Annotated in this window: 40 protein-coding genes, 1 tRNA gene and 1 riboswitch (2 of these 42 only partly in view); of the genes, 20 read left to right on the top strand and 21 right to left on the bottom strand. The window is 38.0% G+C overall.

Features of this window, described 5'->3' with window-relative positions:
• The 6 genes from H7U17_RS09825 to H7U17_RS09800 all read right to left on the bottom strand — a co-directional run.
• Positions 1-639 carry the 5' portion of a SusC/RagA family TonB-linked outer membrane protein gene (locus tag H7U17_RS09825; RefSeq protein ID WP_230981347.1) on the bottom strand. The gene continues 2,613 nt to the left of window position 1, outside the view, so the window shows 639 of its 3,252 coding nt (coding positions 1-639); its start codon is at positions 637-639; its stop codon lies off the left edge, out of view.
• 911 nt (positions 640-1,550) lie between these two features.
• Positions 1,551-2,717 carry a mannonate dehydratase gene (gene uxuA, locus H7U17_RS09820; RefSeq protein WP_186756527.1) on the bottom strand — a complete coding sequence of 389 codons (1,167 nt, stop codon included), beginning with the start codon at positions 2,715-2,717 and terminating at the stop codon, positions 1,551-1,553.
• Between the two features lie 667 nt (positions 2,718-3,384).
• Positions 3,385-3,648: a helix-turn-helix domain-containing protein gene (locus H7U17_RS09815; protein WP_186756526.1), complete on the bottom strand. Its 264-nt coding sequence runs from the start codon at positions 3,646-3,648 to the stop codon at positions 3,385-3,387.
• Positions 3,649-3,758: 110 nt separating this feature from the next.
• A complete protein-coding gene (locus tag H7U17_RS09810) occupies positions 3,759-4,991 on the bottom strand; it encodes a site-specific integrase (protein WP_186756525.1) in 1,233 nt (410 codons plus the stop codon).
• 280 nt (positions 4,992-5,271) lie between these two features.
• Positions 5,272-5,345, bottom strand: a tRNA-Pro gene (locus tag H7U17_RS09805).
• Positions 5,346-5,585: 240 nt separating this feature from the next.
• The gene (locus tag H7U17_RS09800; RefSeq protein ID WP_186756524.1) at positions 5,586-6,542 is read right to left on the bottom strand and encodes an aldo/keto reductase; all 957 of its coding nucleotides are present in this window, start codon (positions 6,540-6,542) and stop codon (positions 5,586-5,588) included.
• A 288-nt stretch (positions 6,543-6,830) separates the two neighbouring features.
• Positions 6,831-7,026, top strand: a riboswitch (cobalamin riboswitch).
• Between the two features lie 196 nt (positions 7,027-7,222).
• Between H7U17_RS09800 and metE the strand changes: the two genes are divergently transcribed.
• The 3 genes from metE to H7U17_RS09785 all read left to right on the top strand — a co-directional run bounded on the left by metE (position 7,223) and on the right by H7U17_RS09785 (position 10,578).
• On the top strand, positions 7,223-9,574 hold the full coding sequence (gene metE, locus H7U17_RS09795; protein WP_186756523.1) for a 5-methyltetrahydropteroyltriglutamate--homocysteine S-methyltransferase: 2,352 nt from the start codon (positions 7,223-7,225) through the stop codon (positions 9,572-9,574).
• A 120-nt stretch (positions 9,575-9,694) separates the two neighbouring features.
• Positions 9,695-10,186, top strand: a complete 492-nt coding sequence (locus tag H7U17_RS09790; RefSeq protein WP_186756522.1) for a PAS domain-containing protein — start codon at positions 9,695-9,697, stop codon at positions 10,184-10,186.
• Complete coding sequence (locus H7U17_RS09785) at positions 10,183-10,578, top strand: acyl-CoA thioesterase (protein WP_186756521.1); 396 nt, start codon at positions 10,183-10,185, stop codon at positions 10,576-10,578. Before H7U17_RS09790 ends, H7U17_RS09785 begins: the two co-directional genes overlap by 4 nt.
• A 41-nt stretch (positions 10,579-10,619) precedes the next feature.
• Here H7U17_RS09785 and H7U17_RS09780 read toward each other — a convergent pair whose 3' ends face one another.
• On the bottom strand, positions 10,620-12,029 hold the full coding sequence (locus H7U17_RS09780) for an alkaline phosphatase PhoX (protein WP_222439172.1): 1,410 nt from the start codon (positions 12,027-12,029) through the stop codon (positions 10,620-10,622).
• A 543-nt stretch (positions 12,030-12,572) separates the two neighbouring features.
• On the opposite strand from H7U17_RS09780, the gene H7U17_RS09775 reads away from it, so the two are divergent.
• Positions 12,573-13,604, top strand: coding sequence for a patatin-like phospholipase family protein (locus H7U17_RS09775; RefSeq protein ID WP_186756520.1), 1,032 nt, complete (start codon positions 12,573-12,575; stop codon positions 13,602-13,604).
• Positions 13,605-13,702: 98 nt separating this feature from the next.
• Here the strand turns inward: H7U17_RS09775 and H7U17_RS09770 are convergent, their stop codons facing one another.
• Complete coding sequence (locus H7U17_RS09770) at positions 13,703-14,500, bottom strand: hypothetical protein (protein WP_186756519.1); 798 nt, start codon at positions 14,498-14,500, stop codon at positions 13,703-13,705.
• Between the two features lie 289 nt (positions 14,501-14,789).
• Positions 14,790-16,166, bottom strand: a complete 1,377-nt coding sequence (locus tag H7U17_RS09765) for an exonuclease domain-containing protein (protein ID WP_186756518.1) — start codon at positions 16,164-16,166, stop codon at positions 14,790-14,792.
• Positions 16,167-16,317: 151 nt separating this feature from the next.
• On the opposite strand from H7U17_RS09765, the gene H7U17_RS09760 reads away from it, so the two are divergent.
• Complete coding sequence (locus H7U17_RS09760; protein ID WP_186756517.1) at positions 16,318-16,872, top strand: DinB family protein; 555 nt, start codon at positions 16,318-16,320, stop codon at positions 16,870-16,872.
• 144 nt (positions 16,873-17,016) lie between these two features.
• Positions 17,017-17,994, top strand: coding sequence for a biotin synthase BioB (gene bioB, locus H7U17_RS09755; protein WP_186756516.1), 978 nt, complete (start codon positions 17,017-17,019; stop codon positions 17,992-17,994).
• A 35-nt stretch (positions 17,995-18,029) separates the two neighbouring features.
• Here bioB and H7U17_RS09750 read toward each other — a convergent pair whose 3' ends face one another.
• Together H7U17_RS09750 and H7U17_RS09745 are read right to left on the bottom strand one after the other, a co-directional pair.
• The gene (locus H7U17_RS09750) at positions 18,030-19,709 is read right to left on the bottom strand and encodes an AMP-binding protein (RefSeq protein WP_186756515.1); all 1,680 of its coding nucleotides are present in this window, start codon (positions 19,707-19,709) and stop codon (positions 18,030-18,032) included.
• A 130-nt stretch (positions 19,710-19,839) separates the two neighbouring features.
• Positions 19,840-20,997: an acyl-CoA dehydrogenase family protein gene (locus H7U17_RS09745; protein ID WP_186756514.1), complete on the bottom strand. Its 1,158-nt coding sequence runs from the start codon at positions 20,995-20,997 to the stop codon at positions 19,840-19,842.
• Positions 20,998-21,264: 267 nt separating this feature from the next.
• Here H7U17_RS09745 and H7U17_RS09740 point away from each other — a divergent pair, with 267 nt between their 5' ends.
• On the top strand, positions 21,265-22,473 hold the full coding sequence (locus H7U17_RS09740; protein ID WP_186756513.1) for a hypothetical protein: 1,209 nt from the start codon (positions 21,265-21,267) through the stop codon (positions 22,471-22,473).
• A gap of 82 nt (positions 22,474-22,555) precedes the next feature.
• On the opposite strand, the gene H7U17_RS09735 is transcribed toward H7U17_RS09740, so the two are convergent.
• Both H7U17_RS09735 and H7U17_RS09730 read right to left on the bottom strand, forming a co-directional pair.
• On the bottom strand, positions 22,556-23,071 hold the full coding sequence (locus H7U17_RS09735; protein WP_186756512.1) for an acyl-CoA thioesterase: 516 nt from the start codon (positions 23,069-23,071) through the stop codon (positions 22,556-22,558).
• Positions 23,072-23,094: 23 nt separating this feature from the next.
• Complete coding sequence (locus H7U17_RS09730; RefSeq protein WP_186756511.1) at positions 23,095-23,613, bottom strand: DinB family protein; 519 nt, start codon at positions 23,611-23,613, stop codon at positions 23,095-23,097.
• A 69-nt stretch (positions 23,614-23,682) separates the two neighbouring features.
• Between H7U17_RS09730 and H7U17_RS09725 the strand changes: the two genes are divergently transcribed.
• The 3 genes from H7U17_RS09725 to H7U17_RS09715 all read left to right on the top strand — a co-directional run bounded on the left by H7U17_RS09725 (position 23,683) and on the right by H7U17_RS09715 (position 31,055).
• Positions 23,683-25,029, top strand: coding sequence for a M20/M25/M40 family metallo-hydrolase (locus tag H7U17_RS09725; protein ID WP_186756510.1), 1,347 nt, complete (start codon positions 23,683-23,685; stop codon positions 25,027-25,029).
• 179 nt (positions 25,030-25,208) lie between these two features.
• Positions 25,209-27,236: a M3 family metallopeptidase gene (locus tag H7U17_RS09720; RefSeq protein WP_186756509.1), complete on the top strand. Its 2,028-nt coding sequence runs from the start codon at positions 25,209-25,211 to the stop codon at positions 27,234-27,236.
• Between the two features lie 1,092 nt (positions 27,237-28,328).
• Entirely contained in the window at positions 28,329-31,055 is a 2,727-nt protein-coding gene (locus tag H7U17_RS09715; protein WP_186756508.1) for a hypothetical protein, read from the top strand.
• A 213-nt stretch (positions 31,056-31,268) separates the two neighbouring features.
• Here H7U17_RS09715 and H7U17_RS09710 read toward each other — a convergent pair whose 3' ends face one another.
• Both H7U17_RS09710 and H7U17_RS09705 read right to left on the bottom strand, forming a co-directional pair.
• The gene (locus H7U17_RS09710) at positions 31,269-32,081 is read right to left on the bottom strand and encodes a DUF4249 domain-containing protein (protein ID WP_186756507.1); all 813 of its coding nucleotides are present in this window, start codon (positions 32,079-32,081) and stop codon (positions 31,269-31,271) included.
• 1 nt (position 32,082) lies between these two features.
• Complete coding sequence (locus tag H7U17_RS09705) at positions 32,083-34,458, bottom strand: TonB-dependent receptor (RefSeq protein ID WP_186756506.1); 2,376 nt, start codon at positions 34,456-34,458, stop codon at positions 32,083-32,085.
• Positions 34,459-35,202: 744 nt separating this feature from the next.
• Here H7U17_RS09705 and H7U17_RS09700 point away from each other — a divergent pair.
• The 6 genes from H7U17_RS09700 to H7U17_RS09675 all read left to right on the top strand — a co-directional run bounded on the left by H7U17_RS09700 (position 35,203) and on the right by H7U17_RS09675 (position 45,436).
• Entirely contained in the window at positions 35,203-35,799 is a 597-nt protein-coding gene (locus H7U17_RS09700) for an RNA polymerase sigma factor (RefSeq protein WP_186756505.1), read from the top strand.
• Positions 35,800-36,199: 400 nt separating this feature from the next.
• The gene (locus tag H7U17_RS09695; protein WP_186756504.1) at positions 36,200-37,291 is read left to right on the top strand and encodes a FecR family protein; all 1,092 of its coding nucleotides are present in this window, start codon (positions 36,200-36,202) and stop codon (positions 37,289-37,291) included.
• A 134-nt stretch (positions 37,292-37,425) separates the two neighbouring features.
• A complete protein-coding gene (locus H7U17_RS09690; protein WP_222439171.1) occupies positions 37,426-40,920 on the top strand; it encodes a SusC/RagA family TonB-linked outer membrane protein in 3,495 nt (1,164 codons plus the stop codon).
• Positions 40,921-40,940: 20 nt separating this feature from the next.
• A complete protein-coding gene (locus H7U17_RS09685) occupies positions 40,941-42,929 on the top strand; it encodes a RagB/SusD family nutrient uptake outer membrane protein (protein ID WP_186756503.1) in 1,989 nt (662 codons plus the stop codon).
• 18 nt (positions 42,930-42,947) lie between these two features.
• Positions 42,948-44,162: a DUF4959 domain-containing protein gene (locus H7U17_RS09680; RefSeq protein WP_186756502.1), complete on the top strand. Its 1,215-nt coding sequence runs from the start codon at positions 42,948-42,950 to the stop codon at positions 44,160-44,162.
• A gap of 59 nt (positions 44,163-44,221) precedes the next feature.
• Positions 44,222-45,436, top strand: coding sequence for a DUF4998 domain-containing protein (locus tag H7U17_RS09675; RefSeq protein WP_186756501.1), 1,215 nt, complete (start codon positions 44,222-44,224; stop codon positions 45,434-45,436).
• Between the two features lie 379 nt (positions 45,437-45,815).
• On the opposite strand, the gene H7U17_RS09670 is transcribed toward H7U17_RS09675, so the two are convergent.
• Positions 45,816-46,814 (bottom strand): cation diffusion facilitator family transporter, encoded by a 999-nt coding sequence (locus H7U17_RS09670; protein WP_186756500.1) that lies wholly within the window; start codon positions 46,812-46,814, stop codon positions 45,816-45,818.
• 34 nt (positions 46,815-46,848) lie between these two features.
• A complete protein-coding gene (arsC, locus tag H7U17_RS09665) occupies positions 46,849-47,202 on the bottom strand; it encodes an arsenate reductase (glutaredoxin) (RefSeq protein WP_186756499.1) in 354 nt (117 codons plus the stop codon).
• A 303-nt stretch (positions 47,203-47,505) separates the two neighbouring features.
• On the opposite strand from arsC, the gene H7U17_RS09660 reads away from it, so the two are divergent.
• Positions 47,506-48,453: a tetratricopeptide repeat protein gene (locus tag H7U17_RS09660; RefSeq protein ID WP_186756498.1), complete on the top strand. Its 948-nt coding sequence runs from the start codon at positions 47,506-47,508 to the stop codon at positions 48,451-48,453.
• Here H7U17_RS09660 and H7U17_RS09655 read toward each other — a convergent pair.
• From H7U17_RS09655 to H7U17_RS09640, 4 genes are all read right to left on the bottom strand, one after another.
• Positions 48,441-50,348: an ATP-binding protein gene (locus H7U17_RS09655; protein WP_186756497.1), complete on the bottom strand. Its 1,908-nt coding sequence runs from the start codon at positions 50,346-50,348 to the stop codon at positions 48,441-48,443. The two genes, H7U17_RS09660 and H7U17_RS09655, sit on opposite strands and share 13 nt — an antisense overlap.
• Positions 50,349-50,683: 335 nt before the next feature.
• The gene (locus H7U17_RS09650; protein ID WP_186756496.1) at positions 50,684-52,948 is read right to left on the bottom strand and encodes an aconitate hydratase; all 2,265 of its coding nucleotides are present in this window, start codon (positions 52,946-52,948) and stop codon (positions 50,684-50,686) included.
• A gap of 167 nt (positions 52,949-53,115) precedes the next feature.
• The gene (locus H7U17_RS09645) at positions 53,116-54,414 is read right to left on the bottom strand and encodes a TIGR00366 family protein (protein WP_230981344.1); all 1,299 of its coding nucleotides are present in this window, start codon (positions 54,412-54,414) and stop codon (positions 53,116-53,118) included.
• Positions 54,415-54,519: 105 nt separating this feature from the next.
• Complete coding sequence (locus H7U17_RS09640) at positions 54,520-55,533, bottom strand: acyl-CoA reductase (protein WP_186756494.1); 1,014 nt, start codon at positions 55,531-55,533, stop codon at positions 54,520-54,522.
• Between the two features lie 172 nt (positions 55,534-55,705).
• On the opposite strand from H7U17_RS09640, the gene H7U17_RS09635 reads away from it, so the two are divergent.
• The 3 genes from H7U17_RS09635 to H7U17_RS09625 form a co-directional block, all read left to right on the top strand.
• The gene (locus H7U17_RS09635; RefSeq protein WP_186756493.1) at positions 55,706-56,053 is read left to right on the top strand and encodes a 4Fe-4S binding protein; all 348 of its coding nucleotides are present in this window, start codon (positions 55,706-55,708) and stop codon (positions 56,051-56,053) included.
• A 196-nt stretch (positions 56,054-56,249) separates the two neighbouring features.
• The gene (locus H7U17_RS09630; RefSeq protein ID WP_186756492.1) at positions 56,250-56,588 is read left to right on the top strand and encodes a DUF3276 family protein; all 339 of its coding nucleotides are present in this window, start codon (positions 56,250-56,252) and stop codon (positions 56,586-56,588) included.
• Between the two features lie 128 nt (positions 56,589-56,716).
• Positions 56,717-57,671, top strand: the 5' portion of a protein-coding gene (locus tag H7U17_RS09625; protein WP_186756491.1) for an AI-2E family transporter. The gene runs 128 nt beyond the window's last position; the window shows 955 of its 1,083 coding nt (coding positions 1-955); its start codon is at positions 56,717-56,719; its stop codon lies off the right edge, out of view.

The following is a 57,671-nucleotide window of genomic DNA, read 5'->3' as shown; positions in this document are numbered from 1 at the left end:
TTCTTCCCCTGGTGTTCCCACACTTGATGTGGTGATCACGCCGGGCAGGTTTCCAGTAAGGGCCTGTCCCACATTGGAAACCCCACCGGTACGTTTGAGCACTTCTCCATCGGTCTGGGTAACTGCTCCTACGATGGTTTCCTTTTTCTGTTCGGCATAGCCCACAACCACTACTTCATCCAATGATTGAAGATCCTCTTCTAATACAATATCAATGATCGATTGAGAACCTACCTGTACTTTTTGTTCCTTAAAGCCAACAAAGCTAAAAACCAAGGTTTCACCTTCATTTGCTTGAATAGTATATTCCCCGTCAATATTCGTGACAGTGCCTTTTGTAGTACTTTCTATTCTTACAGTTACTCCTGGAATAGGGAGACCTTCTCCATCTACTACTTTTCCTTTAATTTCAATTACCTCAGTAATTATTGCTTCACCTCTATCTGACTTTAGCGGATGCTTAGGTTCATTGTTATTTGCATCCTTCAAATGAGGTCCTATTTCATTTCCAATAATATTGGAATGGGCCTTTCCCTTTGGGCCTATGGCCAGTATTGCTATAAATAGCAACTTCAATAAGAAGGAGCCCCCCACATATTTGGAAAACTTTTCAGTTTGCCTGGGTATTTCTTTTTCCATATTGTTTCAAGGTTTTGTATAAATCAAAATTGAAAATTGCCTTCTTCTAAACTTTTTGAATTTTTAGACATCAGGGCTTAAATCAGGTCATTCTACCTATTTTAACTGCTGTTTTGGATATGCTTTTTCATGGATAATTGAAATTTTGGGTTTGTTATTTAGATGAAATTTTATTTGTATCCTTTGAACTATTAAATCTCTACACCTTTTCAAAATTCCGTGTGTTTACAACACTTATAAATTTTTAAACTAAAATGTCCTTCTCATTTTTACTCCCACACCTAAAGGAAAATTGATTTAAGGAGTGAAACTGTTTAGTGAGAGAAGAAATTTTTGAAATATTAAGTAGAGGGAAATCTAGCCAGCTATATTCTAGCTAAAATAATGTTGAGAATTGCCTATACCGATAAACATCGATTTGACAAAAGGTGATTCACCCTTAACCATGAGGAGGTTCAAAGTAGATTGAAAAACCTTTTCAAAAAAGGGCCACAATGATGCTTTTCCTTTTAATAAAGGGCTTGTTCGGAAAAATTCTGTTATGATGTACTTCATTCTGGGTTTATTTATGGTTCAACCATTTGACAAATCAACATTGAAACCATAAATATTGAGGCATACTAGAAAAACGTACCCATTATTACTCCTACAATCGCAATAATGAATATTCTATACAATAACCAATATGGCTATTATGACTCAAAAAAGTTTAGGAAAATAGGGTTATACTTAACAGTATATAATGTAATGCTCTTACTTGAATACAGATATATGTTATCTTTTATATAGTTGTAACTTCAAGTATTCGTAAATATTTCTATTTTTTCTCAAACGACCAAACATTTGAATAGGTAATTATAATATTTCAACCATTTAACATACAAAATGGTAGGTAATATAGGATATAGAAATCAGGTTTTTCCATAGATGATGCCCAATTCCAGCCCCCTAAGTTCTGCTAGACCTTTTAATCTACCAATAGCAGAATACCCAGGATTAGTTTCCTTGGTCAAATCATCCAACATTTGGTATCCATGGTCAGGCCTGAAAGGAATAGCATTGCTCCTATTTTGATTCATGTCCACCAAAATCCCCATCAATTCAGCCATATTCACATCACCATTGAGGTGTTCTGACTCATAGAAATTTCCCATTAGATCTTTACTCACATTCCTTAAATGAACAAAATTGACCCTTTCCTTCACTGCAAGAAGAATTTCTGCCAGGTTATTATGACTGCCCGCACCCAATGATCCAGTACAGAAACAAATACCATTGAAAGGTTTATCCACCGCCTGTAGTATATATAACAAATCTTCTTTAGACCTAGCTATCCTCGGCAAACCTAAAATATCAAAAGGTGGATCATCTGGATGAATGGTTAGATTGATGTTCTCTTCCTCGCAAATAGATGCGATACTACTAAGAAAATAAGACAGGTTATCCCTTAAACCATCCCTACCCAATTCCTTGTAAATATCTATGCTTGACCTAAGATCACTTAAGCTCACTCCCTTCTCCGTAGGCACGCCCATCAAAATAATTTCCGTTAACTTGTCCACTTTCTTTGCCGACATGCTCTTGTACCGTTTATCGACTTTTTCCCAAATGTTCATTGGATAATCATTTTGGGCTTCGTTTCGTTGGAGCACGTATTTATCAAAAACTGCCAAATTCACCCAGTCAAAATATAGGGATCTAGCCCCTGAATCCAGCTTCATGTCCAACTGTGTCCTTGTCCAATCCAATACAGGCATGAAATTATAACAAATAGTGTTTAATCCACATGAAGCTAGATTTTTTAGACTTTTCCTATATTTTTCCAAATAGCTGTCACACATATTTGACCTAGTTTTAATGGCTTCATGTACGGGTAAGCTTTCCACTACATTCCATTCCAATCCAGCATTTTCTATCATTTCTTTTCTTTCTAGAATAGCTTGCTTGGTCCAAACTTCACCGTGAGGGATTTGATGAAGCGCTGAAACCACCCCAGTAGCTCCTGCCTGTTTTATATCATTTAAACTCACAGGATCATTTGGCCCGTACCAGCGCCAACTTTGCACTAATTTTTTCATTGAATTTATAGGTTTATAAGTTAGAAAATATATTGCCTGCATTATATCCTAATTACAGGATGCAGGTAGTTTTTAATTTTTGTTGACTTTTAAAGCACTGTACTTTCATGATAGATCATTTTATAAAATGACTTTTACCATTGGCTTTTAAAATTCACAAAAAATAAATCTTATATGAAAGTATACCTTTACTTTTTCTTCCATCTTATAGATTAAAAACTCATCCTAATGGCATGAAAATCTTTCATACAAGGATAATAATCCAATAAACAGATTAAAATTTTATATTATAAACCTATAGGGTCATACTTCCATAAACAGTCCTTTGGTTATCATTGACTTCTTAGCACGAAGTTTCATTGATATATCGAAAAAATTCGATAGATCTCCTTAAGAGATATCATTCAGGTTAAATGCTGTATAAAACTAATCCCGTGAATCTATCAATTTACTAAATTCATTGAAGTTTCTATTTTTCACACTTATCCTCAAAAGTCAAAACAGGGCAAACCCAGTATTATTTCAACTCCCAGATCAATCCCATTTTCACTTCTAAATCCTCCGCAAACCGGTTCGAAATAAGTACCGAGTGGTCAACAACTCGGTACATAAAAATCACAGAAGTACTACTGCTTCAATACTAGAACAAAAAAATCAAAAGATGCTATTATTTCCCACTTTCCATCAATCTCCTCACATCCTCAAAGTCATAAAACATCAAGCCTCCAACTTTAGTAAATGGTAATGTTCCATTAATCCTTAGATTCTGTAAAGTACCGGGCGAGATTCCTAATAATTCGCGGACTTCATAAGATTTTAGCCATCGCTTTGTAGGCTTTCCAGATTGCTTTTTGAGGAATTGGTCCAACTCTTGAAAAAATTGCTCCTTAAATTCCATTAAGTCCTGTTTAGTGATAATTTCTATGTCCATAACTTATTATTTTAATGAATAATATGGTTTGAAATTAAATGATGCCATTTAAAAACATTCACAAGTTGGACAGGACTTGAGGGTAAAGTCCCCCTTTCCCCTACTAGACTTTAGTTTAAAAAGAGCTTTGTCCTGAGCAATCCCATATCCTTACTTATTTTTTTCTCAACCACCCGTGCATAAATTTGTGTAGTAGCTATTTTTGTATGTCCCAGCATTTTACTTACTGATTCAATGGGTACACCGTTCATCAATGTAATAGTAGTCGCAAAGGTATGTCTGGCAGTATGGTGTGTAAGCTTTTTTTGGATTTCGCAAAGGTCTCCAATCTCTTTAAGGTAACTGTTCATCTTTTGGTTTGAAATAGGTGGCAGCAATGTACCATTAGCTTTGGCCCTCGGATGATTTTTGTACTTTTCTAAAATTTCAATGGCTTTGGGGAGTAATGGAAGCTTTACCGGTTCATCAGTTTTCTTCCTATGGGAAATAATCCATAATTCCCCATCAATACCTTTGGCTATATTTGCATGGGTCAAGTTGGTAGAGTCAATATAGGACAATCCCGTATAACAACTGAATACGAACAAATCCCTTACCCAATCCAAACGGGAAATAGAGAATTCCCTTTCTTCAATACGCTTGAGTTCTTCCATTTCTAGGAAATGACGTTCCACCTTCTTGTACCTGAACTTATAATTTAGAAAAGGGTCTTTTTTCATCCATTCCATTTTAAAAGCCAGGGTCATCAACTTCTTTAACCTGATCAAATGTTTCATAACACCATTGTTGGCAACAGGCCTCCTTCGATGGTCCTTTGGCTTGAATGTCCTAAGGTGGTTTTCATAATCAGTAATAAACTTGTAATCAATTTCCGACAGGGGAATATCAGACTTCCGTTTTCTAGTTTTTAGAAATTCCTGAAGATGTCGTTCAGTAGTCTTATAATTTTTGAGTGTACCTTCAGCAAGAATACCAATGTTATGTTTATTGTGAAAATCAACAAGTTCCATCAGTGTATGCTCCTCCTCCTCGATTCCCAAAAACCTATTTTTTATTGCTTCAGGGGTAATATTCCTTTTTTCAATAATTAGTTCTTGATAACATTCCAGTATTCTAGAGCGCATATAATCCAGGTAGCGATTTGAGGACCTGGACTCTGGGTTATTCCCTTTTACCCTACCTTTTCCAAAATCCCATTCTGATCGGGAAATTACTTTGTTTGCAGAAATCTCAATTCTCTTTCCATTAACAGTAACCCTTGCCACCACGGGAGAAAGCCCTCTTTTGTTCACTTTGGAAGATTTAATAACAAACTGAATACCAAGTATTTTAGCGTCTTTCATACAATTTCCGGTTAACTTGGAACCATTAAAAAAGAGTCCCAAAACCCAATGTTTTTTAAGCTCAATTCGGCCTAAAAACACCCCAAAATCAAGATCTGGAACAAACTATGGATCAACGACTTAAGACCTAAAATGGGACCCAAAATAGAAAATTAAATTGGGTCACCGAATGGGTCCCATTTTCTTTGAAATCGTATGTGGTTTTTTGTTGTATAAAAAACAAAAAACCCTCCAAATCATACGATTTGAAGGGTTTTGGAGGGAATTGCACCCCATTTTGTCGGAGTGGCGGGATTCGAACCCACGACCCCTTGCACCCCATGCAAGTACGCTACCGGGCTGCGCTACACTCCGATTCTCTTGTCTTTATTTAATAGAAAAAGACACTCTTTTTATTTTCCCATTCGAACCTGCGACCCTCCCGATCCCTATCGGGATACGCTACCAGGCTGCGCTACACTCCGATTAATATATTTCTGCTTCTAAAAAGAAACTTATTTAATCTGGATTACTAAATATTCAAACCTTGAATACCAGCTCCAGAAGCTGCTGCAAATAAAATAGTTTTTTAATAATTATAAAACCAAATTAGAATTAATTCCATTCAAGTTTACTGCGTTCATTCCAATAAGCTGAAACATCAATCGCCATGGACTTTAGTTTTTCCAAATCATTTCTCGACAGCTCAAATTCATTTGCTTTTAAGTTCTCCTTCAATTGCCCAACGTTTCCAGCCCCACTCAGAACATATTGCGGCTCGACCAAATCCATACAGAAACGTAATGCCAATGCATCTACCCCTACCTTATACTCTTCAGACAGAACTGACAGTAAATGATAATGCTCTTGATAGTGTTGATAATCCTTATTAGGGAATACCCTTCCATTAGCCATTCCCTCTTTGATGATCAGTAACTTCCCCTTGTTTTTTGCCTTTTTGATCACTGGAAGAGCACTTTGCTCAAACAGATTGAAAGTAACCTGAAAACTGTCAAAAAGCTCCTCTCCATCCACTTCAATCCCCATTGCTGCCTCTAAAATTTCACTTTGTGCTTTTCCGCTACTGGTCAAGCCAATTTTCAAGCCATAATCCTTTTTAATAGCCATCAATTCGTTGTGAACATCTTTGTTGGCAAGTACTCCTGATTCAAAAGTGGCAGAATGAATTTGATATATTTCCAATGCTGGCAATAGTTGCTTAGAATAGCCCCATTGCTCTCTAAGTTTGCTCAAAGAATGCTCTTTCACCTCGTGCGGACCATTATAGCCCAACTCCCAATTGGCCTTATAAGTATACCCCCATTTGGTGCCTAATACCAATCCCTCATTTTTTCTACTTTGGTACCAATCCAATAAAAATTCTTCACCCCTTCCATATGAGGGTGCTGTATCAAAATATCGAATTCCTTGCTCATATGCTTCATCTAGCACTTCCATGGTCTTTCTTTGAAAAGCCTCTGCTGATTTATCAATATTTTGATCAGGACGAATATTAATGTATTCTGGCCTTCCCAATGAAGCCAACCCTAATCCGATTTTAGTTTTTGTCATTTAGCCTAGTAATTGAACCAAACATGTTCACTATTTCATACTTTACAAATTTATAAGTTTAAATAGGGATACCATTTTATTTTCCGTAAACCTAAACCCAAACTAACAACCAACACCACAAAACATTAATAATCAAACAATTAAAACCAACTCATTAACCTAATATTTTTTTAAGCCATTGAGCTTTCCAAGCAATGTTTTTCACTATTTAAAACTTGACAGATTAATTTATATACTCAATTCGGATTGCATTCACTATATTTGCCGATCAAAGTTCTTTACATAATTTCTTCATTTACCATTATAGGTCATCGACTAAGGTCGGTGATAATAGGGAACCGTGTGAAAATCACGGGCTGTCGCGCAACTGTAAGTAACGTGAAAGTTTTTGCCCTCGAATGTCCACTGTTCTGATTGCTATCGGGATGGGAAGGACGGCAAAAATGTTACAAGCCAGGAGACCTGCCTATTTTGAACTGTCCATCATGGAGGACAGAAATGACAATGCTTTCGCGATTTGAAGCTCCTGTCAAGTACGACTCCTTTTCCTTTCTTCTCCTGGGATCAGTATGCCCAAAGGAAAAGTATGTCCTATTTTTCAGTTCCCCTCCCTATCGCTGCATTGCGAAGTTTAGCTAAAGACTTTTGACAATTATTTATCAAGTTAAAAGTTTATCATTATGCTAACGCACAATCTTGGCTATCCGCGAATTGGTAGCAAAAGACAACTAAAAAAGGCCAGTGAAGCCTATTGGAAAGAAAAAATTTCACTTCATGATCTGCTACAGGTCGGGGCTGACATCCGGCTACAAAACTGGAAATTACAGCAAGAAGCTGGGATAGACCTCATACCATCCAATGACTTCTCTTTCTATGACCAAGTATTGGACATGTCTTTAACGGTAGGGGCAATCCCAGAACGGTATCACGAAATCGTCACTGACCAAAAAAGACCTGAACTGGACCTCTATTTTGCCATGGCCAGAGGCTACCAAAAGGACGGTTTGGACATTATTGCCATGGAAATGACTAAATGGTTTGACACCAACTACCATTATATTGTTCCGGAGTTTAAAAAAGACCAAAAATTCAAGCTTTTCTCCACCAAGGTACTGGAGGAATTCAAAGAAGCTAAAAGACTTGGGATCCACACCAAACCCGTTATCCTAGGTCCTATTTCCTATTTGTTATTAGGTAAAGAAAAAGAAGAAGGCTTCAGTAGAATTTCCTTACTCAAAAACCTTCTTCCAGTTTATCTTGAAATACTTACAAAACTGGAAAATTCAGGCGCTACATGGGTACAAATCGATGAACCCTATCTGGCCATGGACCTCTCAAACGAGCAAAAAGAAGCCATCCAATATGCTTATAATGAAATCAAAAAAGCTTGTCCATCACTCAAAGTTTTAATAGCAAGTTATTTTGATACTTTGGGAGACAATATCAGTCTCGCGAGCTCCTTACCTGCTTGTGCCCTACATATAGATCTCGTAAGAGCTCCCGAGCAATTGGAAAAGGTCCTAGAATCCATTCCAAAAAACATGAGTTTATCACTGGGGCTTGTAGATGGCAGAAATATTTGGAAAAACGATTTTAAAAATTCCCTGGCTTTAATCGAAAAGGCCAAAAAAGCCAAAGTCTCGGAAAGACTTTTGATCAGTCCAAGCTGCTCCTTATTACACAGTCCTTGTGATTTGGAAGAAGAACATAATGAGACTGACTTGACCACAGAAATCAAAAATTGGTTAGCCTTTGCCAAACAGAAAGTTTGGGAAGTAAGCCATTTGAAAAACTTGGCGTTAGGCAAGGAAGACAAAGCCAATTTGACCATACTTTCTGATAATCAAGCGGCCATCCAAAGTAAAACCAATGCGCAAATTGTCCATAATCCCAAAGTACAAAAAGCGATAGATTTACTTGATTCAGGCTATAGTCAAAGAAAAAGCGCATTTGGGGATCGCCAAAAAGTGCAAGAAGACAACCTTAAGCTACCATTATTCCCTACCACTACCATTGGCTCCTTTCCTCAAACCAAAGAAGTCAGACAATGGCGTGCCCATCTTAAAAAAGGAGTATTGACTCAAAATCAATATGATGAACTGATCAGCCAAGAAACCAAAACAGCTATTCAATGGCAGGAGGACATTGGCTTGGACGTGTTGGTGCATGGTGAATTTGAAAGAAATGACATGGTAGAATATTTTGGGGAGCAATTAAATGGGTTTGTTTTCACCCAAAACGGCTGGGTCCAAAGCTATGGTTCAAGATGTGTAAAACCTCCCATTATTTACGGAGATGTCTCCAGACCACAAGCAATGACCCAAAAATGGACTTCTTATGCCCAGTCATTGACAGATAAAAATGTAAAAGGAATGTTAACAGGTCCGGTAACCATTCTGCAGTGGTCATTTGTCAGAAATGACCAAGCGCGATCTGCTACTTGCCAACAAATCGCCTTGGCGATCAGGGAAGAGGTTAAAGACTTGGAAAATGCCGGCATTAAAATCATCCAGATAGACGAACCAGCGCTAAGAGAGGGACTTCCTCTGAGGGTATCCAATTGGGATGAATACTTGGAATGGGCTGTCGATTGCTTCCGTATTGCCTCTACCGGGGTGGAAGACAAAACGCAGATCCACACCCATATGTGCTATTCCGAATTTAATGATATCATCAAACATATAGCTGCCATGGATGCAGATGTCATCACCATTGAATGCTCTCGTTCTCAAATGGAATTATTGGATGCTTTTGCAGAATTCCAATACCCTAATGAGATCGGACCTGGTGTCTATGATATTCACTCTCCCCGAATCCCGACTGAGGATGAAATGGTCCAGCTTATGGAAAAAGCCAAAGCCGTTATTAGCGATAGACAATTATGGGTCAACCCGGACTGTGGTCTTAAAACCAGGGGCTGGAAAGAAACAAAAGAAGCATTAACTAGAATGGTTCAAGCAGCCAAAACTTTAAGGAAAGACACAGGGCTAAACATTTCAAGCTTTACTACAAATGCGGTCAATACCCCTTAATTAAGACATGGTTATTGTCCATTTCACTAGGCTGTTATAGTATTTCAAAACAGCTGATTTTAAACAATCACTATTCCGGACAAGTTATATACTTGTTCGGAACAGTATTCCCTTCTAGGTATGAATTTTAAAAAGCAGATAAAAGCTCCAGTAAAAAAAACTCCTCTGAAGTGTTGGGACGTTTATATCCAAAGTGTTTTTGCCAGAAAAATTCCCAGTTCACATGAAAAGGATAAAAAAACATTGGAATATTTTAAACATCGTTTTAACTGGGATACAAACTTGGACATATCAAAAGAAAATTACGATGCACTGGTACTAACTGACCTGAACAGAGATATTATTTGGGTAAACCAAGGTTTTAAAAACATGACTGGGTACAAACCCCATTTTGCCATAGGTAAAAAACCTTCTTTTCTCCAAGGAGAAGCCACTTCTCCTTTGGTGCTCGCAGAATTCAAAAAGAAATTAATTCATCACAAACCTTTTCAACTGAAACTTATCAACTATAAGTTTGATCAATCACCTTATCTTTGTGAAATTCGTGTTTTTCCAATAAAAAATATATCTGGGAAAACATCCCATTTCCTTGCTTTAGAAACTGAAATATGACAGCACTAGAACTAAAGATCAAAAAAGCCGAAACAAGAATCTTCAAAGCAGTCTTTCCCAACACCATCAATCATTATGACACCCTTTTTGGAGGCACTGCTATGCATTTGATGGATGAAGTGGCCTTTATTACCGCCACCAGGTTCAGTCGTCAAAAAATGGTCACTGTCAGTAGTGATAAAATAGATTTCACTGTCCCCATACCAGCAGGAACTATAATTGAATTGGTGGGATCAATAATTCATATTGGGAATACCAGCCTTAAAATTCAAGTAGATATTTTCATTGAGCAGATGTATGAGGAAGGAAGGGAAAAGGCTATAAGCGGTACTTTTACACTAGTAGCGATAGATGAGAACAAAAATCCTACTCCAATCATAAAAGAACATTAAAAAAAGGGTCTGTGGACCCTTTTTTTAGATAATAATTTCATTTAGACTTTCTTGCCCCAAGGCCCTTCAATTGCAATAGTTAAGCCTGCTCCTTGTATATTCACAAAATAGGTACTTCCATCTGGAGAAAACACCCCTCCTGCAAATTCACTTTCATAACCTATATTCTCAGCAAGCTTATAGAAATCTCCCTTTGGAGTAATTCCAACCACAAAAGGATGGGGTCTATCTTCGCAAAGTAATAAATCACCCCAAGGGGCAATAGCTACATTATCACAACTTTTAAGGATCTCTGTATCATTGGGCTCTGCAAACAGCTCCAATTTACCGGGTGCCGTCTGCTCATTGGCTTTTCCTTCATTGGCTCCAGGGATATATTTAAAAACTTGGCCAGCAGAAATTTCCCCACCATTGGTACACGCAAAATACAGCTCCTCTTCTCCAAACCAAATTCCTTCTCCTCGAGCAAAACAAGCAGCTCCCTTATCCGCTCCACGGTGCCTCAAATCATCTTCAGGAGCTTCTACATCGTCCATATCAATCCACTCCACTTCAAAAGCTTGGTTTTTGGGCATTTTTTCCTGATCTGAACCCTCCCAATTTCGCGTATCATAAGAAGCTTTTCCCGCTATGGCTAAAGCCTGAAGCTTCCCGCCTGAGCGTAAGTCCCCAGGCACTTCGGGTATAAACCGATAAAAAAGTCCGTCACCACGATCCTCAGTCAGATAAACAATGCTTGTTCTAGGATCCACAGCAACAGCCTCATGATTAAACCTCCCCATCTCCTTGATAGGTTCAGCAGTATATAACATAGGCTCTTCTGATGCAGGGACTTCGAAAACATAACCATGATCTTTCTCTAGCTTACCATCATAATCGCCCTTTTTTACTGTTGATTCCTCGCAGGTCACCCAAGACCCCCATGGTGTCACTCCTCCTGCACAATTCCGAACCGTACCACCCAAACTAAGAAATTGTTTTTCAACCTCCTTGGTAGCTGGATTGTAGACCAAAGTAGTAGTTCCTCCTAGGCCAGGAAGTGTTCCCAAACCATTTTCATAAAATTCACCTGCATATTTTGATGAGTAATTTTCATTACCTTCTCCAAAAGCTCCTTCCTTAAAATCATCAGGACTGTTTTCGTGATTCCTAATAATAATTATTTTGCCATCATTTCCTTGAAAAGTTCCCATACCATCAGGCCTTCCAGGTACAATCAAGCCATCATCCATGGGCTCACCTGATCTAGAAATAATAGAATAACTAAACCCCTTGGGCAAATTCAGGATCTTATCAGGGTCCTCTACTAGCGCCCCATAACCTATTAGATCACTTGATGATCCATTTTTTGACGATGGTTGAATACATTGAAACAATCCCATAAAGCCCAGTGTCACCATTCCAGATTGTTTAATAAATTCTCTTCGGTCAGTTTGCTCTCCAGCTCCCATATATTTAGCGATTTAATTAAGTTTTAAAATAAACTTTAATTCTTTTTTGATAATCCCAAGATCTCGACGTAATCTCGAAACAAGATAAGTAAGAGATTCATTTTTCAGATTGCCCTAATTTTATTAAAATATTATAATTCATAAATCCTAAGTTCCTTTAAAAAAGAAGGGCATAATCCATTCTTTCTATACAAAGTGAAATTTACAGTTATTTTTTCACCCCAACAAACAATCAACAAACACATAATCAATATTTTATAAGCAAATATTTGACCTAATCTAGTTTTACAAACTATTTAATTCCGTAACTTATAAGTAAATAATGACGAACATTATTTTACTGACTATTAGCCATTTATATAATACATCAATAAATCTCCGAGCAATTAACAAAAGATTAATAAAGGACAATAAAGCCCTTAGAAATTGTTTATTACTCCCAACCTATGCCAAAACATACGATCGTCATGGGCCCTAATTGAGCATCTCCTCAATGCAGTGGATTTATTGTTCTAAACTCATACATTAAAACAAAAGAGCAAAATGAAAAAGGTGAGAATTATTACAATAGATGGCGGAGGAGTCAAGGGAATCATAACCACAATGATCCTTAAGGCACTGGAGGAAAAAATCCAACGCAGAACTAAGAACAAAGAATCGAAATTAGTCGATTTTGTTGACTTTTTTGCAGGCACAGGCTCAGGGGGAATCATTACCTGTGCCTTATTAAGTCCCAATGACCAACTTCCATCAAAACCTAAATTCAGCGCAGATGAAGTGAACAACTTTTTTCATGAGTTTTGTAATAAGGCATATTCAAAGTCTATCTTCAAAAAAATTCAAACATTGGGAGGGCTAATTGACAACAAAGACTTTAGAAAAGGACTGGATACTTTTTTCCGCGAACAATTTGCTGACAAAAAATTAAGCCAATTAATTAAACCCTGTCTTATTACCGCCTATGACCTTGACCATAGACGGGCCATTTTTCTCAATCAGCATAACGCTAAAATCACTAAGGCAAAGGATTTTCTAATAAAAGATGTTGCCATTGCTTCTTCAGCTACTCCTCCGTATTTTCAGCCAGCCAATATCCATTCTGACATAGGTATTAGCTATCCATTGATTGATGGTGCCGTTTTCGCCAACAATCCAGCCATGTGTGCCTACGCAGAGACGCGTAAAATGTACTTCGAAAACGCCAAAAACCCTAGCAGCAAAGACATGTATCTGCTATCTTTAGGTACTGGAAAGCCCGAAAAGTCCATTAACTTTCATGATGCTAAAAACTTCGGCATTAGCCAATGGACCCGGCCCTTGCTCTCCATTATGATGTCCGGAAATGCCGAAACTGTTTCCCACCAACTAAAATGGGTTTTTGATGCCAATAAAAATAAAAATGGATTTCAGAGAATTAATCCTGACCTGAAAAATGCTTCAAGCAATTTTGATGACTCACATAAATCCAACCTAGAGGCATTGCGAGAGACCGCAAATGATTATATTTCAAAAAACGAAACTACTTTTAATGATATTGTGGAAAATTTAGTACCCATAGAAAAAGCCCTAGAGTAATGAATACCAGGGCCTTTATTTTTTTTAACATAGGGATAAAAGAACATTTACAGATCAACTTACTGGAAGATCATCTCTATCTCCCCAAAACAACTTGATTACCTGATAGCTTTCAGCAATGTGGCCATATACACCCATTTTTGGTCTCTAGAATTTAAGCCCTCTTCCATGGCTGTTAATTGCTCTTCCGAAGCTTCCATATCTTCATATTCCATAGAATTAAAGAACTGCAAATAATCGTCGTAAAAATTCAAGGTCATATGTGTGTAATCGGCGGCACTCCCCATTGGCACAGCTGTTCTTAAAAACATCCAACTTCCCATCATGCCTGCTTCAATCTTTTTTTGATGAAATGGCAGGTAGAGATCAGTCTCCACGTGCTCATATTCATTGAACCTTCCTTCTGCTGCCTTCATCAAATCAAAAGAAGCAAGCACTCCCGGCTTCATTTCAAAATTATCTTTGGTGCGCGCAACCATCACCATATAGGCCCTCATGGCCAAATCACGGTTTGCCACTGCGTTTTCCACACTCATTTCAATTTGCTGATCTGACATTTCCGAAGAAAAGGCCCTTTTGGCATAGTTCACAAAATTATTGTCCGTCATTCCGTTCATCATTTTCACAGGATCATCATAATAGGTAATAGTGACATACTGAAATTCACCCTGATCAGGCCCTGATTGCAATGACCATAAATCCCATCCTTCCACATCTCCTTGCTTAATGGCTTCAGAATAAATCTTCTCCATAAAGCTTTTATTCTCAGAATAATCTACCATTTGTGTAGACGCAACTTTTATAAATTCAATTACCATATATTGATGGTCTCCCTGAGCAAATGCTCCTTGGCAGACGATAAACAAAACTGTGGCGAAATAAAACAACTTTTTCATATCGTAGAAATTATGGGTTTGTAAAACACTCTTAAACACTACTATAATCAATATAAACAATTATTTGGTATATGTAAAAAATAAAAAAACATAATAAACATTTTTCCACCAACACCACAACTTAAAGGAAATTTATTCTGTTTTATCAATAATCACAGTCTTTTATTACATATACTAAAAAATATCTTTCGATTGGTTGCACAGAAATTATTTGGAAAAATCAAGTACTTATCAAGTTGAAGCCACTAAGCACACCAACTAAACACATAACTATTTGAATTACTTATATTTATAAACCATTCAATATTACCACATTACTTGATAAATTTTTAGACAAATACTGCTCCAAGATATAAGTAGTTTCAGAGACAGGTTTGACTGGATCTAAAAAGTCCAGGAAACCAGCATCTTCAACAACCTCTTCTTCCTGATTTACAAAGCCATAAGCTTTTAAGACTCCTTCCTCAAATAAAATAGCCGCATCTTCTCCTGGACTCCTCCCCTTTTCCTTTATCAAAAGTCTGGAACGCTCTTTTTTCATTTGCTTCAACCAATCCCCAACCCTTTGGTTATAAGATTCGGGATCTTCTTTTCCACAACATGCTCCCTCACATTTCCCAACTTTATAATCATAGCATTCCGCCACAGTCTTTTGGATGCCACACAATTTGGGGCACAACTGATATAACTCTACTTTTTCCAGTAAATAAGACCAGGCATCATGATGACTCCTGAAGCTTAACAGTGGCTTTGTAAACCTGTTGATCTTGGCCACCTGAAATCGCTCAAATCCCGCTCCATCCTGGTACTGATATAACCCCCAAGTAGTTCCTTTTACCTTTTGGGCCCTATTAAATTTCGGCCAATGCTTTTTGATTTCTAATGCCTCCACCAAAAGGGCCAAAAATTCACTGCCGGTCAACTGAAAACTCACGCTATGGATCTCAGATTTCATGGCCTGCTTTCCCTTTCCAGCCCCAGAAAAGTGTCCCTTGAATCGACTCCTTATATTAAGGGCCTTACCTACATAAATCACCTTGCCATTGATGTCATGAAAGTAGTAAACCCCCACTTTTTCCGGCAAAGCCATAAATTGTTCCTTATTAATATTGGGTGGCAAAAAAGCTTCTCCTGAATTCCTTTTTAAAAGGGACTCCACTACACCCTGATCATCTGCCTCGATGAGCATCCCAAACAGCTCTGCTGTAGCCTCAGCATCTCCATATGCTCGGTGTCGCGCTTTAATGGAAATGGACTTGGACTCGCATATACTTCCGAGGCTATAAGACCTCAATCCTGGAAATATCTTTCGACTGAGCCTTACCGTACAAAGCTTAGGCAAATCAAACTCCCTGCCTACACGGTCAAATTCTGCTTTGATAAATTGGTAATCAAAATTCACATTATGTGCCACAAAGACTTTTCCCTGCAAAAAGTCATACAGTTCATGGGCAATCTCCTCAAAAACTGGAGCATCAGCCACCATTTGCTGGTCAATACCTGTAAGTCCTGTAATATAATTCGGGATCTCACACTCAGGGTTGATCAAGGTCTGATAACTGTCCAAAACCTTCTCGCCATCATGCAAAAATGCAGCAATTTCAGTTATGCGGTGCCTTTTCCCGTAGCCCCCTGTCGTTTCAATATCTACAATGGCATAAATCATAATAAAATGCTGCTCTATGTTTTTTATTATTTGATGTTCAATTTGGCGATTTTGTCATTCATAATAACGATTTTTGACCCAAATTGTCCCAATAAAGAGACCCTGTAATATATTAAATTGATATTCATCCATAACCATACCCCAAAACCCAATGGAAATCAAGATCAAAGACTGGCAAGAGCGAATAGAAGAGACCACTCAAGCATTTTTATCCAGTTTCGGAGGGCTAAGCCCTGAGGAATTATCTTATAAACCAGATCCGAAGGTCTGGAGCATTGAGGAGAATATCCAACACCTGATAGTCATCAACGAAAGTTATTTCCCGATTTTTCAAAAGCTGGAAGAAGGTACTTATGAAAAACCCTTTATTGGTAATTTTAGTTTTCTGACAAAATTATTGGGCAATACGATTTTGAAATCAGTATCACCAGAGAATCCTAAAAAACTTAAAACTATTCCAATTTGGGCTCCAAACAAGTATCATGATGGAGATGCGGAAGCACTTTTGAAAAAGTTTGAAGATCACCAAAAGGAAATATCCCAATGGATCGGTAAACTAGGACCTTACCTAGAAAAGAACCAAATCATCCATTCCCCTGCCAATAAATTAATTGCCTATCCACTATCTACTGCACTGGAAATCATCACCATCCATGAAAAAAGACATTTCAATCAGGCAAAAAAAATCTTGGAACAAATCAAATAACTCATTTATTCAGAGCGAATTGCAATACCACAAGACTATTACTGCATATTGGCTCATGACCAGAAAAAACGGCAAAAAGATTACATCCTGATGAAAATTCAATAATTTTAGGGCTTGTAAATAGACCATTCAAATCAAATTTTGATGACTGAGATTAGAAACAATTGGACCAGAGAAGAAATCAAAGCAATTTTTGATTTACCTATTCTAGACCTCATTTATAAAGCAGGAACAGTTCACCGTGAATTTCATGACTCTCAGGAGGTACAAGTCTGCACCTTGCTATCCGTAAAAACGGGAGGATGTCCTGAGGACTGCGCTTACTGCCCCCAAGCTGCCAGGTACCATACTGATGTTAAAGTCCATAAATTACTCGAAGTAGAAGAAGTATTGCAAAAGGCAGCTGATGCAAAATCAGCAGGCAGTACCCGCTTTTGTATGGGAGCGGCATGGAGAGAAGTTAGAGACAACAGAGACTTTGACAAAGTACTTGAGATGGTAAAAGGAGTAAATACCATGGGAATGGAAGTTTGCTGTACTTTGGGAATGTTATCTGAAGAACAAGCGGAAAAATTAAAAGACGCTGGACTTTATGCCTATAACCACAATTTAGACACCAGCGAGGAACACTATAATGAAATCATTACCACAAGGAATTATGATGATAGATTGGATACATTGGAAAATGTAAGAAAAGCAGATATCTCAGTTTGTTCTGGAGGAATCATTGGATTGGGCGAAAATCTTGAAGACCGTGTGGGCATGCTTCATACACTTTCCACTTTGCCATCTCATCCAGAATCAGTACCTGTAAATGCATTGGTACCAGTGGAAGGTACTCCACTTGAGGAACAAGAGAAAGTTTCCGTTTGGGAAATGGTTAGAATGATTGCCACTGCAAGGATTATTATGCCTAAAGCCATGGTAAGACTTTCTGCAGGAAGAGTAAGAATGACTACTGAAGAACAAGCCTTATGTTTTATGGCAGGAGCCAACTCCATCTTTGCAGGGGATAAACTATTAACTACCCCAAATCCAGAAGAAGACATGGACAAGCAATTATTCCAAACCTTAAATCTTAAGCCGCGAAAGGCTTTCAAGGATCAGGAAGTAAGCCTATAAAATTAAAGCTCTCCGCCTAGTACGGAGAGCTTTTTTTATGCAGATTGCTTGATGTGATTTTCCTTTATTATCCTTCGAAGGATCTTACCAACATTGGACTTTGGCAGCTCCTTCACAAAATAAATTTCCTTGGGCACCTTATAATTCGTAAGGCTTTGCCTACAAAAACTAATAAGCTCCTCAGCCGTCAGTGATTCATCATTGGCCACCACATAGGCCACTACTCTTTCTGTAGAATTCTCATCCGGCATTCCTATCACTCCCACCTCATCAACTTTTCCATGGCCAGCAATAATATCTTCCACTTCATTAGGATATACATTGAAACCTGAAACCAAGATCATTTCTTTTTTCCTATCCACAATTTTCAGAAAACCATCTTCATCCTGAACAGCAATATCACCGGTTTTTAGCCATTCACCTAGCATGGTATCTGCCGTTTCCTGAGGACGCCTCCAATAACCTTTCATCACTTGTGGCCCTTTGATACACAGTTCTCCTTTTTGTCCCAATGGCACTTCATTCCCTTCATCATCTACAATTTTCACTTCTGTATTGGGCAAAGGCATGCCTATCGTTCCTATTCTCTCAGTTCCATCAATAGGATTACAACAAGCCACAGGAGAGGTTTCTGTCAAACCATACCCTTCCGCTAAAGGTACACCAGTGACTTCATGCCATCGGTCTGCTACATATTTTTGCACAGCCATCCCCCCTCCAACAGCTACCTTCAGTCCACTGAAATCTAGATTCCTAAAAGACTCTTGATTCAACAAGCCATTAAACAGGGTATTCACACCCGTAAGGACACTAAACTGATTCTTACTTAACTCCTTACAAAATGCTTTCATATCTCTTGGATTAGTGATCAACAAATTATGCGCACCTATCTTTAACATGGCCAAGCAATTTACTGTCAAAGCAAAAATATGATATAAAGGCAAGGCTGTGATCACAAACTCCTCATGCTCTTTTAGTTTGGGTTTCATCCAAGCTGATATCTGCTGCATATTCGCAACAATATTCCCATGAGTAAGCTCAGCCCCCTTGGACACACCAGTAGTCCCTCCTGTATATTGGAGATAAGCAATATCACTTAGATCAATTTTAACAGGTGCTAGACTTCTTTTAGCTCCAAAAGCCATGGCAGTTTTGAAATTTATAGCATTCGGAACATGGTATTCAGGAACCATCTTCTTGATATATTTCACCACGAAATTTACAATTCCGCCTTTCAAACCTCCCAAAAGATCCCCTATTCCTGTAATGATAATGTGCTCGACTTTTAGATCAGGCAAAATCCCTTCCAAATTATGGGCAAAATTTGAAAGTATCACCAGGGCAGAAATATCAGCATCCTCAAACTGGTGTTTCATTTCATGAGCAGTATATAAAGGGTTGGTATTAACCACGATCAACCCTGCTCTCAATGCACCGAACATGACAACAGGATATTGGAGCAAATTCGGCATTTGAATGGCTATTCTATCCCCCTTTTTTAGTTTTAAATCCTGCTGTAAATAAGCGCCAAAATCCCTCGACAGCTTTTCAAGCTCATTAAAACTGAGTTTTTTTCCCATACATTCATAGGCCACTGACTCACCATACTTATGAACACTCTCTTCAAAAAGGCCTATAATACTTTCATATGCCTCCGCATCGACTTCTTTGGGCACTGACTCTGGATAGTATTTAAACCATGGAAAATCTTGCATGTTTTTATTATTTTGGGTAATCAAACAATAGCTTTTTTTTTGTAAATATAATATAACAATATAAATCATTTATGATTTTAAAAAAAGACAAAACCTGTCTCCTAATTGTTAACAATTGGTTTTTATCCCATTACTTCAACACCTTCCTGGCTATCAGTTCTTTCATTATTTCATTCGTTCCTGCATATATCCTTTGCACTCTGGCATCTGCATAGGCCCTAGCTACCGGATATTCCCACATATATCCATAGCCACCGTGAAGTTGGACGCATTCATCAGCCACCTCACATTGCAACTCTGTCATCATATATTTGGCCGCAGAAGCCATGGCACTATCCACTTTTTTATCATTGTGCAACAGCACCAATTGATCACAATAAATCCTTGCCTGTTCAACCTTGGCAGCCATTTCTGCCAATTTAAAACGGGTATTTTGAAATTCTGAAATGGTCCTTCCAAAAGCCTCTCTTCCCTTTACATATTCGACAGTCGACTGAAGCATAAATTCTGCAAGTGCTAAGGCAGCTAAAGCAACTATCAAACGCTCCTGAGCCAGCTCCTTCATCAAATAGGAAAACCCCTCTCCTTCTTTACCCAATAGGTTTTCCTTGGGGACCTTAACTTCCTCAAAAAATAATTCACAGGTATCCTGGGCATGAAGTCCCACTTTTTCAAAAGGCTTACCTTTAGCAAATCCTTCCATACTTGCGTCCAGCAAAAAAAGGCTGATCCCCTTTGCACCCAAACTTAAATCTGTTTTAGCAGCGACCACCACCACGTCACATAAATACCCGTTGGTAATAAAAGTTTTGGTGCCACTGATTTCATAATGATCTCCCTTATCTATTGCCTTGGCCTTGATATTTTGCAGGTCACTTCCGGCCCCTGGTTCAGTCATCGCGATGGCCCCTATATTTTCCCCGCTTATCATCTTGGGAATATATTTTTTCTTGACTGCCTCAGTTCCATAATGCAACAAATAAGGAAACACTATATCTGAATGTAAGGAATACCCAATGGTAGGACCAGCACATCCGCTCAGGCCTAATTCCTCTGTAAAGATTGCATTGAAGCGAAAATCATCAATGGCCATCCCTCCATATTCACTGGGAGCCTGCAGACATAGAAAACCATTTTGCCCTAGCTTGCTCCATGACGCTCTGGAAACCTGCTTATCCTTTTCCCACTGGGCATTATTTGGTGAAACTTCCTTTTTAACAAATTCCCTGATGGATTGCCGGAACATATCATGTTCTTCAGAAAAAATAGTTCTTGGAATCTCAAACATATCTATCTTGGGGTTAAAATAAATAAAGACTAAACCATATTTATAAACTCATGTAATATAAAAGTTTACAGAGCTAAAATAAATTTTACCTCACAATTCTACGGGCATTTTCCAATCAAAATCCTCCACTCATCAGCAATAACCAATGCTTCAAGTAATACCACAGGCCAAAATTGAATTTTAGAAAAGAGTTTTATTTCATCAATAAAATATTGATCCTACATTTATGGCACAAATTTCGTATAGCATTCGGAAATTTAATTTTCTATGAAAACTAAACTTTACTTATTAACAATCACCTTCTTATCCCTCAGTTTCCTAGCTACAGGCCAAACGGATACAACCACCACCTCCCTAGAGCAATCTCTTAAAAACAGCCTACTAAAAAACATACAGGTAAAAACGGATTCCTTGGACAATGAGTTGGGGACAAAACTTCACGATTTGGACCAAAAAATCCAAATGCTTGACGAATCCCTGAACCAATCCAACAGTGAGGCTCAGAAAATCGAAAAGTTGATCGAAAGAGTTAAATTGATTGAAGATTTCCAACAGGCAGAAAAAGATGCCGAGTTAAATATTTATCAGGGGAATTACCAGTCAGCTATTATCAACCTCGTTTCAATGGAACGAGAGCTGCGTCCTTTGATATTATTCGGGGCTACCAGGGATTTCTTCCAAACATTAAATGCGGTAGGCAACCCTACTACTTATCCAGGTTTCAATGATTGGTACAAGGGATTCCAAAGTTTTATTGATAAAAACAAAAAGGAAAGCCCTACGCTATCAGTAGTCTCCAACCTGATCAGTCTGACAGGAGACCTATCCGCTGGCACTCCTATTTTTGGAACTTTTAGCCAAGCACTTTTTACTGGCATGTCCAGCTATGTTGAGAGCATTGGTACTGGCCGAAGAGACAAAAAACTGCGAGAACAAAGTCAAGAAATGTTTGAGCTGGTAACGGAACTGGGACAATTCACCAATGACAAAAACTTGATAGAAACAGAATGGGAAGCCATCGACACGGAACTAGAAGAACTTAAAAAGCTATATGAAGAAAACCTAGTAAAAAACCTTCAGGTGCTGGGAATTGATAAAAAGGCATTCGAAAGAAGTTACAGTATGGAGAATGATGCCAATCGAAGATATGAATACCTCAATGAATTGACCAATATCATTGCCAATAGGGTGAGGCATGAAAAGGAGACCAATCCTAAAAATTGGAAAAACACCTTTTACAATGAAATGGCTGAAATACAATCCCTTAAAATTAGATTTGGCAGTATTACGTTCAGAATCAGTGAAAACATTAATAAGTACAATTCCCTGATTGAGAAATATAAAACCGCCAAGCACATCGGTCCAAAAATCAACGACCTTGAGTCAAAACTCAACAATCTAAAAAGTGCTTTTGACAAAGCTTTTAACCCATTGGAATATATCAATGCGGCCAATAAAATGTATAAAGTGGACTAGCCCACAAAAAGACATTATCAGCATATAGTACAAAAAAAACACGCTTGAGATCTAGCGTGTTTTTTTTTGTTTAATACTAAGATTAATCTTCCTTAAGCTTAGTTTTTAATTGCTTCACCCTCTCGGCTATTGTGCATTTGGTGATATCAAAATCATCTGTTGTTGCCTTCAAAAAATCAACAATTTCGCCCTTATGCGATTTCACCTTACCATCTTTTAACCCCACATATTTAAGGGTTGTCCATAACAGGTTTTTCAATTCCTTTTTGGAATCATCTAACATATAATACTCTATCACCACAGTGTTTTCATCGTGCCATAGCACCCTGCTCCGAATCCGGATCCACTCTCCTACCATTGCAGGCCTTACATAAGAGATATTATGGTTATAAACTACCCAAGCAGCCTGGTACTTTTTTATCAGATCATACATTTCCACTCCATACAGCTTTGGGACTTGATCCTCACGGGCATTGAAATAATAATCAAAATACTTGGCATTATTAAGATGCTGTAGCGGATCGCAGTCTTGGAAACGGATCACAGCCCTGCTTTCTGTTTCTTTGGGATAATGTTTATCAGGGTTATATTCAAACATAAAATTTATAATTAGAAATGCGATTAGGTATACCGCTCATGTAGAATCTGCATATGATGTTTAAAATGTCCTGGAATAATATTGAGCAAAGCCCTCACACTAATTTCATAACCATTTGCAATCCCCACTCTAGTATATGCCTCTTCAGGAAGTCCATTCATAAATGAGCGAATAATATATCTTGTAAGCTCAAATTCTTCCAAAAGGTTCACCAAAGGCACTTCATTAAAATTGGCCGCCTTGACATAATCTTCCTGTTCCATTCCTGGCAATTCCTGATCATCATTTCTTGCAAAACACAAAGCCCTGAACAACATCACCTTTTCAGTATCATTGATATGGCCAATCACCTCTTTAAGACTCCATTTACCATCATCATATCGGTAAGTAGCCTTCTCCTCGGACATCCCTTCAAAATAACTCCTTAATTCCTCCACTTGAGAAATCAATAGCTCAGAAATGTCTGCACCACGTACTTTAGAAATATAGGTCTCATAAAAAGCCCCATATTCTCCTTCTTGGGGAATTAGTAATTCACTCATGTAATTATCTTTTTATTTACTTTAAGTATACTATAAATTTAAAAGAATGAAATCCTAAAGCACGATACAATGAAAAGAATTTTAGCATTAATAGCTCTAATTATTCCACTACAAACATTTTCACAAATCACTACCATAAACAGAAATGATACCATTGAGAAAATGGTACATGAAATTTCCCCTGACCAGCTCAAAACCTATATTGAAGGATTGGTCAGCTTTGGCACCCGACATTCTCTCAGTAAAGACCAAGACCAAAGAGGCATTGAAGAGGCAAGACAATATGTGCTTAGGCAATTTAAATCATTTGAGACTCAATCAGGAGGACGACTGAGTTCAAAAATAGATTATTACACCATTGAAGCTGATGGTAGAAGAATACCTAATGATGTAAGGATGGGCAATGTCATGGCCACCTTAAAAGGTACTGACCCCGCTGATGACAGAATATTTGTGGTCAGTGGACATCTGGACAGCAGGGTATCTGATATAATGAATGCCGAAGATAATGCGCCCGGAGCCAATGATGATGGATCAGGAGTGGCTGCACTTATTGAAATGGCAAGAATAATGAGCAAAAGGACATTTTCAGCCACCATAATTTTCGTTACAGTTTCGGGGGAGGAACAAGGACTAAAAGGAGCCGCCCATATGGCTAAAATGGCCAAGGAAGAAAACTGGAACTTAGCAGCCATGATTAATAATGATATGATCGGCAACTCTGCCTCAAGCGGCACAATGCTAAGAGACAACACCAAGGTTCGGGTATTCAGTGAAGGTGTACCAATGTTCGAAACTGAAGAAATGGAAAGGCTTAGAAAATATACAAACGGAGAAAACGACAGTAGATCGCGTCAGCTAGCAAGATATATTAAAGAAACCGGAGAAAGATATATTGATCAGCTTGAAGTAAAGCTGGTTTACAGAAATGACCGATTTCTAAGAGGAGGAGATCATACCCCCTTCTCCCAACAAGGATTTACCGCTGTTAGAATCTGTGAATTTAATGAAAACTACCATCAACAACATCAAGACCTAAGGACTGAAAACGGTATCCAATATGGTGACCTCCCCGAGCACATTGATTATGAATACTTAAGAAAAAACACCGGAATAAACCTAGCCGTTTTGGCCAGCTTGGCTTCAGCCCCTTCAGTCCCACAAGAAGTCGGTATTGATGTTAGTCAATTGACCAATTCAACATCTTTAAAATGGCAAGCCCCAGCAGCTGGAAAAGCAAAGGGATATTATGTACTAATGAGAGAGACAAGTTCTCCAGTTTGGGAAAAGAAATTTTACACTAAAAACACAACCATTACCCTACCTTACTCCAAGGACAACTACTTCTTTGCTGTTCAAGCAGTCGGTTCAGAAGATACAGAAAGCATGGCCGTATTCCCTAAACCAGTTAGATAAGCTCTTTTCATTTCAAACTTGGTATTTCACTTCCCAGCTGAACATGTTCCAAGTTGAAAAGAAGATATTTATTCAAAAGCACAACTGAAAAAATGAATTAAGGTACTCAGACAAAAATCACTAACTTTAAGCCTATATTGTCGTTAATAACTTGAATAAAAATCAACAAGAAATTATTTATGAATCCATTATTGGAAAAATTTACCACGCCATTCGAAACGGCACCATTTGACAAAATCAAAAACGAACATTTTTTACCCGCGATCAAAGAAGCCATCAAAGAGGCCAAAGCCGAAATTGAATCCATAAAGTCAAGCAAAAGCCCTAATTTCAACACTATCATTGAAGCATTGGACAAATCTGGAAAAAGATTAAACATAATTTCCAGCATATTTTTCAATTTAAATGCTGCTGAAACCAATGATGAGATCCAGAAATTGGCGCGGGATATTTCCCCATTATTAACTTCCCACAGCAATGACATCCTTTTAGATAATGTGCTGTTTGAATTAGTCAATAAGGTTTATCAATCCAAAGACAACCTAAACCTTAATGAGGAACAGGAAACCCTGTTGGACAAAACCTATAAGTCATTTGTCAGAAATGGGGCTAACCTTTCTGATGAGGACAAAGAAAAACTGCGTACCATAGACAAAGAACTTTCGCAAAAAGGCCTTGCCTTTGGAGAAAACGTATTGGCGGAAACTAACAAATACGAATTGGTAATCGATAATGAAGCGGATTTGGCAGGTCTACCGGATGCTGTGGTCGAAGCTGCTGCCCAAACAGCTTCAGAAAAAGGCAAAGAGGGGAAATGGGTGTTTACACTCGCCTTCCCTAGCTATGTTCCTTTTATGACTTATGCAGAAAACAGGGAACTTAGGAAGGAAATCTTTACTGCCTATAACACAAAATCCTGCAAAGGTGACGAATTGGACAACCAACAAATCGTCAAAGAAATTCTTGAGCTAAAAAATCAAAGAGCCAACCTTTTGGGCTATTCAAGATATGCTGACTTTGTCTTGGAAGAAAGAATGGCCAAAAGTGCTCCTGAGGTGAGTGATTTTCTTAAGGATCTGCTACAAAAAGCAAAGCCAAAGGCTGAGGAAGAATTACAAGAGTTAACTGAATTTGCCCAGGGAATAGGTGGTCCGGAAGTGCTTCAAAAATGGGACTTTGGGTACTATTCAGAAAAGCTCAAAAAGGCAAAATTTGATATTGATGATGAATTAACCAAACCTTATTTTGAATTAGAAAACACGATTCAAGGGGTATTCCTAACTGCAGGAAAACTCTATGATTTGGAATTTGTGAAAAATGATAAAATCCCAGTTTACCATCCAGATGTAACTGCTTATGAAGTAAAGGACAAGTCAGGCAAACATCTTGCTGTGTTTTATGCTGACTTTTTTCCTAGAGCTGGAAAAAGAAACGGGGCTTGGATGACCATTTACAGGGGGCAATCCAAGGAAGATGACCTAGACCATCGTCCACATGTCTCCATTGTATGTAACTTCACCAAGCCAACCAAGACTACTCCTTCCTTGCTGACTTTTAATGAAGTTACCACCCTCTTCCATGAATTTGGACATGCCCTACATGGAATGCTCGCCAACGGCACCTATGAATCACTTTCTGGAACCAGTGTTTACTGGGATTTTGTGGAATTGCCATCCCAGATTTTTGAAAACTGGTGCTATGAAAAAGAATGCCTTGACTTGTTTGCTAAACACTACAAAACAGGCGAAAAGATCCCTGAAGAGTTAATTGAAAGAATCAAAAAGGCCGCAAATTTCCATCAAGGCTACCAAACCTTGAGACAAGTAAGCTTTGGTTTACTGGATATGGCCTATTATAGTACTGATCCAGCTGAAGTAAATTCTTTATTTGAATTTGAGAAAAAAGCGATGGAGCCTACTGAACTTTTACCTGCGGTGGAAGGCACATTAATGTCCACAAGTTTCTCTCATATTTTCCAGGGCGGATATGCTGCTGGTTATTATAGCTACAAGTGGGCAGAAGTGCTTGATGCAGACGCATTTGAAATGTTCTTGGAAAATGGAATTTTCGATCCTGTTACAGCCAGTGCCTTTAAAGAACATGTGCTATCCTCAGGAGGAAAAGTACATCCTTCTATACTCTACAAACGTTTCAGAGGTCGAGAGCCAAAACCAGAAGCCTTGCTGAAAAGAGCTGGTTTGATATAATATTCTAAAGAGGCTGTCTCAAAATATGTCATTTCTACGTTAGGAGAAATATCTAGACTTGTTTGCTACTGGAAATCAACTCTATGAGATTCTTCCTTTCGTCAGAATGACACAAAAAACTCGACTTATGAGACAGCCTCTTTTTTTATCCAACATCTTTCCAACACAAAATCCAGTTAAAAAAGTACTTAAACACCTTTTTAAAGGTCAAAAAAACAGTTACGAATAATTCATCAATAAATTGAATAAATTATTAAATCATTAATTTTTAAATTTATTTATTGAATTATTTTGAATTAACAAACCAGTATATTACCTTTGAATCATAAGGAAAAGACAAAAGGACTTTTCATATATACTGTAGGATGTTGAAATTGGCAGACAAGCCCTCCTGTCTCGAGGGTGGAGAATCTGGGAAAAAGCAAATATCGAGCTCGTGTTTTGCCTAACTACTCCGTGGAGGTTCGAGTCCTTCTCCTACAGCAGGTTATTTTGGGTTTATTGTTAATTGACTAAAGCTATGAGATATTGTTTCATAGCTTTTTGTGTTTTATAGCTTTCTTTCTAATATTATTAAACCTAAACGCTTACAATAGACTTTTAAGTTTTTAACCAAATTATCAGCTTTGCAATCGTTTTCTTCATACATAAAACATATTTTTTTATTATTTTGATTAGATAATTGATTTTTTTAAAAAAGTTTTATTAACTTTGTATCAGACAAAAGGTTAAAAGGCTTTTTGATACTGTAAGAAGATAAGACCAAAACCTTATCCTTCAGGTAGAATTGAGGAGATCAAATAGACAGCCACAATTCTGAAGGTTCGAATCCTTCTCTTACAGCAGGTTATTTTGGGTTTATTGTTAATTGACTAAAGCTATGAGATGATGTTTCATAGCTTTTTTTTATCCTCCAAACACACCGTACATCGAAGGATCTTAACAGATGAAAAACTAATCATTTCATTATCAAATTAATTCAACTATTTTTAGAGCTTTTCACAACTTTACCATTTACACTGTTTGATGAACAAGCTTAAGTCGATCAAAATAGGGCGCATACCAGCTACCATATATTTCATCCTAATATGTATGTTTTCAAGCCCATCATTAAGGGCTCAAAATTTAAAAATAGCATCACTAACTGCTTTATCTGAAAAAATATATTTGCAACTGGACCGTAAAACCTATACCACGGACCAAACGATCTGGATCAAAGCAATCGTTACTGAGGGGCTCCACCATGCACCAAGCCAACTGAGCAACATACTTCATATACAACTGATAGGTCCAGATGAGAAGGTGAAAGATGAAAAGATCATTAAACTTTCCAATGGCGTGGGAGATAACTTTTTTGATTTATATGATCGCTATACTGCTGGAAAATACCTGATCAGGGCCTATACCCAATGGAACAAAAATTTCGGTGACAGCTTTGTCTTCGAAGAGTATATCGACATCTTCCCTTCCCTTGACCAAGATCAAACCTCCCCTATCAGTAATGTTTTCCTTTCAGAAAAGTCACCTGGGGAATTCTGGTTAAACGCCCATTTTTCACCAAAATTAATTGATAGCTTGCATCACAAAAAATTGGGTGTATACTTAGATATTAACAACCAAAAAGATACTCTTAGACTGAAGGCTGACAATGATGACTTCTACACCCTGGAATATCCAATAGATGCAGAAAGCAATTTGGCAACACTTGGTATAACCACATTAAATGGCCTACATTTCACCAAAACCTTTTCCTTGGGGCAGGACGATATTGATTTACAGTTTTTCCCTGAAGGAGGAGATATGATTCACCGTACAATCAGCAAGGTCGGGTTTAAAGCAGTGAACAGCAAGGGTCAGGGCTCCAAAGTCAAAGGGAATATAGTAAATGACAAAGGTGAAATCATCACTGATTTTGAAAGTAATCATTTGGGCATGGGCACCGTATTTTTGTCACCAGACAGTGCCCGGCAGTATTTTGCCGCCATACCTTCCAAGAGAGATACTACCATCAACTTCCAATTTCCTTTACCAAAAGTAAAACCTAAGGGACAGTCCTTTTCCCTGGTTCGAGGAGAGAACATAATCAGGCTAATATCAGTCAATTCAGCCCCTGTTAATGACAGCATCTTTATACAAATTAAATGCAGGGGAATAGAATATTTTCTCATGAAAGGGCGTCTCAAAAAGGGAGAAATGATGGTCCCTCTACCACAAAACAGTCTCCCAGAGGGCATCCTTTCTTTCACTCTTTTAAATCAAAACAGACAGCCTATTGCCGAAAGACTTTATTTTAATGAAAGATCGGAAAACAGGCTACAAGTCAAAGCCCAAACTGACTCTTCTTCCTATAAACAAAGAAAAAAAACAACACTGGATATCAAAGTCCTTGACCCTGCGGGCAACCCGGAAAAAGTTAACCTATCCGTGTTGGTTATCAATAATGAGTTGATGGGTAAAACCCAAAAAAACCGGCAAAACATTCTTTCCCAACTCTTGCTCAATGCTGACCTAAGAGGTGAAATTGAAAGTCCTGGTTACTACTTTGACAAAAATAACAAAAACCGACTTCAGGATTTGGATGCGCTAATGCTCACCCAAGGTTGGCGCAGGTATAACTACAATCAGCCTATAGACACCATTATATATGAACCTGAGAGTTCTCTTCATATATCAGGAACAGTAGGAGGTGTATTGTCACCAAAAAACAAGAAAGAAGGTGCAGCACTTACCTTAATGACTTTTGGGGAGAAACCCTTATTCCAATCCCAAAGCACCGACAGCCTGGGCCGCTTTCATTTCCCCCTCCCGGATACCTATGGACATAAACTGAACGTCCTTATACAAAGTGCCAATAAGTCTGGTAAGAAAAAAGACTATAATATTACTTTGGACAAAAACCAATCTCCACAGATCGATTTTGACCAAAGAAAAACCATTGAAGCGCTGGACAGCATCCAATTTGCCTTAATAGAACAACAGCAGGAAAAAAACAAAGTAGAAAGGGCATTCAGGCTCTCAAATGATGCTATCGAACTAGAAGAAGTAACTGTGGAAGACTATCTCCTAACACCACAAAGGGAAAAAGTCATGAAACGGTTTGGAAAACCGGACAAAGTCATCAACGGAGAAGAAATCCAAGAAAAAGAGCAAAATTGGTCCTATGGATTATATAGCGTCCTGCTATTCAATTATCCTGAAATCAGAATAGAAAGAGTTAATGAAACATTTGATCAAGATAGTCTTGGCGGACCGACAGGGAGTTACTTGAAGGCCACCATTCCTGGTGGTGAAGAAACACTTGTAGTAGTCGACGGAATCCCTGTAAACAATTATAATTATGACCTCATTCCGAACATCCCTCCTTCCGAGGTGAAAAGTGTTGAACTGATTCGATTTCCCGACCAGTTTAACCAATTGTATATGGAAGTATACCCACAGGTTTCTCCCCCGGACATACCTGTGTCAGGAAATGTGATCGCCATATACACCTATGCTGGAAAAGGGATTTTCAGTGCCCAATACACCCCAGGAATCCTCAAGGCCGCCATCCCACTTTATTCACCCTCCAAGGAATTTTATACGCCTAAATATGAGCATATCGATTCAGAAGACTGGATAAAACCTGACCTTAGAACATTGGTGCACTGGCAACCACAGGTCATAACCGACGAAAATGGAAAAGCTACCGTCAACTTTTATAACGGGGATATTACCGGAAACATCATGGTTGTCATAGAAGCCATCTCAGAAAATGGTGATATAGGCTATCAGGAATTGACCTATGAAGTGAAGAAAAGTGAAATAACAATATCCAATTGATAGGATTAGTAACCATTAATAATACTACTTATAAATTGAGGCTAAGCTTTCTACAACCCTTTTTCTTGTCCTCTTACAAACAAAAAACTCCTCCCACTTAAAGTCATGGGAGGAGTTTTCACTTCTAATTAATTTGTATAGTTAGTTTCCAAACTACATTGTTAAGAAATCACCAACCGTAAACCCATTGAAAGCACATAAAAACTGGGCCTATCACTCTACCTCCCCCTCTGTGGAGGTCACCGAAAAAGCAGCAAAATATCCTAAAGCAGTATCTCCAAAATTGGATAAAGGATTAGACGGGGCTACTCCTCCTCCATCAATTACTTCCACCAAGGTCCGATAATAATCATAAGTCGACCTATCCAAATGTCTCAACTCCACATATAACTCATCCCCTTCCTCTAATGTATGAGGGAAGTCATAATCCTGAATATTACCATCAGTAAACTTGTCATCCCACAGCCAAAAGTTATCATCCTCAATCAATTCTCCATCAAAATCGAAAACATAAACTTCACCATTGACATAGACATTAAAGCTGTAATAATTCCCTAAACCAGGAGGGTCTTCGAAATAAGCCCTAAAGTAATACCCCTCTTTATAAAACAAAGATTCTTCCTCATACCTAATCGACAGAGAATCTATAGCAACTTGCGTTTCCTGCATTTGACTTTCTGCCATATAGGTTTCCCCCTCTACTTTTACCTTGATAGTGTAATTCACCCCTCTTTGCCCCTGTATACTTGTTGTTTGGTACTCACCATTCCCCAAATCTTCCAGCACATCAATATTTCCCATATCATCTGAAATCTCCACATAGGCTCCTTCAACACCTGGAAAATCATTATCCTCATAAAAACCTACAGACTTACTTATGGTGACCGTATAGGGGCCTGGTTGATCCGTAACAATCCCTTCAATAACAATTCTAGGCTCGGCATCTTCTAAACTGATATCGATCACTTCCTCACATGAAAACAAGGATAAAACTGCTATAAGAGCTAAATATATATATGACTTCATTTTATTTAAATCTAAAGTTATAGGTAATAGAAGGCAAGATGCTAAAAAGGGAGAATTTCACTGCCTCTGTTTTTGTAGGGTCTTCCCTACTCTCTCTAAAGTTCACTAAAAAGGCATTCTTTCTTGCATAAGCATTATAGATGGAGAAGTTAAGATCCGACTCAAAACGTTCATTATTTTTCAGCTTCATAGTCGCCCCCAAATCCAATCGGTGATAATCAGGCAAGCGACTATTATTCCTCTTTTCATACAGGTTGATCACCTCTCCTTTCGACTCATATTTGCCCACCGGATAGGTTACCGCATCACCGGATCGATAAACAAAAGAGGCTGATAAGTTCCACTTTCGATTCAACTGATAAATCCCTACTATGGAAAAATCATGCGGCCTATCCCAACTGGCGGGGTAAACCTCTCCATAATCTACCCCATCAAATTGTCTTTCAGTCTTAGATAAAGTATAACTTATCCAACCCGTTAAGTCTCCCTTATTTTTTCTAAGGAAAAACTCTGCTCCGTAGGACCAGCCCTTTCCAAACAATAACTGAGACTCTACATTTTCATTAAAGACTAATTCTGCACCTGTCTTATAATCCACTTGGTTTTGCATGTCTTTATAGTAAACCTCCACAGATCCTTCATAGGAGTTATCATTAAAATTCCTGAAATAGCCCAAAGCAATCTGATCAGCTATTTGAGGCTTGACATTATTGCTTGACGGAATCCATAAGTCTATAGGGGTACCCGCATTGGAATTGGAAACTAAATGCAAGTATTGCCTATTTCTACCATAGGAAGCCTTGAGAGATGTTGTTTCATTTAATAGATAAGTTATCCCTAACCTAGGCTCCAAACCTCCATAGGATTTAACTATCTCACCACTCTTATAGCTTTGAGCATCCACAATATCCCCATCTTCATCATAGGTAAATATTTCACCAGGCCCAACCTGGGCAAACCAAGAATACCTTAGACCAGCATTGACATTTAAACTTGGAGAAACGTTCAAATCCTCAGAAACATAAGCAGCTGTTTCCCATGCATACTTCCGTTGCAGCTCTTGCGCATTGATATAAGAATCCCCCTGTGGAACAATCTCTCCAGGTAAAAAATTATGGCGGATCCCACTTATACCAAACCTCAAGGTATTTTCGGGACTGATATAATATTCAAAATCTTCCTTTAAACTGATATCCCTAATTGCCGACATCACCTTAAAGCCATTCATTTCACCATCTTCCTCTTCAGCCATTATCTCCACATCATAATTATAATCGCTAAAAACAGCAGTAGTATTAAGGAACAATTTATCATTAAACAGGTGATTCCATCGGGCTGTAGCTGTAGCATTTCCCCAATCGAAGCCAAACTGATCATTGAAACCAAAATTATCTCTCCCAAAATAACCAGACACAAAAACCCTGTCCTTATCACCCAACCTATAGTTTGCTTTGGCATTAAGATCATAAAAATATAAGGTAGAATTATTCAAATCCTCATTATTGGAAAGCTTAAGAAACATATCCACATAAGTCCTTCTTCCTGAAACCACAAATGACCCCTTATCTTTAACAATTGGTGCTTCTATGGTTGCCCTTGAGGAAATCAAGCCTATCCCACCTTGTGCGGCAAACTTCTTATTATTCCCTTCCTTCATTTTTATATCCAATACCGAAGAAGCCCTGCCTCCATACTCCGCAGGAATATGTCCTTTATAAATGGTCAAATCCTTAATGGCATCAGAATTAAAAACCGAGAAGAAACCCAATAAATGCGAAGCATTATAAACGGGGGCTTCATCCAATAAAATAAGGTTTTGGTCAGCACTCCCTCCTCTTACAAAGAAACCTCCACCTCCTTCACTTGATTTGATACCTGGAAGTAATTGAATTGTTTTCACAATATCCTTTTCCCCAAAAATCACTGGAATGGCCGACACCTCCCGCATATCCAATTTGTTTACACTCATTTGTGTTGAGCGGACATTTGAATCTTCCGGGTCTGCAGAAACAACCACCTCCTCCAATTGCGTGGATGCTGGTTCAAGCTCGACACTGATACTCTGGTCATTTCTCAAACTGATTGACTTGATTATGGGTTCATACCCTACAAAACTATACTCCAAGGTATAGTCTCCTTCTGGAACAGTCAGTGAATAAAACCCATAAACATTGCTCGTGGCTCCTGTCCCTAACTCTTTGACAAAAACCGTTGCTCCTATCAGTCCCTCTCCACTACTTGCATCTTCAATTGTACCGCTGATGGTAAATTTGCTCTGTGCCGCTACGAAAGAAATGGGGACAAAGAAAAATAAGCTTAGAAAAAAGTACCATTGAAAAAAACCTGAATGGTTGCAGGTCCGAGTTGTTCTTTTCATTATTTCAAATTTGTTTTTTAAACAAAACCAGCTAAAGTTTCATCTTGGACTAACATTTTTCTCAAAGTGAAACATAGCCTTCCACTGAAAAATTTTCTTAACAATACATTGAAAATATTCAATTTAGTTAAGCTGCTTGAATCCATCGATTCTTGTTGCTAACGGGATTGAGTAAATTTGGTTAGCTATTTTGAATTACTTATTCAATATTAATTCATAGAAATCTTCTATCATGAAATTAAAGCTACTTTCAAAAGTAAAGACACCTAAAGATGCTTCTACCCTAACAAAGGCCAAATAGAAGTTATGCATTCAACATTAATTGCCCCTAAACTGTTTACTATCAGCAAAAGTGGTCACATTGGACATTCCCTTCATTCCCGAACACCTAGAGGCAAAAATAAAAGGGTTCGAGCAATATATACCTACTATAGGCACCATGAATCCCACAAAAACCTAAAGCATGCAGAAGTCTATTTTGGAAGATATGGTCAAGAAAAATTAAAGTAAGAAAATCAATCAAAAAACAAACCTTGGCGGCAAAAAAGCATTAAACCAAAAAAAACTTCTGTTCAATTTTGATTCAGTTTGCAAAATATTTAGAGGCTTTATTAAAGATTTATTATAGTTTTTACTGATTTTAGAATGATGATTTCATTTGTAATATGTTATTTTTTACATTGTCATTTCTTTTTAGAAAAAATTAAAAGCATAGTCTAAATACATAACCCTAAATTGCATTTTGTGAAACCCAGTGAGTCAAATCCATATAACATTCAGGCCAGTAGCTTATGGAGCGGATTGATCAAAGGTGATAAAAGTGGCCTTGAAGGTATATATAGACTTTTTTGCAAGGAATTGTTCCTATATGGGGTTTCTATAATTGATAATGAGAACCTGGTAGAAGATTGTATACAGGAAGTTTTCATAGACCTTTGGAAATACCATAAAAATCTGCAGAAGGCAGAAAATGTAAAGATGTACTTGTTCAGGGCATTAACATATAAGATGTTTGGTGAGTCAAAAAAGGAGAGAAAATGGAATTTCGATAATATAGAGGAACATATTTTACTTTCTCCTTCAAGAGAGTCAGAAATAGTTTCCGGAGAGAGAGACAGACAAGTCCAAGAACAAATTGCATTAGTCATATCAAAGCTTCCATTTAGGCAAAAAGAAGTTATTAATTATCTTTTTTTTGAAAATTTTTCATACGAGGAGATTTCCAAAATTATGGGGATCAACCTCCGTTCAGTTTATACCTTAGCCTGGAAAGCCATTTCAGCCATGAAAAAAAAACTAGGGAATCATATATTAGTATTTTTCTTTCTATTCATTGGTTAACCAAATATTCATGGATAAAGCAATATTTCTGGGGGTGAATAATTTCAAACTTAAATTTTGTCTACCCTTGTCAGAGTAAGCGTAGTTTAAGTCACAAATCTTCCTAGACAGTCAATCATGTAAAAGGATGAACAAAGATGCATTATAAATAAGCATATTTGTGTTCATCTTTGTCCATCTGTGGTTAATAAATAGCACATATCAAAGCTAAAATAGACTATTTCCCCCCAGCTTTTCGGCTTGATCCATATTCATATTGCAAAAGTCCCTCTAGACCGAATACTTTTCTCACCGTTAACCCACTGTATAACAATCTCTTATATATTTATCTTAAAAAAAAATGGTTACCGAAGGATAACTTTTAGAGAAAAGCAATACTTATAAGTGAAAAGCCATTAGAATGAATAAGTCCAAATATACAGTAGAAGATTTTGTACTTGACCCTGAATTTAAAAGATGGGTAATCTATCCTGACAGTTCCTCCAAATCGGATTGGAAGAACTTTTTGGAGAATCATCCGGATAAGCTCATGGAAATAAAGGCTGCTAGGAAAATCATCATTAACATGGCAGTTCGGTCAAGGTCAATACCTGATGGAAGAGTGGAAAGTATTTGGAAAAAGATCAAAATTCAAGTTGACAATATCGATCAATTTGATGGAAAGGTTGTACCTATCAGCTCCGAAAGTATTATTAGGAGCACTAGGCCACAAAAAAGGATATATGAACGGATAGGATATTTTCAAAGGCTAGCTTCTATTTTAATACTGTCAATCATGGTTGCATTTATGGCTGCCTATTTTACATCCACTAGCTCGAATTATGAGGCTATGGATTTAAAACAGGTTTACAAAGAGCATTATGCTCCTCAAGGAATAAAATCGTCATTCACATTAAATGACGGAACAAAGATTATGCTCAATTCAAACAGCAGTATCCGGTATATTGATGGATTTGAAAAGGAGAAAAGAGAAATTGTGTTAATAGGAGAAGCGTTTTTTGATGTAGCAGAAGATAAATCTAGGCCATTTATCGTGAACACCGGAAAAACAGCTACCAAAGCACTGGGAACTTCCTTTAATATTTCTGGATATGAAAATGAAGATGTGGAAATCTCCTTGGTTTCAGGAATTGTCGAAGTCAATATTTTTGACAAGAAAAATAAGCGACTGCAGCTGATTCCAGGTGAAGCGTTGAAATACGAAAATGAAAGACAGGTATCTTCAAAATATTCATTCGAGAAAGACAAAGTCCTATCCTGGACCGAGAAGACTATATATTTTGATCAGACACCGATAAACGAAGTGGTCAGGGTGCTGGAAAATTGGTATGGTGTAAATATTAATCTTATGAATATTCCTGATGAGAACTATACAATTTCGGGGATATTTAAAGATCAAAGCCTTGAAAACGTACTCAGTGGAATGAGTTATTCTGCTAAAATCACTTATCAAATTAATGAAAAAAATGTGCAATTAACTTTTAAAAAATAAGCCTATGAAAAAACAAACAGGTCATAAGTGCGCCAACACCTATGACCTGAAATCTAGATAACAGTGAAACTGCTATTCCACTGTCCAAAAACGTTTATTCGACAATTAGCATTACCCAATAAACATTTAAATATATGAAAAATAACCTACTAAAGCATGTTATATACATGACCAAATTATTTGCTTTTGCATTTATAATCCAGTGCTTCTCCATGAGTTTTATACTGGCAAACAATGGAAAGGCGCAAATTAAGAGCATTGAAGATGCCCAAGTTTCAATAGAAGTAACCAACTTGGATATCAAGGCAGCTTTTAAGGAAATCGAAAAAGCCAGTGATTATAATTTTGTCTACATGGACCGTGAGATCAAAAGCCTTCCTAAGGTGACATTGATCAGTAACGGTGAGACCTTGTACAAGGTGTTGACTGATTTGGCCCAACAAACAAAACTTTCCTTTAAACAAGTTGACGGTAATATTCATGTCAAAAAAAATGAAAAGTTTTCAATAGTTACTGTTGAAATGTTCAAAGAGATTACCGGCCTGATAACGGATGAAAACGGAATACCAATCCCTGGGGCTACTGTTTTGATAAAAGGGACTTCCACGGGTACGGCGACCAATGCTGATGGAGAATTCTCCATAAACATCCCTTCAGAGGGCAATGTAACCCTTATTGTTTCATTTATCGGTTATAAAACGCAAGAAGTCCAGGTAGGTCAACAAAAACAGCTTTCTATAATCCTAGAAGAAAACCTTGAGGGGCTGGAAGAAGTTGTAGTCGTTGGTTTTGGAGAGCAGAAAAAGGGCAGTTTGGTTAGCTCAATATCCTCTGTCAATGTTAAAGAACTAAAAACAGCATCTTCCAACCTGACCAATGCAATAGCTGGGAAAATCGCCGGTGTAATTTCCTTCCAACAAGGTGGTGAACCCGGTTTTGGCTCAGATAATTCTACTTTTTTTATTCGTGGACTTTCGACTTTTGGCACAGGTAAGCGAAATCCATTGATACTGATTGACGGAATAGAGTCTACCCCTACGGACATGGCCAGACTCCAACCTGACGACATCTCAGATTTTTCGGTACTGAAAGATGCTGCAGCCAGCTCTATTTTTGGTGCAAGGGGAGCAAACGGAGTGGTATTAATCAATACCAAGTCAGGAACAGAAGGCCCTTTGAAAGTAAGTTTAAGGATAGAAAACCGTTTTTCTTCCAACACAAAAAACTTCCAATATGCTGATAATATCACCTATATGGAAATGGCCAATGAGGCGGCTTTAACAAGGACTCCTACAGCCATTCCTGCTTACTCCCAAAATAAAATTAACGCCACAAGAGCAGGAGAAGACCCATATTTGTACCCCAACAACAACTGGATAGACCAACTGATCAAGGACTATACCTACAACCAAGGCTTTAACCTAAACATCAGCGGTGGCGGTAAGACCGGTAAATATTATTTGGCAGCAACATATAATAGAGACAATGGTCTATTGAAGGTTGATCCCATCAATAACTTCAACAACAACATCAGCCTCAACAACTATTCTATCAGGTCTAATATTGACTTCAACCTGACCAAAACCACTAAATTAACAGCAAGGGTTTATGGCCAGTTTGATGATTACAATGGGCCAATAGGTGGTGGATCAGCCACTTTTAATAATGCAAGGAGAGCTAATCCAGTTATGTTTCCTGCGGTCTATCCTCAAGAAAAAATGCCTTTCGTACAGCACCCATTATTTGGCTCTGCAAGAACCATCAACAGCACAGGAACGGAAACCGAAACTCTTTTCATGAATCCCTATGCCGAAATGGTCAAAGGTTTCCAAACCTATAAATCCTCTAATCTGAATCCACAACTTGAAATCAACCAGGATTTAGATTTTATCACAAAAGGATTAAAAGTAAGGGCGATGACCTACCTAAAAAGAAGATCCTTTGTTGCTATGGATAGATTCTACAATCCATTCTTTTATGAATCACAGATCAACCCTAATGATGGTTCCTATACGATAGAGGTCCTTAATGATGGCTCAGCTGACGCAATAGGAACTACAGGTACTGAATACTTGAATTACAGAGAAGGTGAAAAAATCGTCGAATCCACCTTTTGGCTTCAAGGTGCGATTGATTATAACCGCATATTTGACGAAAAACATGCTGTAGGCGGCATGTTGGTATCTTATATCCAGCAATATGAAGCTGGCAACCCTGGCAGTTTGATCTTATCCTTACCCAACCGAAACATGGGGCTTTCTGGAAGATTCACCTATGGCTTTGACGATCGCTATTTGGTAGAGATGAATTTTGGTTATAACGGATCTGAGCGATTTGCCAAGAAGAACAGGTTTGGCTTCTTTCCTTCTGCAGGTCTAGGATATATTATTTCCAACGAACCTTTTTTCACTCCACTGAGAGGAGCTATTTCCAACTTGAAATTAAGAGCTACTTATGGTGTGGTCGGTAATGACCAGATCGGCGGAAGAGACCAGCGCTTCCTCTACCTCTCCAATGTCAACCTTAACAATGGCAGCTATGGCGCTGTATTTGGAAAGGGTGATGGTATACCTCGATATAGTAGAGACGGCGTCTCTATCTCTAGATACGCCAATGAAAATATCACTTGGGAAGAATCCAGACAATTGAACCTCGGTATAGATTTAGGACTTTTTAATAATTCACTGGAAATAATAGCCGATGCGTTCTATCAAAAAAGAACCCAAATCCTACAGCCATTGACTTATATAGACAATACTGCTGGCTTAATGGCTACCCCATTATCCAATTATGGAAAAGCTGAATCCAAGGGTATAGATCTCTCATTCAATTATACCAAACGTTTAAAAAAGAATCTATCAATTGATTTTCGGGGAACTTTCACGTACGCCACAAGTAAGGCCATCAAACTGGATGAACTCCTTTACCCTGAAGAGTTGAGCCATCTTGCAAAAACAGGTCATTCTTTGACGCAGCAGTGGGGATTTATAGCAGAACGACTCTTTGTAGATGAAGAAGAAGTCGCCAATTCTCCCGTTCAATTTGGTGACACAGAATTAATGCCTGGTGATATCAAGTACAGGGATATTAACCGTGACGGTGTCATCAATAATGATGACAGGGTACCAATAGGATACCCCACTCAGCCAGAGATTATTTATGGATTTGGCTCTTCAATCCAATTCAAAAGATTTGATTTCAATTTTTATTTCCAAGGATCTGCAAGGTCTTCCTTCTTCATCGATCATTGGGCTATTCAACCCTTTTATCAAGATGGTGGACGCCAAACAGGCCTTTTACAAGTAGTCGCAGATGATTATTGGTCAGAAGAAAACCCTGACCTGTATGCTTTCTGGCCACGCCTGAGCACCTGGCGAATAGACTCCAATAACCGTCAATCTACTTGGTGGATGAGAAACGGTAGTTTTATTAGGCTAAAAAATATTGACATAGGCTATAATATCGGAGAGTTCAAACCTTTTGGAATTAATTCTGGAAGAATTTATTTCTCTGCTATCAATCTTTTCTCCATAAGTAAATTTAAGATGTGGGACGTAGAAATGGGCGGAAACGGTATGAACTACCCAATTCAATCGGTTTACAACCTAGGCCTTTCAATCACATTATAACAACTCAAAATAAAGAATTTATGAAAACTAAATTCCTGAATATAAAGACATCATCTCTGTTCCGGACTACTCTGAAACGGATCAAAAGCAAATTATTGTACATACCAATGGCCGTAGTATTGCTCTTCAGTAGCTGTAGTGAATACCTGGACATTGTTCCTGACAATGTTGCCACTATTGACAATGCATTTCGCCTGAGAAATGAAGCAGAAAAGTACTTGTTTACATGTTATTCCTTTTTACCACTACATGGTGACACTTGGTTTAATCCTGGAATGGCTGCTGGGGATGAATATTGGTATCCTCAGACCAACCAGAACAAATGGCACGCAGCATTCCGCATAGCCTTGGGCCAGCAAAACAAAGACAATCCACTCTATAACGAATGGGCAGGTACCCAAAAGGGAGGAAATGGGGATGGTCGAAGCCACTTAAAGTTATGGAGAGGTATCAGACATTGTAATATCTTCCTAGAGAATGTACGGGACAAGGGCTTGGTACCTGACCTTTCAGCAAATGAACGTGTAAGATGGATAGCAGAGGTAGAATTCCTTAAAGCCTTTTACCATTTTTATCTTTTTAGAATGTACGGTCCCATCCCTATCATGGATAAAAACGCTGAAATTGGAATAGCTGAAGAGAAAAGAATGCCAGTTGACTCAGTAACCAATTATATTGTTAAGCTTCTGGACAGTTCCATTCCAAATCTTCCAGCCACTATTACGGATGAAAATACCGAGCTCGGGCGAACCACACAGTCGATTGCCTCTGCGATCAAAGCTAAGACTTTAATTTATGCCGCAAGTCCTCTATTTAATGGTAATAGTGATTTCGCAAATTTTGAAGATAAAGAAGGAACCAAACTCTTTCCTCAAAATTACGATCCCAATAAATGGATAAAGGCCCGTGATGCCTTAAAAGAAGCCATCGAAATTGCTGAAGCTAATGGGCACGCCCTTTATGAATACAAAAACGATGTGTTTGAGCTCAGTGATGACATGAAAACCCAATTAAATATCAGAAATGCTGTAACCAAAAGATGGGCTGAAGAACATGTTTGGGCACTTTCAAATAGTAATTACATCAATCAACGTGCATGCATGCCGCCCGTAGAAAGAAGCCAGCAAAATGCACGTGGTACTTTAGCCGGCTTTTTCTCTGTACCGATTAAAATAGCCAAGATGTTTTACACCAAAAACGGAGTTCCCATTGAAGAAGACAAAACCTTGGATTTTACCGACTATATGGATATTAGAACAGCTAATTTAGAAGAAAGATACCATATAGAACCTGGCTACCAAACTGCCAGACTGAATTTTGATCGGGAGCATAGATTCTATGCAGATTTAGGCTTCGACGGAAGCATCTGGTATATGAAGGATGGAAATGCAAAAGGAGCGGATGAAAACACCTTTTATGTGAAATGCAAAAACTTCGAAAACGCAGGTTTCGGGCATTACAACAACTGGAATGAAACTGGATATTTCATCAAAAAACTGGTCAATTGGGAATCAACCACCAACAGTTCTAATAATGTAAGCTGGAAAGTATATCCTTGGCCTGAAATTAGGTTGGCTGACCTCTATTTGATGTATGCAGAAGCATTAAACGAGGTAGAAGGCGGCTCCCCGATGGCCATTGAATACCTAGACAAAATTAGAGAACGAGCTGGCTTGGGAGGTGTAAAAGTTTCTTGGGAGACCTACTCTACCAATCCCCAAAAATTCACCACACAAGATGGTCTAAGAGAAATCATCCATCGTGAAAGACTAATAGAACTGGCGCTGGAAGGACATCGCTTTTGGGATCTCAGAAGATGGAAAAAATCGGTAGAATACCTTAATGAAGATATTACCGGATTTAATATCATCGGAAAAACCACGGAAGCCTACAATAATGAAAGAGTGATTTATAGCCAAAGCTTCATTGCTCCAAGAGATTATTTCTGGCCTATCGGAAATTACGATACACGCCGTAATCCTAATCTTGTAGAAAACCCAGGTTGGTAATTTTAAAACTTAGAAATCATGTTTAGAAACAATAAACTTTCACAATATATGCTTTTGGCTTTTGGCTTGACTTGTGGCCTATTAGCATGCAACGAAGAGCTAGAGTTTAGAGAACCATACGGAGACAATTCAGCGGTTCCGCTCAAAATTAATGAGATCAGTGTTGAAAACCTGCCTGGAAAGGCCTTGCTCACTTATACCGTTCCGAATGATGCCAATCTACTCTATGTAGAAGCATCCTATGAGCTCAACTCAGGAAAAACTCGGAAAGTAAAATCCTCTTATTATGACAACAAATTACTTCTCGAAGGGTTTGCTGACACCTTAGATCATGAGGTAAAGGTTTATGCAGTAAGTCGGAATGATATCTATTCTGAAGCTACAACAGTCAATGTAAAACCAAAAAAAGCACCGATTTGGGAGATATATGAAAGTCTCAAAATCAACAATGCATTTGGAGGCTACGATCTAAAAGCGGATAATCCACTAAGTGAGGATATTTCCATTCTTGTGTTAAAGAAAAATGATTTTGGTGAGTTCGAAGTAGATAATCAAAAAAGTGTCTTCACCTCTCTTCCTGATATTGAATCAAAAATAAGGGGATTAGATACCGTTAATTATGAATTTAAGATTGCTGTCAGAGACAAATGGGGAAACACCACTGACACCTTAAATCAAACTATTCTTCCTCTTTTTGAAACAGAATTGGACAGAAGCAAATTCGGTGCTTTTGACCTTCCGGGAGATGCCCCCCAATTAAATAGTACTAGGATAGAATTTTTATGGGACGGCCGATATGGATGGCCATTCACCAGTTTTACAAAAAAGGCATTTGGCGTGGGACAGCCACATATTATCACCTTTGATACTGGTGTAGAAGCTAAAGTCAGTCGAATTTGGATGAGACCTTTTCCAGAACTGAATCCCCCTCAGTTTTATTATCTAACCACCCTAAAGCGCTTCGAAATTTATGGATCGGCTGATCCTAGTCTAAATGGGGAGTTAGATGACAGCTGGTTCCTTCTGGGATCTTATGAAATCGAAAAGCCATCCGGTAGCCCATATGGCCAAGACACAAACGAAGACCGTGAAGTCGCTCGTGCCGGGTTTAATTTTGAAGTGGATTTGGACGCTCCTAAAGTAAGGTACATCCGAATCAGGTGTCTAGAAAACTGGGCCGGAGGAACCAATCAAAGTATCGCCGATCTTAGAGCCTATGGTGACCCCAGATAAAATCTCATTAGGCGAATTAAAATTCTATAATGTTTATCAACTATTTAGAAATAAGAGCAATGAACGCTAGAAATATAAAAGAAATCATCAAATCCGCTGGAAATATAGGCCTGATATTAATCTTCCTCGGACTCATATGCTCCTGTACAGACTGGGATGAATTTAAAATCTACTCAAAGAATGGAGAAATCATTTATTCAGGAAAAATAGATTCAGTAGATATCCTATCTGGAAAAGAAAGAGTGAAATTTACGGGGCAATTAAATGCGGATCCTAAAATCAGCCATTACCGAATTTTCTGGAACAACTTAATGGATTCAGTGGAATATTCCATTGAAAAAAGTTCAGGGACATTAAAAATCGAACAAACCTTTGAAGTGGACGAGGGAGTTAAAAACTTCACTTGTATCACTTACGATATTGATGGTAACTCCTCTGTTCCCGTAAACAGTGTCGGAACATCCTATGGCAATAATTACAGGAAAAAGCTGAACAATCGTCTCATATCATCTTATGACTTCACTGAGGAAGACATCATTATCAATTGGGAACTTATGGACCTGACCACCGGAGTCCAATATACAGAAATCATATATGAACAAGATGGAGAATCCAAAACACTTATTACCCCCATAGATGAAAACCAAAGTATCCTAACTGGAGTAAATACCTCTATCGATATTCAATTCAGGACGATTTTCAAACCGGAAACATCCAGTATAGACACCTTTGCAGTGCCTTATACACAAAAAAGAATAATTGTTTATCCAAAACTGAAAAACGCAAAAATTCCTTTTGCCCATGCAGAACGAGGAGGCCGGTGGGGCAACCTAGCCGGATGGACCACAAATGATGCTTTAAAAAACCACAATGGTTATGGAGGATGGGACGAATGGAACGGTAACACCTTCAATATTGAATCAGGATGGGGATCTCCTGCCATTGAAAATGGAAAAGTTTTCCAGACTATGCAGCTAGAAGAAGGCACCTATACCTTTGAAGTAAGTGACCTTAGAAACACCAACCTTAATGAAGAGGATCAAGGATATATGGTCGCAGCCCTTGGAAACGACCTACCCAATGTAGAAAACATTGATGAGTCCTTAGACTATGTCAGGATCCTTTCGGAAAGAGATGCAAGTTTGCTAAAAGTAACATTTACGCTCACAGAAACTTCACAAGTAAGTATGGGTATCGTAACCACTCAAAGAGCTGGAAGTCCTGGGAAATTCTTTAGTGTAAGAGAATTTGGATTCTATAAACATCAAGATTAATACTAAACCGAATTAATAAAAAACGGGTTGATTAAAATCAACCCGTTTTTTATTAATTCAAAAAATCAAATCCATTTAAAAAATATTCTTCTGCATGGTACACAGAAACGATATTTACTAACCTTCTCTGCTGACTACATAACAATAATCAGAACAACTATTGCCAACCAAATAATGGCAGACGCAGCCAGAAACACCTTAAATTTGTCGTCGCTCATCTTCCTTTTTATTTTAATATACAAAACAGAGAGGACAATAGCAACAAACAAAACAACACAAAGCATTGATTAACAACGAAATACACCGTTTTTTATTGTAAAAAGAGGTGTTCCTTAACTAAAAAACACCTTTTTATAACAGAAACCTTGCATTAAATAACTTATACACTTTCTGTAAATTCATGATAATGTTTTTGGTTTTTTGAAACATTATCTACGTTCCAACTAATTCTTTTTTCCTTCGCGTATTTTCTGACTTGACAATTGGATACTTGACAATAGTGGCAGCATTTTTCAGGAATGCAGGGATCTGCATGCACAAATACTTCCACATACCCCTTAAGATTTTCTTCCAAGACAGCCTCCACCTTTTCTACCTCATCATGAACATCTTTCAATTCGAAATAATAGGGCAAGGTCAGGTGTAAATCAATATGTTTATCAGCCCCATACTGCTGTACCCGCATATTATGAATATCTATCCAGTTGTTCTTCCTATACTTATTGAGCAACTTAACAACTGTAATCATGGAACTTGGATTTCTTTCATCCATTAAACCTGCTACAGACCTTCTCACAAGCCCATAACCATTATAGACGATATACATGGCAAACAGCAATGAAAATACACCATCAAGAACCCCATAACCTGTAAAATAAATAACTGCTACCCCTAAAATCAGTACGAAACTACTTATGGCATCTGTCAAAATATGCCTACCATCAGCCTCTAGGGTAAGACTTTCCAATTCCTTTCCTTTTGTGAGTAACATATACCCCATCAGACCATTGACTAAGCCAGATATCCCTACCAAAGCCATTCCTTTGGGAAGATCACTCAATTCAGCAGGAAAGAAAAAACTATATACAGACTGATAAATTATAAAGATCCCAGCAAGTATGATAAGAACACCTTCGATTCCCGCACTAAAAAACTCGATCTTACCGTGACCATAGGGATGGTTTTGATCTCTAGGAAGGGAACTCAAATGAATGCTGTAAAAAGCAAAACCAGATGCCACCACATTCACAATACTCTCAAGAGCATCAGTTAATATCGCATTGGATTTTGTGATATAATAAGAATAAAACTTCATGATCAGTAGCAATACACTTACTATGAATGAAGCAATAATCCAATGCTTACGGGGATTTTTCACAAGTATTATTTATTATATATCTATCAGAAAAGACCTACAAAATTTCCTGAACATTCTCAGGAGGTCTACCGATTACGGCTTTATCACCTTTTACTACTATTGGTCGTTCAATCAAAATGGGATTCTCCACCATAATTTCCACCAATTCTTCCTCCGTAAATGATTTTCCCTTGAAATTTTCTTTCCAGGTCTTCTCATTTTTCCTAATCAACTCTTCCGCCTTTATACCCAACATGGCCAAAATAGATTTCAACTCTTCGGCAGATGGAGGGTTCTCCAAATATTTAACAATTTCAATTTCTCCATCATCAACTTGCTCTTGAACCAACTTCAAACTATTTCTGCTTTTCCCACATCGTGGATTATGATAAACCTTAACTTTACTCATCTTTCTTAAATATTTAAATCAAAAGTAGCCATTCGACAGACAAAATAAAACCTTGTTTTGATCTCACTCCCTTCAAAACTACCATCAAAAACATAATTTTATTTGGATTATAAAATTTACAAAAAATACGCTGCTCGACAACCAATAGCTATTCAAAATCTCTATTAGGCTTATAAATGATTTTCAGCATCTCCTACTTAAATCAATTATATTAAATCCTTTCATTAAATTTGCCCTTGACATTCAAAAGTTGGAAACATAGCTTTCCTCTATACATCAAATTCAGTAAGTCCAATTACTAGTATGCAGTTTACTACTCAAAACATCTTTACATATCTCCTTATAACTCTATTTGGTATTATATCAATCTCTTGTGACTCCATAGAAGACAAAAAAGGAAGATTCCTTCTGAAGGGCAACAATAAATTAATGGAAAGTGACTACCAGAGTGCCATTGAATACTATAATGAAGCACTAAAATTGGACCCCAATTTTGATAACGCATACTACAACAGAGGCATAGCCTACAGCGCTATGGCTAAATTTGATCCAGCCATCCATGACTTTTCTAAAGCCATCGAATTGACCCCTTCTTATCAGGACGCCTATTATCAAAGAAGCATTACCTATCTGGACAACGGCGAAAACTACAAAAGTCTTGCTGATGCTGAACTTCTCATAGAGCTAGCTCCAGAGGACTACAGGGGCTATTTTGTCAAAGGACTGGTGATGGAACAATTAAACCGCTTCGAGGAATCCTTGGCATCATTTTCAAAAGCAATAGAAAAAAACAGCAGCATAGCAGACCTTTATGTCAACAGGGCTACCATCAGTTATTACCTCGAAGATTTTGAAACTGCCTTAACTGACTTGGAAAAAGCGGTACAGATCAATCCAAAAGAAGCCAATATTTATAATATTAAATCCCTAATCGCTTTCGAAAAAGATGATTTGTCAACTGCTATCAGTTGGGTTGAGAAAGCTATTGAACTAAACCCTTCTCAGGCCTATTTTTATAATAACAGAGGTCTTTACTTGCTCTTCAAGGGAGAATTGGAAAAAGGATTGGATGATATCAATTTAAGCCTTAAACAAAACAGCAAAAACCTTTTCGCATTAAGAAACAAAGGCATCTACTATTATCTAAAAGGTAATAAAACACTTGCAATAAAATACCTAGAGGATGTTTACAGTAAAAATCCAGAAATTAAACTAACTAAAAAATATTTGGAACTAGCTCAAGAAATATAATGCTGCAACAGGTTTTCAATACTTTTTTGTAGCACCAAAGCATTAATGGGCTTAGAAACAAAGTCATCAATATTACTTTTCTTCAATCCCTCTGCCACCTCTCTTCTGGATGCAGCAGTGAGCGCAATAATAGGAATATCAAACCTCTCTTTGATGATTTTGGAAGCCTCCAAACCATCAATTACTGGCATTTGAATATCCATCAGGATGATATCATAAGTCTTGTCAAAAACAGCCGCAATAGCCTCTTCACCATTGGACACCCTATCGCAAGAGTATCCCCATCCCTTAAGAATTTTCATCACCACCATGGCATTGACCTGGTTGTCTTCAGCCAATAGCACTTGAATATTCTGTCTAAACGACTTATTATTTATAAATGTATTTCCATTTCTCGGCAACTCATCCAATTCAAAAGACAAATGCTTCTTAGGCGTGTCATACTTTTCGAAGCTTATCTCAAATGAAAAACTACTGCCAACACCTACCTCAGATTCCAAATTGATTTGACTACCCATATTTTCTAGCAGTCTCTTTGTAATAGGCATACCTAAGCCGGTTCCGCCATACTTGGTATCAAAGGATTCAGTCACCTGGTCAAACTCATTAAAAACTTTATTGAAGTCCTTTTTATCTATGCCTACCCCATTGTCCTTAACTTCAAAGTAAATCTTAGCTTCTTTTGGACTATGGTCAATCATAGTAACTGTTACATCCACCCTACCCTCATGAGTAAACTTAAGGGCATTGGTTATAAGGTTATTCAATATTTGAGAAAGCCTCACCTTGTCCCCCAGCACAGTAAAATCTACTTTATCTGAAATAATCAGGTTCAGGTCATTTTTTGACTCCAAGGCTTGAAACCTCAGGCTATTCACAACCTGTTCCATCAACTGCTTCAAATTAAATGGCTTTGATTCCAGAACAATCTTCCCAGCTTCTATCTTTTGGAAATCTAAAAGATCATTGATCATTATGATCAAATTGTCTACTGCAAAGCTGATGGTATTAAGCAAAGGCTCCTGTGAACTATAATGCTCTTCCCCTAGCAAGGTAAAAACCGATCCTGAAATCGTATTCAAAGGCGTCCTAATGTCATGGGTAATCATTGAAATAAAATCAGATTTCACCTTACTGGCATTCAAAGCCAAATTCTTATGATTCTCAAGCTCTAATTCCCGCTCTTTGAAATCTGAAATATCCAATAAACAGCCATACCAATTCATGTCACCAGTAGGACCTTCTTCTGGTCTGGCCATTCCTTGAGCCCAAACCAATCCATCTCTACCTTCCAGTTTAAGCCTGAAAGTACAATTCCACATCGACAATAATCTAGTCGAATGCACCAAGGACTGTAGCACCTTTCCTACGTCCTGGGAATAAACCATACTCAACAGATAATCAATACCCTTAACTTCCCCGTTAGATGATTGGGGCTCGTTAAAAATATTCATTCCACCGTCACTGAAGTATTTGAAATTCATCTTCCCCTCTTCTGTCATATTCATCTGAAAGAGGGTGTTGGGAATTTTATCTATTAGATTTTTATAAAAACTGGAACATTTTTCCTTGGGACTGGTCGATGCACTTCCTTTGGTGCTTTCCATTGTATCCAGCTCCACCAAGCTACCATTTTGAAAAATAAAATAATTGGCATCTTCTTCTCCTACTATAAAAGAATAATATGCATTATGGTATTTGATCGTAACCTGATCACCAGTAGTAAGACTACTTCTATCCAAACCAAAATCCGAAAGGCTCTTCCTTCTTAAATCCATTCCTAGTGCCTCTCGAAAAGAACGGTTCTCAAAGACCACACGGTAGGGTGCGTTTTTCTCTACCAAAAATACCATTTCTGGAGATTGATCAAGTATCTTTCTAAAAACACTGGTCATTATTGCATTATCCTTTCAGCTATAGAAGTTTAAAATAGGCGAATCTTTCTGCTATTTCAAAAGGTTTTTTTTACTTATATCAATAAAATATAACTAAACACAGGGTTAAGTTAGCAAATCCACCCTCTTAAAAAAATAAATCAACACAAAATTCTGATTTTAAACACCATATACCCATACAAAAAACATCACCTTGTTCATCCTAATTGCTCATCACCACTCAGAATTAGTTTATATCAGAAAATTTTTTCCTTAAAACGAAAGATCAAACCACAAAAAAAGGCTTGTTGATTCACATCAACAAGCCTTTTAAATCTATATTCTTACCTGGTCAATTACGCTTGTTGCGCTTTGATCAAGTTAAGTGCAGAACCTGCTTTGAACCATCCAATCTGAGCTTCATTATAGCTATGGTTGGCAACAATCACATCCTTAGAACCATCTGCATGAACAAACTCTAATTTGAGAGGTTTGTCTGGAGCAAATTGGTCTAGATCAAGGAAGTTGATAGTGTCATCTTCCTGAACTTTATCATAATCAGCTTCATTATCAAAGGTCAAAGCAAGCATCCCTTGCTTCTTCAAGTTGGTTTCGTGAATTCTAGCAAAAGACTTCACCAAAACAGCTTTCACGCCAAGGTGTCTAGGCTCCATTGCAGCATGCTCTCTTGAAGAACCTTCACCATAGTTATGGTCACCCACAACAATAGTTGGTACTCCAGCTTCTTTATAAGCTCTTTGAGTAGCTGGAACAGCACCATATTCACCTGTCAACTGGCTTTTCACAGAGTTCGTCTCTTCATTAAAGGCATTGACAGCCCCAATAAGACAGTTATCAGAAATATTATCCAAATGACCTCTGAATCTCAACCATGGACCGGCCATAGAAATATGGTCAGTAGTACACTTACCGAAGGCTTTGATCAAAAGTTTCGCTCCTGTAATATTCTTACCATCCCAAGCAGCAAATGGTTCCAATAATTGAAGACGCTTAGAATCTGGATTCACCACTACCTCTACACCACTTCCATCTTCTGCTGGAGCCTGGTATCCATTATCCTCTACAGAGAATCCCTTTTCAGGAAGCTCATCTCCTTTAGGCGGATCAAGCTTCACCTCTTGACCATCAGCATTCACCAACTTATCAGTAAGTGGGTTGAAACCTAAATCACCAGAAATAGCAATTGCAGCCACCATTTCAGGAGAGGTCACAAAGGCATGCGTATTTGGGTTACCATCAGCACGCTTAGAGAAGTTTCTATTAAAAGAGTGAACGATGGTATTTTTTTCTTGCTTATCAGCGCCTGTTCTTGCCCACTGTCCAATACAAGGCCCACAAGCATTTGTAAAGATCGTTGCATCCAAATCTTCAAAGATTCTCAACAAACCATCTCTATCTGCAGTGAATCTCACCTGCTCAGAACCTGGGTTAATACCAAATTCAGCTTTTGTTTTCAATTTTTTATCTACAGCCTGCTGTGCAATGGAAGAAGCTCTTGACAAATCTTCATAAGAAGAGTTGGTACAAGAACCGATCAATCCCCACTCCACTTTAGTAGGCCAACCATTTTTCTCCGCTTCTGCTCTGATCTGAGATACAGGAGTAGCTCTATCTGGAGTAAAGGGACCGTTGATATGAGGCTCAAGGGTGGAAAGATCAATTTCAATTACTTGATCAAAGTATTGCTCAGGATTGGCATACACTTCATCATCTCCAGTCAAATGTTCCTTAACTTCATTAGCCAATTCGGCTACGTCTGCTCTATCGGTCGCTTTCAAATAACGCTCCATGGATTCGTCATATCCGAAAGTAGAAGTTGTCGCTCCAATCTCAGCACCCATATTACAGATAGTACCTTTACCTGTAGCAGAAAGTGACTTGGCTCCTTCTCCGAAGTATTCTACGATACAGCCCGTACCACCTTTTACAGTTAGGATACCAGCAACTTTCAAGATGACATCTTTAGCTGAAGTCCAACCGTTCATTTTCCCGGTCAACTTCACACCAATCAATTTTGGAAACTTAAGTTCCCAAGCCATACCGGCCATCACGTCCACGGCATCAGCACCACCAACACCAATGGCTACCATACCAAGACCACCAGCATTCACCGTATGTGAATCGGTACCGATCATCATACCACCTGGGAATGCATAGTTTTCAAGAACTACCTGGTGAATGATACCTGCACCTGGCTTCCAGAATCCAATTCCGTATTTGTTTGAAACAGATTCCAAAAAGTTAAAAACCTCACCACTTGCAGTAAGAGAACTTCTCAAATCATCCTTCGCACCATTTTGTGCCAAGATCAGGTGATCACAGTGAGCAGTTGAAGGCACTGCCACTTTTTCTTTACCTGCTTGCATAAACTGCAAAAGCGCCATTTGGGCTGTTGCATCTTGCATGGCAACCCTATCTGGAGCAAAATCCACATAAGACTTTCCTCTCTCAAAGTTCTCAGTAGCGTCTCCGTTCCAAAGGTGAGCGTAAAGTATTTTCTCTGCTAAAGTAAGTGGTTTACCCACCACCTTCCTGGCAGCTGCGATACGCTCAGGATACTTCGCATATACTGCCTTGATCATTTCTATATCAAATGCCATTTGAAATGAATTATTTTAGTGATAACTTGATTTCATTTAAATCGTTGGCAAAGATACAGTTTTAGGCGAAAAATAGAAGTAAAACCTAAGTATTGTTACTTATTTATAAGGGTTTAAAATAACCCTTTAATAGTTCCTAAACAGCCTTTTGACCAATAAACAGTATATCAAAAGCCCCATATTATTCCCAAAACCAAAACAGAAAGGCCAACAAGAAAAAAATAAATAGTATACCTCAACAAATCCTTTGGAAGCACACCTGTAATTGCCAACAAGGGCAAAGCCCAAAAAGGCTGCAACATATTGGTCAACTGATCTCCATAAGCCATTACCATGATCATTTTAGAAACTGAAAGTCCCATCTGGGAAGCAGTTTCCACAATCACAGGTCCCTGGACAGCCCATTGTCCTCCCCCCGAAGGCACAAACAAATTAATCATCGCTGCACTAAAAAAGGTCAACAGTGGAAAAGTATCAGGAGAAGATATATCCACAAAATACCCAGCGATCAGCAGCAGCAAACCTGACGATTTAAACACGCCTAAAATACCCGCATAAAAAGGGAACTGCAAAACAATCCCAGCTGCCCCCTTCAGGGCCACTTCAATGGCTCTGACATAATTATTGAGACTTTTATGAAGCAATAAACCTAGCCCCATAAGCAAAAAATTAATATAATTGAGACTGATAAAACTAAGTTTCAAATTAGTCCCAGTCCAGAAATCTCCAATTGCTAAAACACATATAATCCCCCCTACTATCCAGCCCAATGAATCTTTCCCTTGGAAGTTGATCCGCCCCCCTTTATCTTGAACGGGTTTGTAGGTGTATTTTTTCTTTGAGAGTAACCATAAGCCAATCAAAAGACCAATTAGCAAGAACAAATTAATTCGAAGATTAAAAGCACTTAAAATGGTTTCAGACACTGGTATCACCCCTATTTCCCCCTCTAAAAAATGTCCTTTTTCAGCCACCTTTAATGGCGCTGATCCTGAAAATCCCCCATGCCAAATCATCATTCCCAGATACCCTGATGCGGACACCAAAGAATAATTAATTTTCACCCTTTTAAAAGTTGTTCTCTCACCAATCCTCCTAGCGAGAATCGCCCCAAACACCAGTCCAAACCCCCAATTTAAATACCCTGCCAATAGCGTCGAAATCCCAGTAACCAGAACAGCTTGGGTATTATTTTTCACAGTAGAGGCAACGGCGTCCAAGACATTCGAAACGGGCTTCGAAATAGCCAAAGCATGGCCAAAAATCAATATCAGAACCATCTGAAGAGTGAATTCCAGAAGCCCCCAAACACCATCTTTCCAATAAGCTAAAACTTGCCAGGAATAGCTCAAAAAATCATCTTCAACTGGCTTGGTGGCCATCACGGCCCACAAAACACTAATTGCGGAAAGCGCAAGGGCCAGGTCAAATGGTGTTGGAAAAGAAAATTTTAATTGTTTGATCAACAAAGCATTCGGGTTTACTGGTATAAAAGTTTATGATACTTAATATAGTGCCTTTGACCATATAATGCATCATCAAACTACCCCAAAACCCAAACTTAACTTGATTTACAAGCCTATCAAAAATGCAATAGTATCAACATGATCTGCATAATCACTCACTGATGGCTGCTGGGCCTTACCGAAACTAAAACTACCAGGATACCAAGCATCCTTACTGACAACACATTGAATCTTTCCTCCCTTATCATTTAATTCTTCCTGCAATTTCATCCTGTCTTCATACACCTCATAATACAATACTGCTATCGGTGAAACCAACTCTTCACTCTCCTTACAAAGCAGAAAACCATTATCCAAATGAGCTTCACCGTTTACCAAATAAATGGATTTATTATAATCGTAATTATTAAGGTATTTATGATGGCTTAACATAAAATGATAGCCCTCTATAGCGTCCAAAAAAACTTTAAGTTGCTGATCATCAGGCAAATATATCTTGGACACATTCCTACATCCTAATCCAAAATACTGAAAAATATCCTTGGCCAGTTCCTGATAATCCGTCTTTGATTCCGAACCATCCAGTACAGCAACCGAGGTCCTGTTTTTTCTTATTATACTAGGATACTTACCAAAATAATATTCAAAATAACGTGCAGAGTTATCACTGCCAGTTGCTATATAGGCATCCATTCCTTTGAGCATTTCCTCAAAGAACACCTTATTCGCCATTTCCGGGGCCAGTTCAAATAACTGCCCCACCAACCATTTGATCAGCACCTGATCAGTTGAACTCAACTTCACATGGGCATTATGCCCAGCAAGTAAAACAGCCATCAAATCATGAAAACCAACTGCTGGGATATTGCCTGCCATCAGTACTCCAACTTTTTTTGAATAAACCTGGTTAGGAATTTTATACTTCCTCATCCATTCATTCATCACTGTTTCATCCAACATCTTCACTATTGCCTGCAGTGCCAACTTTACTTGGTCAGGTGTAAACCAATTATTATTGTTTTCAGCTCTAAATGCCAATTCATCCAGCTCGTATTCCTGTAAGGCATCAATTCTCTTTCCTAAAGCAACGAAGGCATTGATTCTCTCTTGGAGGGTCATTCTAAATATAATTTTTATCTTAAGCCACAAAGGTATTTATTTTGAACTTAAAAAGTGAATTATGTAATAATAAGCTAGATTCATTATAAATTATTTAGCAGTTCTTTTTTTATATTGGTATATTGTCATATGCTTCTTAATTTTGAGCTAGAATTAAAAAAAGGAGATTATAATGGCAATAATGATAACCGACGAATGCATCAACTGTGGTGCATGTGAACCTGAATGCCCTAACACTGCTATCTATGAAGGTGGCATTGAATGGACTTGGGGTGGAGGTACTGAACTTAACGAGGCAAAATTAGAAGACGGTACTGTAGTAGATGCAAATGAACCACAAGAACCTGTATCAGATGAATTCTACTATATCGTAACTGGAAAATGTACAGAATGTACTGGATTCCATGAGGAACCCCAATGCGCTGCTGTATGTCCCGTGGACTGCTGCGTAGATGATCCCGACAATCCGGAATCCGAAGAAGAATTGCTTGCCAAAAAGCAATACCTTCATGCAGAATAAAAATTAGGAGTGGTTTAGGCCACTCTTTTTTTTTACCTATTACCCAAAAAAACAGACTGATTATTAACCTATTACAGAAAAAATAAGCCTCACATTAAAAAAAAACCTTCTTTGCCCTTGAATTTGAATTGTTAATTGATTTAACTTGTCATCTGTATTATAAATCCTTGAAATAAGTAATTAAAAATTTTGGAAAGTGGAAGAGAATAAAGGACACGACAGAGAGGAGATTTTCTCAAGAAAAGTAAAAGCAGGTAAAAGAACTTACTTTTTCGACGTAAAGTCAACCAGATCTAACGATTATTACCTTACTATTACTGAAAGCAAAAGAAAGGTAAGAGATGACAATTTCGTTTACGAAAAACACAAGATTTTCTTGTACAAAGAAGATTTCTCAAAATTTGTTGACGCGCTACAAGAAACTGTAGACCATGTCAAAACTGAATTAATGCCAGATTTCGACTTCTCTCAATACGAAGTAGAAGCTGAAACAAGCACCGAAGACAAGTTTGGAGAAGATCTGAAATGGGATTAATCCCAAAAAAAAATCTAAGGAGACTGTAGCAATTCAATGGCCTGTTCTGCATGGGCTAAACTGGAAATGATCAAAAATTTATTTGATCATTTGTGGAATTGGTACAGTCTCTTTCCTATTTTTACTATATGCAGAAACTAGTTATCTGGATATTAGCCATTATCCTTACCATCCTTTTATTAGGCTGGTATTTTTCCAATATAGCCTTTTACTTTATCATCTCATTGGTTATAGCAGCAGCACTTAGGCCATTAACCAATAGAATCAATAGTGTTCACATTTTGGGGCAACACCTCCCTCGATGGATAGCAATTATTTGTTCATTCGCTACTATTGGATTGGTGTTCTTTCTAATTTCACTCCTTTTTGTACCTCTGGTAGCTGTTCAAATTGAAACTATTCAAAACATAGACGTTCAATTTTTCTACGAGCAAATTCAAGAACCAATAGATAAGATTGAAGCTTTTTTAATCAAGCTAAACCTTATGACGGACAATCCGGGTGCACTATTTCTTCAATTTAAAAACACCTTGTTTTCCAGTTTGAGAGAAATTAATTTTCAAGGTTTTCTCAATGGCATCATCAACACCACAAGCTCGCTTTTGATTACCTTGATGGCAGTAGTATTTATTTCCTTTTTCCTCTTATTGGAAAATGGATTACTTCGAAGAAACATCATCAACCAGGTACCCAATAAATATTTCGAATTATCTGTGGCCACATTTCATAAAGTAGAAAGGTTACTTTCCAATTATCTTTTGGGACTCTTAATTCAAATGACCTCTATTTTCACAGTGGCATCGGTTGGATTATCCTTGGCAAATGTCCAATATGCACTTACCATAGGGATTTTTGCAGCTGTAGCCAACCTTATCCCTTATGCAGGCCCACTTCTGGGGGCTACTTTTGGTGTTTTGGTAGGACTATCCACTGGTGACTTTGTTGGTACTTCTGAAATGACTTTCTTCATCTTTAAGATTCTAAGTGTATTTTTGGTAGTTCAATTAACTGATAATATAATTTTACAGCCCTTAATTTTCTCTAAATCAGTAAAAGCGCATCCACTTGAAATTTTTGTTATTA

The sequence above is a fragment of the Echinicola salinicaeni genome (assembly GCF_014280965.1).
GTDB classification, from domain to species: Bacteria; Bacteroidota; Bacteroidia; order Cytophagales; family Cyclobacteriaceae; genus Echinicola; species Echinicola salinicaeni.
The sequence above is the reverse complement of the archived record's forward strand: the minus strand, read 5'-3'. Positions and strand labels throughout refer to the sequence as shown.

Excerpts from the sequence above, each read along its gene's own strand:
- H7U17_RS09720 (WP_186756509.1), top strand. The coding sequence starts at position 25,209 with ATGAATCCATTATTGGAAAAATTTACCACGCCATTCGAAACGGCACCA.
- H7U17_RS09695 (WP_186756504.1), top strand. The coding sequence starts at position 36,200 with ATGAATAAGTCCAAATATACAGTAGAAGATTTTGTACTTGACCCTGAA.
- H7U17_RS09745 (WP_186756514.1), bottom strand. The coding sequence starts at position 20,997 with ATGTTTGAGATTCCAAGAACTATTTTTTCTGAAGAACATGATATGTTC.
- H7U17_RS09650 (WP_186756496.1), bottom strand. The coding sequence starts at position 52,948 with ATGGCATTTGATATAGAAATGATCAAGGCAGTATATGCGAAGTATCCT.
- H7U17_RS09730 (WP_186756511.1), bottom strand. The coding sequence starts at position 23,613 with ATGAGTGAATTACTAATTCCCCAAGAAGGAGAATATGGGGCTTTTTAT.
- H7U17_RS09690 (WP_222439171.1), top strand. The coding sequence starts at position 37,426 with ATGAAAAATAACCTACTAAAGCATGTTATATACATGACCAAATTATTT.
- H7U17_RS09780 (WP_222439172.1), bottom strand. The coding sequence starts at position 12,029 with ATGGGAGCTGGAGAGCAAACTGACCGAAGAGAATTTATTAAACAATCT.
- H7U17_RS09635 (WP_186756493.1), top strand. The coding sequence starts at position 55,706 with ATGGCAATAATGATAACCGACGAATGCATCAACTGTGGTGCATGTGAA.
- H7U17_RS09710 (WP_186756507.1), bottom strand. The coding sequence starts at position 32,081 with ATGAAGTCATATATATATTTAGCTCTTATAGCAGTTTTATCCTTGTTT.
- H7U17_RS09640 (WP_186756494.1), bottom strand. The coding sequence starts at position 55,533 with ATGACCCTCCAAGAGAGAATCAATGCCTTCGTTGCTTTAGGAAAGAGA.
- H7U17_RS09675 (WP_186756501.1), top strand. The coding sequence starts at position 44,222 with ATGAACGCTAGAAATATAAAAGAAATCATCAAATCCGCTGGAAATATA.
- H7U17_RS09680 (WP_186756502.1), top strand. The coding sequence starts at position 42,948 with ATGTTTAGAAACAATAAACTTTCACAATATATGCTTTTGGCTTTTGGC.
- H7U17_RS09685 (WP_186756503.1), top strand. The coding sequence starts at position 40,941 with ATGAAAACTAAATTCCTGAATATAAAGACATCATCTCTGTTCCGGACT.
- H7U17_RS09750 (WP_186756515.1), bottom strand. The coding sequence starts at position 19,709 with ATGCAAGATTTTCCATGGTTTAAATACTATCCAGAGTCAGTGCCCAAA.
- H7U17_RS09655 (WP_186756497.1), bottom strand. The coding sequence starts at position 50,348 with ATGACCAGTGTTTTTAGAAAGATACTTGATCAATCTCCAGAAATGGTA.
- H7U17_RS09760 (WP_186756517.1), top strand. The coding sequence starts at position 16,318 with ATGGAAATCAAGATCAAAGACTGGCAAGAGCGAATAGAAGAGACCACT.
- arsC (WP_186756499.1), bottom strand. The coding sequence starts at position 47,202 with ATGAGTAAAGTTAAGGTTTATCATAATCCACGATGTGGGAAAAGCAGA.
- bioB (WP_186756516.1), top strand. The coding sequence starts at position 17,017 with ATGACTGAGATTAGAAACAATTGGACCAGAGAAGAAATCAAAGCAATT.
- H7U17_RS09765 (WP_186756518.1), bottom strand. The coding sequence starts at position 16,166 with ATGATTTATGCCATTGTAGATATTGAAACGACAGGGGGCTACGGGAAA.
- H7U17_RS09775 (WP_186756520.1), top strand. The coding sequence starts at position 12,573 with ATGAAAAAGGTGAGAATTATTACAATAGATGGCGGAGGAGTCAAGGGA.
- H7U17_RS09740 (WP_186756513.1), top strand. The coding sequence starts at position 21,265 with ATGAAAACTAAACTTTACTTATTAACAATCACCTTCTTATCCCTCAGT.
- H7U17_RS09735 (WP_186756512.1), bottom strand. The coding sequence starts at position 23,071 with ATGTTTGAATATAACCCTGATAAACATTATCCCAAAGAAACAGAAAGC.
- H7U17_RS09715 (WP_186756508.1), top strand. The coding sequence starts at position 28,329 with ATGTTTTCAAGCCCATCATTAAGGGCTCAAAATTTAAAAATAGCATCA.
- H7U17_RS09800 (WP_186756524.1), bottom strand. The coding sequence starts at position 6,542 with ATGACAAAAACTAAAATCGGATTAGGGTTGGCTTCATTGGGAAGGCCA.
- metE (WP_186756523.1), top strand. The coding sequence starts at position 7,223 with ATGCTAACGCACAATCTTGGCTATCCGCGAATTGGTAGCAAAAGACAA.
- H7U17_RS09705 (WP_186756506.1), bottom strand. The coding sequence starts at position 34,458 with ATGAAAAGAACAACTCGGACCTGCAACCATTCAGGTTTTTTTCAATGG.
- H7U17_RS09790 (WP_186756522.1), top strand. The coding sequence starts at position 9,695 with ATGAATTTTAAAAAGCAGATAAAAGCTCCAGTAAAAAAAACTCCTCTG.
- H7U17_RS09815 (WP_186756526.1), bottom strand. The coding sequence starts at position 3,648 with ATGGACATAGAAATTATCACTAAACAGGACTTAATGGAATTTAAGGAG.
- H7U17_RS09660 (WP_186756498.1), top strand. The coding sequence starts at position 47,506 with ATGCAGTTTACTACTCAAAACATCTTTACATATCTCCTTATAACTCTA.
- H7U17_RS09725 (WP_186756510.1), top strand. The coding sequence starts at position 23,683 with ATGAAAAGAATTTTAGCATTAATAGCTCTAATTATTCCACTACAAACA.
- uxuA (WP_186756527.1), bottom strand. The coding sequence starts at position 2,717 with ATGAAAAAATTAGTGCAAAGTTGGCGCTGGTACGGGCCAAATGATCCT.
- H7U17_RS09810 (WP_186756525.1), bottom strand. The coding sequence starts at position 4,991 with ATGAAAGACGCTAAAATACTTGGTATTCAGTTTGTTATTAAATCTTCC.
- H7U17_RS09785 (WP_186756521.1), top strand. The coding sequence starts at position 10,183 with ATGACAGCACTAGAACTAAAGATCAAAAAAGCCGAAACAAGAATCTTC.
- H7U17_RS09770 (WP_186756519.1), bottom strand. The coding sequence starts at position 14,500 with ATGAAAAAGTTGTTTTATTTCGCCACAGTTTTGTTTATCGTCTGCCAA.